Here is a 57,671-nt window from a genome sequence, read left to right on the forward strand (position 1 = left end):
CCCGAACGCCGACGCCCGAAACACCCGCAGCCGCGCCACCGGCACCGACGCCCGCACCACCGCATCGACGCCCCGCGCACACCCGACCACAACCCGACCCCGCACCAGCGGCAGCACCGCCCGCACCGCCGCCACGCACGCCGCCGACGGCGAACGCGAACCCGAGAACCCTACCACCGGCGCAGACGAAAGAGCAGAGCGGACAGACATGGCAACGACGTGGCAGGTGAAGAAAAAAAACTGAACCGGGGGGCTGAATGCCCCTTTCAGCCCGCGCACAGCGGAGGCAAGGTGGAGCGCCCGCAGGCGCGGACCTGCACAAGCGCAGCGCGGAAGGGAGCACCGAGGACGAACGACCTTGCTGGAGCGAGCACGGGCGTATCCTGAAAAAGCCCCCCGGTGATGGAAGTAGACAGAGCCCGAGCGTCAGCGAGGACGAGATGGGTTCGGCGGGGCGTCAGCCCGGCCGGTCAGCGGCGGTAGGGGAAGCGGAGAGGTGCGGGCAGCGGCGCGGGGACGGTTCTGTCTCGGCCCGGCGCCGCGTGCGAGGAGCCTTCGGGATCAGTCGCGGAGAGGCGCAGAGGGCCTGGCCGCGCACTCGGCTGTCAGGCAGGCGGCAGGTTGGCCGAGCGGCACGCGGGCCGCATCGTGCGCGAGGATGAGATGGCAGGGCACGGAGCGGATCGGGTGCCGCAAGTTGGGTTGGTGCCGGTTTGCTTTTCCGATGCCGGCGATGGGCCGGCGTGCCCGCTGCGGACGCGCGTGCCAGGACCGCCGCAAGGTTCGTACTGCTCCACTTGTCGCCTGATGCATTGACCAGGGGTAAATTTTTTTCTAGGTTTTGCGCCATGCATCACGGCACCATGGAATAACCTAACGAATGGTCGAACGACCCGCTGAAGCATCTCCTGAGGCCGATAACAACGCAGTGAATACTCGCCCTGACGTGCTATCCTGCATTGAGTCGGGATCAGATGGGATGATGGGAGGAGCGCCGTTGCCTCACCTGCCTGCGCAGCCACCGCAGTGGCAGGCGGGGGATGCGCGCGATCTGTCTTTTCTGCCGGAAGCCAGCGTGGACCTGATCGTCACGTCGCCCCCGTACTGGCGGCGGCGCAATTATGGGCATCCTAAGCAGCTCGGTCAGGAGCCAACGCCGGAAGCCTACGTCGAGGCGCTCGTCGAGGTGCTCGATGGCTGGCGGCATGTGCTGCGGCCCCATGCATCCGTCTTCGTCAATCTCGGCGATACATACCGGGATGGGTTCCTGATGGGTGTCCCGGCGCGGTTCGAGGTCGCTGTGCGCCAGGCCGGCTGGAACGTTGCCAACCACATCGTGTGGACGAAATCCGTTGGGCGACCCGAGCCGCGTCCGTACCGGCTGGCGAGCCGGCATGAGGCCATCTTTCATCTCACCCTCGCCAGGCGTGCTACGCACTACTTCTTCGACCTTTTCGCCCTCTCCGCCGACCTGGGACGCAGTGCGAACCCGGGCGATGTCTGGGATCTGCATCCCGCTCGCAGCCGGAGCGATCACATTGCCCCCTTTCCGCCCGAACTGGCCCGCCGCGCCATCCTCGTCGCATGCCCCGAGCGCGTCTGCACTTCGTGCGGCCGGCCATTCACGAGACGCCTGGCGCCGACGGCCGAGCTCGACCCATCACGCCCTCAGGCCGTGCGGGCTATGGAACTGTTTAGGCAGCACGGCCTGACCGACGCTCATCTGGCTGCCATTCGCGCTGTGGGCATCTCCGACGCCGGCAAGGGCAAGGCGCTTCAAAACGGAGCCGGGCGTAATGCGGAGCATGTGAAGGAATTGGCAGCCGAGGCAAAGAAAGCGCTCGGCGGCTACTTCCGCGAATTCACGTTTGCCCCGAAGCGACACGTTGGCTGGGAGGGGTGTGACTGCGGGGCACCAACGACGCCAGGCACGGTGCTCGACCCCTTCATGGGCAGCGGTACGACACTCCGTGTGGCGCAGGAACTGGGACGCCATGCGCGTGGCGTTGACCTTGTAGTACCTGATCAACTGAAGACGGTGCATTAGGTTGCCTTCGCTCAAGAAAAAAGCCATCTCGCTCTATCTCCGAACGGGCTGCCAGCGCCAGCTTCTGCTGAATCTCTACGGCGATAAGGAGCGACGGGAATTGGCGATGCCGCCCCGGCAGACGGTACGCGCCGGGCTGGGGCTCGTCGGCAAGGCCGGCTACGACTGGCAGGACGAGAAGGTTAGCGAGCTCGGCACGGTCTTCGGGGCTGAGCACGTGCACATGAATCCGAAGCGGGAGGGAAACCGACCGGGTACGCTGGACCTCCGGGATGTGTTATCCAGGCTGACGTCGTATCAGTTTGTCGTCGAAGGGCGGTTCGATCCGAACACGGACACGTTCAGGCGGGCCATCGGGCTCAACGAGCTGCGGGATCTGCAGGGCGAGCCGCTTGGCGTCGGCAACGCGTTCCCAGATGTAGTGCAGGTGTTGCCCCCAATGCGGGAGCGGGCAGCATGGGAGCAGGAGATCAAAGAGCTGGGGCCGGGGGCTTCAGGGCTGGAGGTACTGCCGGGCGGCGACGTGCACCCGCTCGACGAACACGATGGGCGGCTCCGCCTCCGCGTGATCGACATCAAGCAGACGGCCGAACCCGGAGCGCACTACTTCGCCGAGGTCGTCTACTACTCGATGGCGCTAGCGGCGTGGCTCGTTGAGTACGGGCACACCGACCGCTTCGTCGTCGTTGCGACGCCGGCGGTTTGGCCGGGGAGTTACGAGGCATCGGCGCTCATGGAAGTTCGGGAGCGGTGCCGCAAAGCGGGGCGCGAGCCGACGGCGGAGGAACTGGCGCTCGCCCTCGAGGATGATCTTGAGATCGCTCCGTTCGACGTCTTCGCGCCGCGTCTGCGGCGGTTCTTCCGCGAGGAGCTCCCCTATGTGCTCCAGACGCCGTGGGACGAGCTGCCGTGGCACGTCTCCTACGCCTGCGCCGGGTGCGATTTCCTCGGGTACCCCTGGAAAGATGCGAGCGGAAAGCTCTTGAACGACCCCCTCCACTGCTGGCCGACGGCGGAGGAGAAGGATCACCTCTCGCGTGTGGCCGGCCTCTCGCGTGGCGGCGCCAGGCTGCTCCGGCCCGTCGCGGCAAACGTCGCGGCGCTCGCCGGTGTGGAGGCAGACGACGTGGCCTTCAACGCCAGCCCGACGCTCCGGGCGAAGCGGACGGTCTACCCGCACCGGGCGCGGTCGCTCCAGACAGAGACCGCCGGTGTGATCCCGGATTCGGGCAGCGACGCGCTCATGCCACGCTGGCCGGACCTACACGTGTACGTCTTCCTGGACTACGACCTTGCCAGCGCCGTGACGGCGGCGTTCAGCCTGCGCGCCTTCTGGAAGGAGCCACTCCCGTTCGGCTCGGTGCTTGAAACCAAGCGACGGCGCTGGGCAGCCGTGGATAACAAAATGCCTACCGGCTTCCAGGAAGTCTTCCTCGTGGACCGGCGCGACCTCGACCGCGAACGGGAGGAACTCGTCAAGTTCCTTTGCACCCTGCGCGGCATCCTCGACGAGGTACGCCACCTCGACGACGCCGACGTGGAGGCGGGCCGGCGCGGCGACCCGGACGAGCCGGAGAAAGCGAAGCGAAGTACGTATCAGATCTACCTCTGGGACGAGGCGCAGCGGAAGCACCTGGTCCGCGTGGTGGGCCGCCACCTTGGGGCCGTATTGTCGGACACCCGTCTGCGTGATCTGGCCTGGTTGTTTCCTCCACCTGAACTGCTCGTACACGCTGAAGACGCGTCGCACAAGTCGCCCTTCACGCTCGTCTCGGACGTGGTGCAGAACACAGTGGCGGTGCCCGTCCCCCACCACTACACGTTGCTGGACGTCGTGCAGGCGTATCGCCCCGACCCGGTCGCGGCACCGAGCGTACACCCGCTCTACCGGGAGCCGCTGAGCGACCTCATCCCCGGCGAGCGCCTCCACGAAATGTGGACGCACCGGGGCGACTGGCTGAACACGGCCAATACGATTCGGGAGACGACCGGGAAGAAGCTCTCCGCGCTGGCCTACGTGGTGAGCCAGCTAGAGCGGGACCTCGGGTCCTACCTCACGCGGGCCGCGGCTCCACCGGTGATCCGGCCGCCCCGACGGCTGACGGGTGTGCCGCCGCACAGCGAGCTCTGGCACGAGTACACCCGGCTCAACAAGTCGCTGGAGGAGCTCGATACGCTCGCCACGCGTGCGATGCCTCCGCATGAACGGGAGGCGCGGTTCAAGAGCGCGCACCTCGTGCGTCGATTGGAGGGGGCCGAGAAGGCAGAGGCGCTCCGGCATCTCGCGGCGGCGAGCCAGCATGCCCTGCCTCCGGCGGATGACCTCGCCGTCTATACGCTCAGCCCGGACTCACGGGAGTTCAACGTACGCCCGCCTGCGCTTGGTTATGCACTCTCGCCACGGAGCCAGCCAGCCTTCCTGCAGGGTGCGGCGTACCCGCTCGTGAAGGACCATGACATCCACGTGCCAGCGCGGCTGTCGGGGAGCGTGGCGGAGGTGGGGCTCACGCAGGTGTCCGTTGAGGCGATTGACCGCGTGCGGGGGCTGATCGCACTCAAGCAATGGTACACGAACGTCGTTCCTGAGATGGAGGCGGCGGGCGTGGTGGACCTGAGTGCGGACGTGATGCTCGACCCCGTGAGCACGGACTTCCTCACGAAGAAGGTGCGTGCGACGCTCCTGGGGATCGGGCGACCACCGTCGGCGCAGCATGACGAGGCGACGCTCCGGGCGCTCGGGATCGACGCGCCCGACACGACCCCGACGTCGCCAGAGTCGCCGGCTTCGGAATTCCTGTGGCAGGCTCCGGTGCTCGCCGAGACTGAGGTGGACGTTGACGTGGCTGCCGCACGGGCGGCGCTGGAGGCGTCGGGCGTCCGTCTTAACGATTCGCAGTGGGCCGCGTGGGAGGCGGCCCTCACGCGCCGCCTCGCACTCATCTGGGGGCCACCGGGGACGGGCAAGAGTCAGACGTTGCGGGCCGTCGTGGCCGGGGCCGTGTGGCTGGCGCATCGGGCAGGCAAGCCGCTCCGTCTCCTCATCGCCGCCGGTACGTACGCGGCCGTGGACAACGTGCTGCTGGGTGCCGATCGGCTCCTCGCCGCGCTCCTGCCGGAGAAGCCCTACCGGCTCGTCCGTATCCAGAGCTCGTACAGCGAGCTGCCGGTCGAGCAGGCTGAGGCACACCCGGATGTGGAGACACTCACCGTGAAGACGACGCGGGCACCCGAGGAGGTGCTGACGCTGCAAGGGCTGCTAGAGCATCCTGAGGAAATCGTCGTCGTGGCCGGGCCGTCGCAGCAGCTGCACAACCTCGCCCTGGCGACGAAGAACAAGTCAAAGCCGCGAGTGTCAGCTAGGCCGGCCCTGACGCAGCGGCGGTGGTTCGACCTCGTGCTGATCGATGAGGCCTCACAGCTCGACGTGGCCGAGAGCACGCTCGTTGTAAGCAAGGCGGCCGACGAGGCGGCCTTCGTCCTCGCCGGCGACGACAAGCAACTCCCGCCCATCCACCAGGCGACGCCGCCACAGGACCTCGACCACCTCGTCGGGAGTGTCTACGGGTATGTGCGCCATCACCACGGTGTAGCGCCATGCCCGCTCCAGGTGAACTACCGCTCGTGCCAGACGCTCGTCGCGTTCACGAAGCAGGCGGGGTATGATCCGAGGCTGCACGCCCACCACCGGGATCTGCGATTGGCCCTCCTCACGAGCCGCTTCCCCGAAGAGCGCCCCGAGGACTGGCCGGCGATGCTGCACTGGACGCCCGGCTGGGCGGCCCTGCTCGCCCCCTCGAAGCCCGCCGCCTGCTTCATCTACGAGGACGAGGTGGCGAGCCAGGCCAACGCCTTCGAGGCCGACGCCGTGGCCGCGCTGCTCCGGCTGTTCTACGGGCGCGTGGACCGCCAACTCGCCGGCGAGCTCGACGAGGACGGGCGGGAGAAGCCCCTCACCGGCCGGCCGCACGACCCCGAAGGATTCTGGAACCGGGCCGTCGGCGTGGTGACGCCGCACCGGGCGCAGATGGGGAAGATCGTAGCGCGGCTGCAAGCCGCCTTCCCTGACCACGACCCCGGCCTCATCTGGGGTGCCGTGGACACGGTGGAGCGCTTCCAGGGGCAACAGCGGGACGTGATCGTGGCCTCGTTCGGGCTCGGCGACCCGGACCTGATCCGGGCGGAGGACGAGTTCCTCTACAGCCTCAACCGCTTCAACGTGATGGCGTCGCGGGCACGGGCCAAGCTCATCGTCTTCACCACCCGCTCGCTCGTGGACCACCTCTCGAACGACGCGGACGTGCTGGAAGAGTCGCGGCTGTTGAAGAACTTCGCCGAGTCGTTCTGCAAGGACCCGCAGCTATTGACGCTGGGGTATCTGGATGAGGGTAGGCTCGTCGAGCGGGCCGGGGTGTTGAGGACGCGCTAAGGCTGCTCATTAACAGCAATAGAAACACATGGAAAGCTTCGACTTCAAGGAGATTGCTGAAGTACTCAACTTCAGCCGTCACGCTACCATTAACACAGAGCCTGCGGAGGCAGAGGAGGGCCAATGGACCCTCTACCGAGGTCACTACCGTGTACACCTGCATGAGGATACCTTCAATGTGCTCTGGCTCCACTCCAGAATTACTAAGGTGGCGCTGGAGAAAGTAATGAGCCGTTACAACCACCCAAAGACGCATTTGGTGCATCCGGCTGGTAAAGCTGTCTCGGAACGCCTGCGCCGGTGGCGTAAACTTTACGATCGTGTGCAGGGCCCATACATACCTCGGGATTACTTGCGCTCCTTCATGCGCGACGAACTGGACGCCTATGTTCATCGCATGGTCGAGCAGGCCCCTCAATATTATGTTGACCCGAGAATCGGATCTTATCTAAGACATCCTAATCCCGTCGAGACATTCCTGGCAAAGCCGGCAAGCGAAGATTCCGGTGCCCTCGGTATCGTACTGGCTGAGCCTGGTCAGGGCAAGACCTATATGAGCCGGCATATCGTATACCGCCTTGCCTCTTTACATGGAGCGGATCTCGTTCCGGTCATGGTAGACGCTACGCAATGGCAATCCATGCCAGAGCAGGATCTCAGCGATCTCTGGAAGACGATTGTTCATTCATTTCGGTACCATCATGCCCCAATCGGTTGGGTCGAAGGTCATGAGGAAGCTTTCCTCGATGCCGCCTGCAAAGCCGATTTGTTTAGAATCGTTTTTGATGGGTTTGACGAGTTCATTCTCCGCAATCGAGGTCGTGTTGACCCAATGGAAGTGCTCGAAGTGCTTTCGGATCTGGCGAAGCGAACCGGCACGCGCGTCGTTATTACCTCCCGAACATCGTTTTGGAATACCAACCTTTCGAAGGAGGAGGCGGACGATTTCATAGAGCGAACAGGCTCCGAAGTCTTCCCGATGAAGCCATTTGACCTTTCTAAAGCTCGGGATTACTTCGGGATTAGATTCAAAGAAGAGAAGGAACGAGACCAGCGGGTTGAGCGCGCCGCACAACTCTATCACGCCCTGGAAAAGCAAAACAAAAAACTGGCAGGCCGTGGCTTCGTGCTCAACCTTGTTGCTGACGCTGTACAGCGTGGTGATCCTATCTCTACGCCGAGCAATCAAATGCAGATCTTACCCTGGCTTATGATGACTCTTTGCCAGCGTGAGGAGCTTCGCCAAGAACTACCTCTGTCGGCGGAAGAGCAGATGCAGATGATGCAACTGTTTGCCAGCACCGCTGCTGAAGGCCTCGGACATTCGACAGATGTATTGGACCTTGTGTTGCTGGATACCCGTGATGATTTGGATGATTCTACCCGATTACGGTGCATTGAGAAGTTTAAAAGCCACCCACTGCTTTCATACAAGCCTGAGACTGACCTGTGGGATTTCAAAGAAGAACAAATTGGGACGTTTCTGCTCGCGCAGGAGATTATGGAGTGCCCGCTGCCAAAGCTAGCTGGTTTTGCTGAGAAGCTTGGTTTGCACACCCGGCTAGGCACCCTCCAGGACCTTGCCTCTACTATCGTGGACCTTCTCGTTCGCATGGACAGCGGGAGCGAAAAAATCAGCCGCATCATCTCGGCGCTTAGTCGCGGTGACCATAGTAAGGAAGCTTCACCAGGACCACGCCTCCTTGCGAGCCGCATTGCCTTGCTCACCGTTGATGCCCTACGCCACCAAGGCCTCCCGAAGAAAGATCGCACGGAGATGCTACTCAGGTTAGTTGGTGACCCCATAAGTGGTCTCCAGTTTTCTGGCACGAATACTATAGCCAGCTATGACTTCTCCGGAATTACCTTTCGCAACTGCCGCTTCACCAATGTGACCTTCGCTCGCTGTGAGTTTGACAGCAATACCTCTTTCGAGAATTGCAGCTTTTCCGATGGCGTTCGTATCGTGCGCTCCAAGGGTTTTCGCAGCACTTCCATTGATGAGTCTTGCTTCTTGGACGCGGAAAGCAAGCGATGGCTGCGGGGTATTCAAGTAAGCGAGGGAGAGCGTGCCTACTCTGATGAAGACCTTCGCGCAGACATCAACAGTGTCGTGGATAAATTCATTAGTAAAGGGGGGATGACGCTGAAGACCGTGAAAGAACCTGATCTAAAAAAAGGACCTATTAGCGCGTCACCCCATCAAAAGGTAATCCTTGATGCGTTGCTCGGATCGGTGCTGGAAACGCACCACCTATCGGGCCTTTCGGCCAAAGGACTGAATGTGCGCGAAGATGCGGCCGATGCAGTCCGTTTCTATGCTGCTAACAACGTATATACAGGGCCGCTCCAAGACGTCTATGTGAAGCTTCAGAACAAGCTGACAGCTGCCTAGACGTTGGATGCTATATGAAACCGAAGGTATTTGTGAGCTCAGTAATGGAGGGGTTCGAGCCCTTCCGCAAAGCCGCGCGTACAGGCATTGAGGCTGCTGGAAGTGAGCCAATGATGGCTGAGGATTGGCCCTCGCTTGGGAATTCGCCGCGGACGGCATGTCTGGACCTCGTCGCCTCGTCCGACGCCCTCATCCTGATTATTGGCGAGCGCGGCGGGTGGACGGCTCCGTCTGGGTTGCTTGTTGTGGAGGAAGAGTGGCAGGAGGCGCAGCAGCGCAAGCTCCCCGTCCGCGTGTTCGTCCAAGAAGGCGTAACGCGGGATGCAGAGGCCGAGCGGCTGGTAGCCAAAGTGAGTGACTACGTGGCGGGCTACTTCCGCCGGACCTTTACGGACCCTGACTCGCTAGCCGCCGAAGTCCAGCAAGCCGTAAAATCTATCGAACCTTTACCCGCACATGCCATGACACCCGATGCCGATGCTCTGCGGTCTTTTGCAAGAGCGGTCGCCGATTCTCAAGCTGGTTGGGCTGCAGACGAGAAGACGCTCCGGTTTGTTCTGGCCCCAGAGCGGGCCGGTGAAGTGATTGACCCGCGACGGCTGGACGATCCAGCTTTCCACCATGCCGTAATGACGGCAGCGCAACACCCGAACCATCGTCTCATCGACTACGGTCAGCCGGTAGTGCCGCGTGTTCAGGGGACGGCCCTTGTGCTGGAGCGAATGGCACCACAGCAGAACTGGCGGGAAGCGCGGCCGGCGCGGATTGAGGTGCACGAACATGGTCTGATCCTGATTGACGCACCATTGGAGACAAAGTCTGACCTGAGCGGGACAGGGACAATTCCCTCGCATATCCTCAACGAGGATCGTCTGGAAGGAGTGCTCACGGCAGTGTTCCAGTTTGCCGGGACCATTTACGCGCAGGAAGATCCGTACCTTCGTTTCGAGCGGCTGCAGGTGGATATTGCGCTGGCAGGCGTTCACGGTGCCGTATTGGAGCGTAATCCACAGCCGCGGTCTAGCTATACTATCCCCGATGCATGGATGCAAGGGATGCACGGCCCGGCCGAACCACTCACGCCGCTCCCAGCCCCACGCGTTGTGAACCGACGCGACCTTGAGCACCCGGATGACGAAGTCTCCCGCCTGATGGCCTATCTACGCCGGGCACTTGCTTCTTAAAAGCGTGCCGCGAATGCGATGAACCCAACCCCAGGGCCATGAACGATACCCTTCCCGACATCCCACCCCCAGGCGCGTTGCTCGACGACCTGCGACGGTTGATCGACAAGACGCGCGCAGCAGTGGTCAGCACGCTCACCGCCGTGCTGACCATGCTCTACGGGCGCATCGGTTGGCCGAGCGGCACGCGGGCCGCACCGTGCGAGAGGATGAGGGGTCATGTCACAGGGCAGACCGGGTGCCGCGAGACGATCAGGTCCTGGGCCGCGTGATGCGGCCACACCTCCTGCGATAGGCCGGCGTGCCCGCCGCCGACAGGCGTGCCAGGGCCGCCGTGCCGGAGGGAAGGCCGGGCAGTGTGCGTGTGCGTAGATGCTTCAGGCAGCGACGGCCGAAGGCCTGCGGCCCCGGACGCGGGGCCAGGAAAAAAAGAAGGCCCGCCGGCAAACCCTTGCAAGGAAAACCGACAGGCCAGAGCGCGCTCCCGTTAAAAGCGCGCTGTATCAGTAAGGTAGACTCGAGCGTGGCGATTTGTCAATCAGCAGCCACGAATGAAGGCGAAATGCACAGTTTGTAGAACATTTGTAGAACGCCCCCAAAAGCCAAGGCGCTAACCCCGTAAGGATCAGCGCCTTGGCTCAAAAGGTTTGGCTCCCCGGGCAGGACTCGAACCTGCAACCCTGCGGTTAACAGCCGCATGCTCTACCATTGAGCTACCGAGGAGTGAAGCCCTGCCCCTTCCGGGCAAAGCGGACGCAAAGATAATCACGTTCGCCCCCGCCAGACAAGGGTCTTGACAGCCTTTTCAACTTTCGGCCCGGGGCCGATGTTTCGCTGCGGCTCTCACCGCTCCCACACGTTGTTCGACCGGTCCACGTCCGGCAGATAGCGCTCCGGGTCGATCTCCACCCGGGCGACCGTGCCGGGGTCGAACCGGAGCGTGGTGACGGTCTCCCCGCGCAGCCAGACGTCCACCGGGACGGTCGCTTCCGCCACGGCCCCGTCGGCATAGGTGACCCGCACCGGCGCCGGCATCGGGACGAGCCCCTGATCCCGCACGGTCACCCGGACGCCCCCGCCAGTCTCTTCGACGGCCTCCACGGCCTGGTCGAGGGTCCAGGTGGTGTAAAACATGGACGTCCAGAACCAGTCGAGGTCCTGTCCCAGCACGTCCTCGAACGTGTTGAACAGGTCGTAGGGCTGCGGGTGTTTGTACGCCCAGCGCCGGGCATATTCGCGATAGGCTTCCAGGAAACGTTCCTGCCCGACGAGCCCGCGCAGGGCGTGCAGGGTCACGGCCGGCTTGCTGTAGGAGGCGATCACGCGGGCCGGGGACCCGACGGGGTATTCGTCGGCATGCCGCATCGACTCCACCTCGCGCCCGCTGCCGGCGATGAAGTAATAGCTCTGCCGTCCGGGATCCCAGGCGTCGATGTTCCAGAAGGCGGCCACCCCCTCGTTGGTGTTGAACGATGTCAGCCCTTCGTCCATCCAGGTGTACTGCTTCTCGTCCTGCCCGACGATCATGGGAAACCACATGTGGCTGATCTCATGGTAGGTCACGCTGAAGAGCGTCTCGTCGGTGCGGTTGCCGCCGATGAGGGTAATCATGGGAAACTCCATCCCCCCGCCGATGAGCCCCTCGACGGTGGTCATGTGGGGATAGGGGTACGGCATGATCATCTCCGAGAGGTGCTCGATGGAGAAGCGGGCGAACTCGGCGGAGCGCTCCCACGACGGCGTGCCGGGACGATAGAAGGCGTGGATCTGCGCAACGTCCGCCCGGCCATCCCCGTCGCGGTCACCAACGCGGGCGGTGGCGGCGTCCCACACGTACCGGTCCGACGCGCCAAAGGCGAAGTCGCGGACGTCCTCAGCGCGGAAGTGCCAGGTGAGCATCCCCGTTGGGCTGGTGGCCGTCGACCGGCCCGCCACACGGTCGCCCTCCTCCACGACATGGATGACGGCGCCGTTCTCGTGGGTGTCGTCGAGCATCGAGAGGCGGGCCCGGGTCTGCTCGGAGAGCACGTCCTCCGGGTTCTGCAAGACGCCCGTCGCGCCGACAAGCCAGCCCTCGGGCACGGTGAGGCGGACGTCGTAGGTGCCGTAGCCCATGTAGAACTCGCCGTTGCCCATGTACGGATCCGCCTTCCACCCGTTGACGTCGTCGTAGACGGCGAACTGCGGGTACCAGTAGGCCAGGAAAAAAACCTCGCCGTCCTGCCCCATGCGCGGGGCGCCGGCTTCGGGCACCTCGAAGCTCCAGGCGAAGGCGAACGAGGCCGACGTGCCCGGCAGGATGGGCTCCGGCAGCGTCACGTACATCACGGTGCCGTCGACGACGTAACCCGGACGGCGCTCGCGCCCGGGCCGGCGCTCGATCAGCGGCCTGTCCTCATAGGCGACCGAGGCCAGGTGCATCCCACCGGTCACCTGAACAGGCCGGTTGCGAATGGCCCCCTCCCGGTGAAGGTTCTGCCGGAGATGCACGGCCACGTTCCACAGCGTGTCGGGCGACTGGTTGTGATACACCACCGTCGCCTCCCCGCGCAACTGCTTCGAATCCGGCGAGAGCGTCGCCCGGATGGTGTAATCGGCCCGGTTCGTCCAGTAGGCCGGGCCGGGCTGCCCCGTCTCGGTGCGCGTCCCCTTTTCGAGGGCCTGCTCGAACTGCGGCGTGGAGAAGACGGGATACGGCACGGGGCGCGGTGCCTGTGCCCTCGCCGGCCCGAGCACCGGCAGCGACACCAGCACGACAACGACCACCCTCCTCATCCGGCGTGTCCAGCGTGCGATCGGTTCCATCATGGCAAAGTCCCTCCATGTTCGGTCTTACGCCGTGCTCGATTATAAGCGTCCCTGCCCCCCCGGGCAGAGCGGGCTCTGCGAAGTCGCCATGAAAACCGGGGCGCGCCCCTCTCCCTCTGCGACGCGTCATCGCCCCCTTCCTGCTTTCCCCGGAAACGGCAGCATGAAGAACGCGTCAACGCACCGCCACAGGGTTGACGAACAGGAAGCCGCCTGCGTAGATTGGGGTCCTCTGACACGGCACCGGGGCACCGAAACCGTATCGCGGCACCGGCGTTTGTTAACCCGGCGTCCCGCTGTCAGGGTGCGGAAGAGACCGCAGACGGTCCGGCGATGAAGCATCGCCTGCTATGCCCTCTGCCCAGGTGGCGGAAGTGGTAGACGCGCTAGATTCAGGATCTAGTGGCCATTGCGGCCGTGGAGGTTCGAGTCCTCTCCTGGGCACATACACTTCCCTCGGAAGCCGTTGAGTCTCAATGACTTAGCGGCTTCTCTTTTTTCCCTTTCGACAACATTTCGACAACATTTTGCCCCGAAACGTAAAAGCCCCGGCAACCTGATGGCAGGCTGCCAGGGCTTCCGGCTCACGTCCCAGAAGGGCGTGTGCGGCATGATACGCGATCATCTCCTCCGCGATCCCGGCACCACCCCCCACCCCCCCTTGATTTGCACGCGTGTGCGTACTGCCCCCGCGCCGGTCCCCCCGGCCAGGTCGCAGAGATTTTACCCCCCCTACCGGTACACCAGCCGGCGCAGGTCCACGGCTCCCAATGTTTGCGTGCAAACACTCACCGCCGGGTCGTCCGCCACCGGCGTCGCCCGCAGCAGCTCGATGGCCTCCCCGGCAAGGCGCACCTCGGACGCCCCGCCGCCGATGCGGCTTGTGTCCATCGTGGTTACACCGCCGCGCCAGTGCTTAAAGGTGCGCTCGGTGCTGATACTTGAAACGTTGCAAGTATCGGCTCTCATTTTTGCTACGAAGGGGTGACTCACCCTGCACCGCCGGGCAATCTCCCGGTCACTCCACCGGCGCCACTCCTCGTCCTGGAGCAACGTCATGACGGCGCGGCGCTTGTCGGCGCCCGTGCGGCGCAGGCCGTGCTCGGCGTTGGCGCCGACGCTGTGGAGGATGGCGTCACGCCGGGACGGGTCCTTTGCTGTAGAGCCCGTGCACGCAGGCCATGAGGATTTTTGCACAGTTTGCGTCTGGACAAGAGGATTTTTGCCGCTCCCGGCCGCCTCAAACCTCGACGACACGCCGCACGGTGGCCCTCGCCGGCAGGATGCTCCGCAGGCCGTCGCCCCGCGTCCCGGCCGGGACGTCGTAGCGCCACCGCGGCGGGTCCGGCCACCGGCACAGCCCGCCGCCGGGCCGGTGCGGCCAGTCGTAGGCCGCACAGCGGCACACGGGCACCGTGCGGCACGCGTAGCGGGTAAACAGCCTCTGATTGCCGCGTGTGTGGCCCGCGTGCGGCGCACATAGCTGCTCCGGGTGGCCCCACATGGCCCAGGCCCGGCACCGCTCCCCGGCCCGCGGGTGGCCCTCCGGGTACACGTGGCGGCAACGTCGCAGGTTTTGTGCTCGTCGTGAGTAGGCCATACGCCGAGTGTGTTTTCCGGGTTAATCAGCCCCATCCGGGCGGCGTCTCCAGCGCTCGCAGGAAGGCGTCCCAGAAGGCCGCCTCCTCCCAGGTCACCAGCTCCTCGACCAGCCGGTCCGTGGCCCGCTCGCCGGCCTCGATCCACGCCTCCCAGTCCCATCCGTCAGGGTCGAGCCGGGCCACCAGCGCACGGGGCACCTGGTCGGTGAGCTTCAGGTCAGGGTCTTCCATCGCTTTCATATTTCGCCTCTACCGAGTTCTCGTTTCACGGGGGTACTCTCCCCCGGATCGCAGGAGATCGCGCTATCTGGACGCGTAACGCGTCCCTGAGCGTCACGGGCCGAACCACGACTCAAAGTCCTCCAGCCGTAGCACGACCAGGTCCCCCGTCATGGTTGCGCCCCCGCTCGTGCAGGATGGCCACCGGCACAGCCCGCCGCCGGTGTTTGCGCGCAAACATCAGGGGCCGAACCACGACTCGAAGTCGGCCAGCCGCAGCACCACCAGGTCCCGGTCATGGTCGCGCCCTTTCTGGTGGAGGATGGCGACGGGTAGTTGATCCTCCCGTGCGGCGGCCTCGGCCTGGCACACGGCGTCCTCGATCCAGGCGGGCAGCCGGGTGCGGTGCTTGATCTCGATGGCGAGCCAGCGGTGATCTACGTCGGGCGCGTCGCCACGGCTCCGGCCCGTCACGGGTACGCGGCGGCCATTCAGGCGAGCGGCCACGGCGCGTTCGGTGCGTTTCCACGATTTTTCAGGCATCCGCTTCCTCCGGTTAACAAACGGGCCTCGCAGGCGATGAACGCCTCTCACAAGTCCGCCTTATCGGCTAAGAATCGGCTTCCTCGGTTAACAAATAGCGCCGGCTCAGGGCCTCCATCGTCTCCCGGCCGAAGGCGCGGTAAAGCTCCCTCACCAGGTCGAAGGCCACGTCCAGACTCGGGCCCCGGTCGGCGCTCCGCAGGACCTCCGCGATGCTGTGGTAAAACTCGACGGGCTCCTCGACACGCCCCCAGCCCTCCAGGTCGAAGGGTGCACGCGGCAGGTAGACCGATGCGTACCAGAACCAGGCGCACAGGAAGCCTTCTTCCAGGTCGCCGCCGAAGGCGTCGTCGAAGTAGGAGAGCGGCTCGATGCAGGCTCGCCACCGCTCCGGGTCCGCACCCTCGGGCACGGCGTCGAGCATGGCATCGAGGATGTCCTGGAGCAGGAGCCGGTCACGCAGCAGGTCCCGGTGTCGTCGCAGCGCCTCGACCACGTCGTCGGGCAGCGGCTCGCGATACTCGACCACCAGCCGGTGCCGCTCTCGTCGTAGCCGGCAGCCCAGGTCACGGGCGCGGCGGATGGCGTCGGTCAGGGTCATGTCACACTCTCCTAGAAGGGCGGGTTAGACTCGCGGATCGGCCGCAGCTCGAAGCCGTCCTCATCGTCTCCCAAAAAATCCCGATTTTTGCTGTCACCGCTGTCACCGCCGTCACCAATCGCGGTTTTTGATGGCGTTTTGGCCGTTTTTTGGGTGACAGCGGCGGTGTCACCCTTGCTGTCACCGCCGTCACCCTTGCTGTCACCGCTGTTACCGGGTGACGGCGACGATGACACCGGTGACGGCAGGGTGACGGCAGTTGCTGTCACCCCTGAATCGCGGTTTTTGCCCCCGTTTTGGCCGTTTGGTGACGGCGGTGACAGCGGTGACAGCATTTTTCGGGACTTTTTGGTGAGACACCACGTGCGGGCCCGCTTTGATCTCCCCCGCATGATCTCCACGCCGGCGGCCAGCAACGGCGGCTCCAGCCGGGAGAGCATCGAGCCCAGGGCCGCCGGCGTCTTGGGCCACCCGTGCGGCACCCGCTCGTGGCCGGCGTGCTGGAGCAGCGCGGCGTGCAGATCGGTGGCCGTACCCTCCCAGGTGCCGCGCTCGTCCACGAAGTCGAGCAGGGCTTGTGCGAGCGGGTCATCGAGCAGCGTCGCACCCAGGTCCTCCTGTGCTCCTGCGTAGGCCTCCAGGAAGCGCCCGGCCGGGCCGGGCAGGGCCTCCTCGGCGGCCAGCACGAACGCGGCGAAGTCGGCCATCCTCGGCAGCCGCTCCGGTCGCACCTGGTCGATGCGGGCCAGCCCCAGCGCCACGGCGTCGAGCAGCGCACCCAGCAGGCGCGGCCTCGCCTCCTCGAACCGGCGCCACAGGTCCGCCTCCATCTCCCGCTCGCTGTCCGGTATCATCGACAGCCGCACCGGGATCGAGCGGTCGGCCAGGTCGGCGTATCGCACCAGGTCCGGGATGCCGTTGAGGATGATCGGGCGGCGGGCCTCGAAGATCGCTTCCTGCCGGTCTGTGTACAGCGCACGGGTGCGAAGGCCTCCACCGGTGGCCAGCCGGCACAGGGCATCGGAGAGCCAGCCGGGCACGGTGGACAGGTTGTCCAGCGCCACGATGTGGGCATTTGCGGCGGTGACCACCAGGTCGCGCACCTCCCGCGGCGGCGCGGTCAGCCCTCCGGTCTGCGGGTCGAGCAGGGCACGCAGCAGACGGGCCGTCGTCGACTTGCCGCTCCCCTGCGGGCCGCTCAGCACCAGCAGCGGGTATCCCGCCGGCGATCCCAGCGCTCCGATGAGCCACGCGGCGGTGAGCGGGAGCCCGTCGCCCTCGGCCCGCACGAACGCGCCTAGCTCGTCGAGACGACCGCCACGCACGGGTGCGGGCAGATCGAGGAAGCCCGGCGGCCTCGTAAACACCGGCCACCCGTTGGTGGTTTGCGCTTTATGGGATGACAGCGGCGCCGTCATCACGTGCCAGCGGCCGGGCTCCACGACGGCCACGCCGGCGCTCCCCAGGTCGATATACACGCGGTCATCGAGACGGGCCACCCGGACGTGCACCTGCTCCTGCTCTCCCTCAAACGCGGCCATGGCCTCCAGCGTGGGCATGGCCTCCGACAGCGTCGATGCCGTCAGCCCCTGGCCCTCGGCCTCGTAGAAAGCGCGGGCCAGGGCACTACGGCCGGCGCCACGGAGCGGCAGAGCGACGTGGTCGTCACCCACCAGGTACGGTGTGCCATCCACGTCGCGGATGAAACGGAAACGCGCCTTCGCCAGCCGGCACAGCCGGGTGGGTGCGCTCTCACGCGGGCGCTCCCTGGACGCGTCACGCGTCCGGCGGCGGCCACGGTGCTCCTCGTCCTTCCAGGCGTCGGGAAGCTCGATATTTTTCGCGTCCGCCATCTCCCGCAGGACGTCCCAGTAGGCCCTGCCCCCCAGCGGTAGCGTCCGCTTGGTGCACCAGGCCCAGGCCTCGATCGCCCCGCCGCCCACCTCCTCGGCGTGACAGTACCACTCGCCCCCCTTGATGAGTAGGCCGCCGTTATCCGGCAGGCGCGTCTGGCCGTCGCGCTCCTCCCTCACCTCGCCGGCCCGGCCGTGATGGCGAAATACCTCCATCGGCGTCCAGGCCTCCAGCACCAGGCGGCGGGCCTCCTCGGCGATCTCCTGCCGCTCCCGCTCCCGGTCGTCGCCGACCTTTCTGGAGCGGCCGGTGACCTCCTGACGGCGCTCAGGCGGCTCCGGCGGCGGCTCCGGCGGTGCCTCCAGCGCCGGCGTCTCCTTGATGATGCGGCGCAGGTCCTCGGCCGTGCCTCCGGCATCGAGCCAATCGCTCACGTCGCCCTTCTCGGGCAGGTCGGGCAAATCGACGATGCGGACACTCCGGGCCACGTCGTAGACGGAGCGGGCCACCTCGGCGGCGTGCCGGCGGCCGGGCCCGTCGTTGTCGGGCAGGATGACGACGTGCGCCCCACGCAGGGCCTCGCTGTACCCGCCATCCCGCCACTTGCCCGCGCCCATCGCGCAGGTGGTGGCCACGAAGCCCAGGTCGGCCAGGCGGTCAACGTCCTTCTCGCCCTCGACGATGATGACGACGCGCCCGGCGCGGGCGGCCTCGAGGACCTCGGGCAGGCGATAGAGCACGCGGCGCACGCCTCCCAGGCCCGCCCTCCAGCCGTCGCCCTCGCGGCGGTACTGGCGGAAGGTCTTGGGCTGGTAGCGGCGCACCTGGTAGAGCGGCCGGCCCCCCTCGTCACGGTAGGTGTAGCGGGCCACCTCGATGGGCGGCGGTGCGGGCTCCCGGCCACGGCGGCCGTCACCAATGGACGCGTCATGCGTCCGATCCTCCGGCATCAGGTCGGCCAGACGCAGCCCCAGGGCCTGGACGACGGCCTCGGTGGAGCAGCCGGCGTGACAATGGATGAGCACGCGGCCGTCCTCGCCCTCCGAGACGGACAGCGACGGCTCTCGGTCCTCGTGCGCCGGGCAGCGGGCCGCGTAGCCGCTCCCGGACGGGCGGACGCCGTGGAGACGGCGCAGCAGGTCCTCGAGCCTCATCGGGCGGCCCTCCCCGCCGTCAGCCGGCGGCGCTTGATCTCACGGGCGAGGATGCGGGCCACGTAGGCGCGGGCGCGGGCCAGGTCCTCGGCCGTCAGCGGCTCAAACCGGCGGCGCTCCGGCGGCAGGGCGGGCGGCGCAGCCGGGTGGATGCTGGCGGTCATCGCTCGGCCCTCCCGCCGACCAGGTGCCGGCCGATGAACGTCTCCAGGTCCTCCCGGCGATAGAAAATCATCGTGCCCACCTTCGCGTACGGTAGCTCGCCGGAGTCCCGCCACCTCTGGAGCGTGGCGCGGGAGACGCCGAGCAGGCGAATGGCCTCGGCGTTCGAGATGTAGGCCAGCGGCTCCGGATTGCGGGCCTCGGCGGTGCGGGCGTCGGGGCGCAGGACCTCCTCCAGGTCCTGCCGGATGGCCGCCCTCAGGTCGTCCAGGACGGCCGGGTCGAGTGCGATGATCTGCATAGCGACAGCGCTCTGGTGATCGATACGGCGCCATGATCGCCATGCAGAAGGGCCTCTACTGGCCAATGCATTGGCCAATCACTGGCCAGTTTGGCCAAAAAGGTTAAGATTTGATGAAGTGCGGGCTCACCTCGATGTCCTCCAGCGGCGGACGGTGCGCGGTCCTTGACGGCGGCCGAAATCTCAACATTTCTCAACAAGCTCACCCTGATGTCCTCCAGCGGCGGACGGTGCGCGGGCTCACCTCGATGCCCTTCCGGGCCAGGCGCTCGGCCACGGCGGCGTCAGCGGCATCCTTCGGTGCGCTCATCCCTTCGCTCAGCGCCCGCTCGATCTCCTCCTCAAACCACCGGCGGACGATCTCCTTCTGCGGCCCGGTCAGCTTCGCATTCCCGCGTGGCCGCTCCCGCCACACCTGTTCGTCACCGGGCGCGGGCGCTTCCGGTAGCGTACCGTGCAGCACGACGCAGGCAGCCACGGCCTCGGCGGCCACGGCCCGCGTCTCGGCGTGCAGGGCCGCCTCCCGCTCACGCCCCACCCGCTCGGCCAGGTGGCGAAGATAGGGCAGCGGGTCGGGCGTCTCCCCCGGCGGGTGCGCCGGCGGGAAGGCTGCTTGCAACGCACGAAGCGCCTCCTCGAAGTGCTCCACCGGCGGACGCACCTTCAGCATCGCGCGCCACGCGATCATCACCTCACCGGCCAGGACCACCTCGGGCGGATGCACACGACGCAGGGCATCGAGCAGGCGGCGTAAGGTGCGGCGGCGGCGGGATACGGCATCGCCACCCGTCACCGCCCCGGATGTCCGGCGCAGTCGGTGTGCAAGCTCGGCCCGCTCCACGAAGTAGTCGGGCGGCGGCACGGCCGGCGTCAGGCCCGCACGGATGGCAACGCACACGTACCACCCTGCGAAGATGCGCCGGGCCTCATCCTCCGTCGCCCGGGCAGCGTCCAGGTATGCATCACGCTCGGCTCGGGCCGTCTCCTGCACCCCTTTCAGCACGGTAAGCGCCCGCGTGTCCTCTGTCCCGGCCAGGTCCCGCAGCAGGGCCGCCCGGTGCTGCCGTTCACGCTCCAGCCAGGGCGCAGCGTCCCAGACGTCGGGAGCACGGTAGGCGATGGCCGGCCCCGCCGCGGTCCGCTGCACGTAAAGCACCGGCGGCTCGAAGGGCGGCAGCGCGAACCCCGGCGGCTCCAGCATCACAAGCAGCGGGCCACTCCACCCCGGCACGTTAACCATCGTGGCCCCCTCCGGCAGCCGCTCGGGCGGCAGGCCGAAGCGCCGCGCGATGAGCTCACGCGTGGTCATCGAACAGCGCCTCCATCGCCTCATCCAGAGCCCCCGCGTCGAAGCCCTTCAGGTAGCGCTCCGTCACCTGCACGTTTGCGTGGCCCAGCGCTTTCGAGATGCTGTACAGGTCCATGCCCTTCGTGCGGGCCATGTCGGCGAAGCTGTGCCGGGAGACGTGGAAGCTCAGGTGCTTGTCGATGCCGGCCCGCCGGGCCAGCTGCTTCAGGTACTTGTTCACCAGCGCGTTCCGCGCCGAGATCGCCGTCACCAGCTTCTCCGGCGTGTTCACGTCACGCCCGGCCAGGAGCGGGAAGACGTACTCCTCCGGGCCGGGCAGCCGCTCGGGCCAGTAGCGGGTCAGGATCGCACGGGCCGGTGGCAGCAGCTTGATGCTCTTCGTGCTGCCGGTCTTGCTCATCCGGTACGTCAGGCGGATGCCGCGGCCTTCCTCCCGCAGCGCCTCACCCGTGAGCTTGGCCAGGTCGCCGAAGCGGATGCCCGCACAGTAGAAGGAGAAGAGCCAGTAGTTGCGGACGTGCCAGAGCAACGAGCCCTCTTTCAGCGGCAGGTCCTCGATGCGGCGGACCTCCTCGTACGTGAGCTTCGCCCGGCGTGTGGGGCGCTCCTTGACGGGCTGGAAGGCGAAGAACGGGTTCGTGGCCTGGTCGGCCTTCCCCTCCCGGATGGCCCGGTAATAGATCGCCCGGATCGCGTTGAGGTTGACGCGCGCGGTGTTCGGGCTGTTGCCGTAGTGCGTGAGCAGGTGCGTCTCGTAGCGGCGCAGCAGTTCGGGCGTGACGGCCTCGAAGGGCAGCGGCTCGCCCGTGAAGGCCCGAAACTTCTTCACGCAGGACTTGTACCGCTTGTGCGTGTAGATCTGGCCGCGTCGCTTCAGGTCGGAGATGACCTCATCGGCGAAGGCGAAGAAGTCGGCCTCGTCCTGGCCCTCCAGGCGGGCGCGCCAGTCGTCCACGGTGAACGGGCCACGGGCGGCCAGGTCGAGCGACAGGCGTTCGGCCTCCAGCAGGCGGGCCTCGATGTGGGCGTTGATCGCGTCGGCGTTGGGGTGCCCCTTGCGGACACGTCCCGCGCGGGCGTTCCAATGGCGGGGCGGGATGCGGATGCCGGCGGCGACGTAGCGCGTCTTGCGCCGGTGCGTCAGGCGCAGGTATACGGGCGTCTGCCCGCGCGCGTCCACGTCGCCCGGCTTGATGACGGGCTTCGCGGTAGGCATGAAAGGAACGTGAGCCGGTGTTCAGGTGTTGTCGGTTTCGACAACATTTCGACAACATTTTAGTTCCTTTCTCAAACTCTCTCGGTATCATGGAATCACAGAATCGCCCAAAATGGAGCAGAAACGCGCATTTTCAGCATCAGCGGGAGTCTATCAAAATCGCCCTCGTACTTCTCTCCTGGGCACCAGCCGTCGCACACCAAGCCGTTGAGTCGAAAAGACTTGACGGCTTGCTTTTTTGAGTCACCCCGCACTGCCCCCACGATGCCCCGCCTCGAACACATCGGCATAGCCGTCCGGGATCCGGCGGCTGTGGCCGCCCTGCTGGAACGGCTTCTCGAGACGTCTCCCTACAAGGTCGAAACGGTCGAGCGGGAGGGCGTGCGAACCCACTTCGTCTCGGCGGAGACGGCCAAGCTCGAACTGCTGGAAGCCGTGGGGCCGGATTCCCCCCTCTCGAAGTTTCTCGAAAAACGCGGGGAGGGCCTCCATCACCTTGCCTTCGAGGTGGAAGACCTCGACGCCACGATGGACCGCCTGCGCGCCCTCGGCTTTCAGCCGCTGAGCGACACCCCCCGCCCCGGCGCCGACGGCAAGCGCATCTTCTTTCTCCACCCGAAACAGACCCACGGGGTGCTGGTAGAGTTCTGCCAGAGCACTCCGGCACCCTTTCCTGCCGTCGAGGTGCGCACCGGAACGAAGCTCGTCACCGTCCACACGGCCGGCTCGCCCGCGGCCCCGCCGCTGGTGCTCTTTTCCGGTGAGGACGGCCCCCCGACCGTCAGGACGCGGGACGCGTCCGGGCTCGACCCGCTCGTCCGCCGGCTGGAGCCGCACTTCCACGTGCTGATCCCGGAAGAGGCCCTCGATACGGAAACCTTCCCGGCCGTGCTCGACCGGTTCGGGCACGAGACCGCGTACCTGCTCGGTTATGCGAACGGCTGCACGGTCGCGCAAGAGATGGCCCGCCACCGGCCCGACCGCATCCGCCGCCTGGCCCTGTGCCTGTCCGCCGCGCCCGTATGGCCCGGGGCCGGGACCACCCGCCCCGACGTCCCCACGCTCGTCATCTCCGGAAACCGGCCAGCGGAGCTGGACACCGCATGGCGTCTCCACGCCGCCCTGCCCCGGGCCACCCTGGCCGTGCTGCCGGAAACCTCCTCCCCGGCACCGCTCGCCCTGGACGCGCTGGTGGCCGTCCTCCGCCACCACTTCACCGCCGGATGATACGGGAGCGGCCCGCTACGAGCCCACCGTCTCCGGGCCGGCCGCCGCGCGCTCCCGCAGGGAGGCACGGCGCGACGACAACCAGGCATCCAGGCTGTACCGCCCGGGTCCCAGCGGCATCAAGCCCACGAGCACGAAAAAGTTCTTGAGGGCATGCGCCGGCGTTCCCTGCCCCGTCACGAAGTGCCGCACCGTCGCCACAAACATGGTGAAGGCCAGCAGCGCACACACGGGGCGATAGAACAGTCCGAGGGCAATCAGGACGCCCCCGATCGACTCTGAAACGGCCGCCATGAACCCGAAGAAGGTGTGGCCGAAGGTGATTCCGAACATCTCCATGGCACTGCCCACACCGGCCCAGGTCTCCGGCCCGCCGGAGAGCTTCCCCCATCCGTGAAAGAAGAGAAAGCCCAGGCCGAACCCCAGCCTGAAAAAGAGCAGACCTGCATCCTGATAACGCGCAAGTCGATCACCAATCATGATGAACTCCCGGTCTGGTTCGAAAAAAACGTCCCGGCACCGCGATCTCCCGGCCCCCTGGTTTGGCCGGGGATGCCGGGGTCATGCCAGGTTTTCGCGGAGAAAGTCCACAGTGCGTTGCCAGGCTTTCCGGGCGGCCGCCTCGTCGTAGCGCGGGGTGGTGTCGTTGTGGAAGCCGTGGTTCACGTGGGGGTAGAAGTGGGTGGAATACGCCTTCTGGTGTTCCATCAGGGCGGCTTCGTAGGCGGGCCAGCCGGCGTTGACCCGTGCATCCAGCCCGGCGAAGTGGAGCATCAGCGGGGCCTGGATGGTGGGTACGTCTTCCGCAGCCGGTTGTCCCCCGTAGAACGGCACCGCCGCCCCCAGTTCCGGCACCCGCACCGCCATCATGTTGGCCACCCACCCCCCGAAGCAGAACCCCACGACGCCGGCCCGGCCGGTACACCGGGGATGCCGTTTCAGGTAGTCGAACCCCGCGATGAAATCCTCCAGCATCTCGTCCCGATCCCGCTGGCGTTGCAGGGCCCGCCCCTCGTCGTCGTTGCCGGGGTAGCCGCCGAGCGGCGTCAGCGCATCCGGTGCCAGGGCCACGAAGCCGGCCAGGGCCGCCCGCCGGCAGACGTCCTCGATGTGCGGGTTGAGGCCCCGGTTCTCGTGGACCACCACCACGCCGGGCCATGGTCCGGCGGCACCGGCGGGCCAGGCCAGCAGGCCCCGGATCGTCCCCCCGCCACGGGGAGAGGCATACGTCACGTATTCCTCGTCGAGGCGCGGGTCGCCCGGCTGCACCTGCCGGGCGGTGGCGTACTTCGGCATGAGGTAGTCGAGCAGGGCGGCGACCGTCACCCCGCCGGCTGCGTACTGCGACAGCCGGCTCACGAACGTCCGCCGGTCGATCTGGTCGTGCGCATACAGGTCGTAGAGGTCGAACACCTCCTGGCTCAGGTCTTCTTTCGAGATCGATCTCTTCATGGGATGCTGCGGGGTTGAATCATTGCCGGGCGCACCGGCTCAGGACGGCCGGATGTTCTGGTTCATGCGGAAGAGGTTCTCCGGATCGTACTCCTTCTTGACCTCGACCAGGCGGTCCCAGACCTCCGGGATGTAGGCCGCCCGCACGCGGTCTTCGCCCTCGTCGCTCAGAAAGTTCACATAGACCCCCCGGGCAAAGGGCTCCGTTGCCTGGTGAAACGCCCGTGCCCAGGCGAGGCACCGTGCGTCGTCCGCGGCGTCGCGCCAGCGCGTGTGGATGTTGAGCACAAAGGGCGTCTTGCGATGGGCATAGGCCGTGGCGGTCTCCGGTACCCGGCCGGGGGCGCCTTCCATGTGCGGGATGAACACCTCGATCTCCTTCGTGGGCATGGTTTCGGCGAACTCGAGTATCCGGTCGATGCATGCATCCGAGAGCGCCGTCAGGTGATGCGACTTCCAGTAGTTACGCGCCCCGTGCTCGACCAGCCCGTCGAAGCCCGCCTGCCAGGCCACCCAGGGGTTCATACCGACGGCCTCGCCGAGTGAGGGCGTCGCCTCGCGGATGGGCCGGATCAGGCGGGCTCCTTCCGCTTCGTCGCCCAGCCAGACGAACGGCACGACGACTACCCGTTGCCCGTGCACCTCCGGCGGCAGGAACGGCAGCGGCGGCGCGTGCCGCACCACGATCCAGGCCGTCATCGCGTCGGGCAGGCCGCGCACGTAGTCGCGGTGAAACTGCATGTATCGCTTCGCGTCTTCGAACCGCTTGACGATCAGGCCCGAATAGACGTGCGGGCCGACCTCCACACACCTGAACCGGAAGGACGTGACGACGCCAAAGTTGCCCCCTCCTCCCCGGATCCCCCAGAACAGGTCGGGGTTCTCCCCGGCGCTGGCAGTCAGCAGCCGGCCGTCGGCCGTCACCACCTCGGCTGCGAGGAGGTTGTCGACGGCCAGCCCGTGTTTGCGGCTGATCCAGCCGAACCCGCCGCCCAGCGTCAGCCCTCCCACCCCCGTGTGGGACACGATCCCCCCGCCCGACACGGCGAGCCCGTAGAGCTGGGTTTCACGGTCCATATCGCCCAGCAGGGCGCCCCCGTCGACCCGGGCGGTCCTGTTCTCCGGGTCCACGTTGACGCGCCGCATGAGCGACAGGTCGATCATGATGCCCCCGTCACAGACCGCGTTCCCCGCCGAGTTGTGCCCGCCTCCCCTGACGGCGACAAGCAGGCCGTTATCGCGGGCGAAGTGCACGGCGTTGATGACGTCTGCCGTGCCGGCACAGCGGGCGATGATCGCCGGCCGCCGGTCGAACATACCGTTCCAGATCCGGCGTACCCTGTCATAGTCCCGGTCGCCGGGAAGAAGAACCTCTCCCCGAAAACTTTTCCGGAACGCACCGGTTTGCGCATCGCGTAGTGGTTCCATGAAGGCCTCCGTTGCGATCCAGGGCCCCACCAGCGCAGGGCGTAACGCGCTCCCCCTTTCACAACGCCCCGGGCCGGCGCCCCCTGCCCCGGCCTCCTCCGAAACCACACGCTCCCTCCGCCGCGAAGCCGGTATGGTGGCCGCGTCATGCGACCCTATGGACCTTCACCGTGTGGGGTTCCAGCCCGCCGCCTTCCCGCATTTCATGGCACCGGCATCCTGGGGAGCGGCTGCCATACCCCGGCCCCCGGTACATCCCGGCACACCACACACCGCCACGATGGTCAACCCTGGACCTTGTTTTTTTCCGTCATCCTGCACTGACGGGTATGGTGGTTCGGACACCGCTGCAGGGCGGCCAGACGATAGCCGCTCACCCGCGAGGGACAACGTGGCGGAGAACATCGAAGGACGGCAAGCGCCGGGACTGCCATGCGGTTCATCCGGCGAGACATCCGGAATCCCACGACGGCACACACCGGCCACCTGGCGCACGAAACGGGGGTCCCTCCACGAGGAATGCCCCCTGCTCCCACAAGGTAACCTTCACCAAAAGAAGAGGCAAGGATCGTCCGGAAACGCCCGATGCGCCGCCGACGCCGGGCCTCCTCCCGCTCAGTCCTCCGCCCCGGACGCGTGCGGACGTGCATGAGCCGCCCGCCGGAAAAGCAGGGCCGATCCCATGGGGCCGGAAACGCGCGAGCACGGCACCGAAAAGCCCGACGGCCAGCACTCCGAAGTATATCCGGTTGGCGGGATCGCCACCCGCCCCGATGATGCCGCCCCCCAGGCTCAGCCAGACGAGCAGGACCGCGGCGACGAGGGCCATACCGGCGGCGGTGCTATACGCTTTGTGCCTCATCCTCCTTTCCTCCAGAAACCAACACGGTTCGCAAGGGCATATTGGACGCGTTAGCATCCTATTCGCCCGATCATCCGCCTCCCGTGAGGACCGGCAGCAGCGGCAGGACGAGCAGCAGCAAGAGCGCCCAGAGCGCGGCCAGCGGGGCAAACAGGCCTGTGGACGCTCGCAAGACCGGGATCCAGGGTTGCCGGCGCGCCTTCCAGAGCCGTACCCCCACCGAGGCCAGGATCAGCAGCGTCGTAACGTTCCATCCGACCACCGCCAGCCGGTTCGGGGTCAGGCCCAGGGCAAACAGCCGGCTGGCGACGGCAGCCAGGGCATACACGTTCAGGATCAGCGTGAGTCCCCCCAGGCCCAGCACGGCATACCGGAAAAGTGCCTTCCCGCGCCCGGTCCTGGCCTCGACCGGCCCGGAGACGACAACCGTCAGCAGCACCATGATGGCCAGGATGGTCACGTTGTAGACGATGAGCACCTCCCGCTCCTCGAAAGGCTTCCGGAAGTAGACCGGAAGGAACCACAGGAGGTAGACGAGCAGCACCCCGAGGGCCAGCGGCAGCAGCAGCCGGGCGAGGATGCGGAGCGTTCGCGTCAGCCCGGCACGCTCATCCTGCGCCGCGGGCGGCACCGAGGCGTCGTACACGCTGCCGAGCGCCAGCAAGGGCAGGGCACCGGCAGCCCAGGCGGCAACCACCTGCAGGTCCTCTTCGGGCAGTTCGACCCCCAGCACCAGAAAGATGCCATAGGTAAGCCCGACGAAGGCCATGCCGGCGCCGAAAAAGATCCCCCCCGTCAGCACGACCTCGACGGACTTGACCAGGTAGGCATAGGCCTGTCGTGCGGGGTTCGGATAGCCGAGGCAGAGCGCTCCCCCGACGAGCGCCCAGGCCACGAACGGCAGGTGCAGCGCCCCCAGCACGGCCACGTCGTCGGTCCGGTCGCCGATGGTGAGGCCCACAAAGAGGGCCACCAGGACGATGGCGGCGGCGGCGACGACATACCGCATCACGCGCCGCGGGCGTTCGCTCCAGGCCAGGTAGGCGAGCAGGCCGAGGGCCACGAGCGGTCCCCACCCCACCCAGAACAGCGTGCTCGCTTCGTTCGGGTCGGGAACCGGCGGCCGGCCTCCCGCCAGCAGGGCGCTCACCACCCCGAGTAGCACGCTCGTCCCGATGATCATGGGCCAGTGCCGGTCGGGCCGCGATTCCGGCTCGCGTTCGACCGCCAGCCCGAGCCGGTGGGCCCAGGCTTCGAGCAGCAGGTTCCCCGGATGCCCGGCCACACATTGCCCGAGGGCTTCCCGGAACGCGGCCTCCTCACCTTCGGCCTGTGCGCTCCGGTAGAGACGTTCGAGACCGGCCGGGTCGTCTCGCAGTGCTTCGATGTTCTCCTTCCAGGTCATGGTCGGTTCCTCCGGGGATTGTGTCCTGCATCTCGGCGTGTACACGCCGCGTTCGAGCCGGTGCAGGCCCGCGTTGCGGATCTGACCGGTTGCCCGTAATATGCCGCCCGGGCCGGTGAGCCGCATGAGCGACCCCTGAGCATTCCGTGAGCATCGTGCAGGAGACCCCGATCTACCGCTTCGGCGACTTCACGCTCGACGTTACCAACCGGGAGTTGCGCCTCGGGGAAAAGCGCCTGGAACTCAACGCCCGGTACTTCGATGCCCTCGCCCTGCTGGTACGGGAGCACGGCCGCCTCGTCGCAAAAGAGCGGTTCTTCGAGGAAGTCTGGGCCGACGTGGTGGTCAGCGACAGCGCCCTCACGCAGGGGATCAAGGCAATCCGGCGCGTACTCGGCGACGACGCGGCCAATCCCCGGTTCATCCAGACGGTCCCCCGGCACGGATACCGGTTCATCGCCGGCGTCTCGACCGTGGCCCGCGACGACACGGCGCCCCTCCCGGACGGGGAAGCGGCAGGCTCTCCGGACGCGGCGAGCACGCCCGCGACGCCTGCTGCGGGCGAAGCCTTCCCTTCCCCAACCCGCCTTGCAGACCGGGGAGCCGCCGCCCTGGCGACGGCTCTGGCCACGGCGCTCGCCGGCACCCTGGGCGGTGCCGTAGCCGGCCTGTTCGGCGGGCTGCTCTACGGCTTCGGGCTCGCACACGCCCCCCCGGATCCGCAACCCGGCACCGCCTCCATCCTGCTCGTGCTGATCACCCTCTCCGGCTTTCTGGGCACCATGGGAGGGTTCGGCGTGGGAGCCGGGATCGCGGCCGCCGAATATGCCGCGGGCGGGCGGGCCGCCTGGCGCATCGCGGGCGCCGTGCTGGGCGGCATGCTCGTAGGCGGCAGCGTGAAGCTGCTGGGCGTCGACGCGTTCAACCTGCTCTTCGGACGGACACCGGCCGGCATCACGGGCGGGATGGAAGGTGCGGCGCTCGGCCTCGCGGTAGGGCTCGGCGCACACCTCGGCGGCGGCTTCGAGGCGTCCCCCTGGTGGCGACCCGTCGCGGCGGCGGCCGCCACCGGCGCCGCCTGCGGGGTGCTGATCGTCCTGGCGGGCGGCCACCTCCTCGGCGGCAGCCTCGACCTCCTGGCCCGCTCCTTTGCGGAATCCCGGCTTCAACTCGACGCCATCGGGCACTTCTTCGGGGAGGTCCGCTTCGGACCAACCACCCGGATGGTCCTCGCCGCGATCGAAGGGCTCCTCTTTGCCTCCTGTGTCGTCGGGGCCCTCGTCGCCGCCCGGCGCCCCCGTAACGGGCTACCGGCCTGAGGGCCGGCGCCGGCTATCCCTTGCGGCGGCCATACCAGTACATCCCGCCCATCAAGAGGCGCAGGGTCTCCGCCGCTCCCGCCCGGTCATCGAACGTCACGCGATGAGCGTCCGGATCACGGCCCGCGAACGCGTGGTTGCCGAGGTACGTGAGGGGCGTCGTGGGACCCGGCGGGGGCATCTCGAGCCAGAGCCGGCCGGCACGCTCCACCACGTGAACGTCGAAGACACCGATGTCGTACGTGCCGACGTAGCGCTGCCGCTCCCGCATCGACAGGGGCACTTCACGAAAGCCGGGCTGCGGCAGGCCGAGCAGCCGGCGCACGACCTGCCGTTCGATCGACTCGGTCCGCACGTCGCCGCGATGTACGAGGACGACGACCGTCAGCGCGCTGTCCGGATAATAGGCGGCCGTGGCGGAAAAGCCGCGCATCGCACCATTATGGCCCACCCGCCGGAGCGACTCGAAGTCGACCAGCGACAGGCCCAGGCCGTAGGCGGCCCGGCTGCCGTCCGGGAGCAGTGCCGGGGCGACCATCTGCTCGTACAGGTGAGGCGGCAGGACCCGGCCCGTAGCGAGCAGGCGCGTCCATCGCGCCACATCGAGGGCATGGCCGCACAGCCCCCCATCGCCCCGGATCCAGTTCATGTTCTCGGGAGCGGCGGCGACGATGACCCCGTCGTGCAACACGTGCCCCACCGCCTCGGCCGGCCCGTGCGGCCGCGACGCGCACTGGCGCAGAGAGGACAACCCCAGCGGCCGGAAGAATCGTGCGACCAGCAGGTCCTCGTAGGGCTCTCCCATGATGCGCTCGACCAGCAGCGCAAGCATCGTGTAGTTGGTGTTGCTGTACGACCACCTCGACCCCGGCGGCCAATCCACCGGAAGCCGGCGTACGAGCGCAACGAGTTCGGCGCGGCTTCGCGTCAGATCATCGAACCCCGCCTGTGCTTCCGGCGCGGTGAACAACTCGCGCACGCCGGAAGTGTGGTTCAACAGATGCCGAACACGAAGACCCGGCGGCAATTGCGGGAAATCGGGAAGATGACGGACGACGGGGTCGTCGAGGGAAAGATGCCGTTCATCGACCAGCACGAGCACAAGCGCCGCCAGAAACTGCTTACTGATCGAGCCGAGCTGGAAGACCGTCGTTTCGCGGACCCTGTCGGCCCGGCTCATGTCCACGTATCCATAGCCGCCCGCCAGCACGATCTCGTCGCCGCGCAGGACCGTGAGCGCCAGGCCCGGAAGGCGGTGTGCCTCCAGCGCATGCACGGCGATCGAATCCACCTGATGGACCGGGGCGGCCGATCCCGGCCTGTCTTGAGGCACCGGTGTGGTACACCCGGCCGCCAGGGCCACCAGGGCCGGAAAAACCTTCCAGTCGAACGAAGCCATGTGTCCCCTTTGAGGAAAAACCGCCTTCCGGCGTGAGGCAGGGGATGGGCACGGCCGCCGCGGCACGGTCTTACCAGCGAGCCACTTCCACCTCGTCGGCCATGAACAGGTTGCCGCCTTCCCCCTCGATCTCATATTGAACGAGCGTGCCCGAGGCATATCCCTGGCGAATCGTCCCCCTTCCGCGCGGCGTCCTCACACGCTCTCCCTTTCGAAACCGGAATGGACCGGACCCCCCGGCATCATCCAGCAACTTCAACCCGTCCCGCCAGTGGATATGGAAAGGGCCCACTCCGTGTACCTGCACGATGGCTCCCTCCGGGGCATAGCCGAACATGGTGGTTCCCTTCGGGACAAAGGCGTACGCGCCGGAGCGCATCTCCTTCAACGCCTCGCTTTCCCACGTCTCTCCCACGGCAAAATAGAACGTTCCCTGCACCACGGTCAGGTGCTCATCGACCGGGTGCGTATGCAACGGAATCTTCGTGCCCGGAAGTTCACGAATCCGCATCACAAAGGCCTCTCCGGGCGTGTCGGGGTCACCGAAGAGGATTTCCACATCTCCCGACAACGCCTGCAAGGGAATCACGCGGGGCTGCGCGCCCTGCCCGCCGGCACGCGTCACGCCGGAGGCGGCACCAAAAGCGGTGCGCGTCTCACCGGTTTCGCTTTCCCCGGCAGGGGGCGTGGCCGGTCCACACGCGAGCGCGAGACACAGGATGGGGAGGAGCAGGCGCATGCGGTACACTCGGAGGGTGAGGCGGCCTGAAGGCATCCGGCCAACGTCCTGCCCGAGACGGCCCGGCAGCGCGGTATCAACGGCACAGCGGGAACGGCAGGGCGAAGCATGCGGACCGGCACGGTGAGGCGGCAACGCATCGCGTTCTCGCGGAACCGGTATCACGCTTCTTCGAGCACGTCGGCCAGGGTGCGCATGTAGAGGGCGGCATCGCGGGGGTCGTTGTGATGAAGCGGGGTGCGGTCCGGGGGAAGGCGGCGCAGCACCCGCGCGTCGGAGAGGTACTCGAGGCGGGCCAGGTCATCCGGGGCGAGGCCGGCCCGCTGGAGCGTCTGGAACAGGTCGTCGACGCGGTGGCCGGTGCCGGCGCAGTAGTCGCGGGCGTGCTCGGTCCACTCGTCCAGCGCGTAGTCCACGGCGCGGACGATCTCAAGGTCCGTCATCCCGGTGAGCGTCTGCACCAGGTGGCCGCAGTTGCAGCGGCCCATGTGGCCCCATTCGTAGCGGGCCCCGGCGTCGAGGCGGCGGGCGGTCTCGCGCAGGGCGTCGATCAGGTGGGGGGAGCGCTGTGGCACGGTTTTCCTCCTTTCGGTTTTGCCGTCATCCGTATCACGCCGGTTTCCGGCCCCGGCGTATTCTCTCTCAAAGCGGCACCGCCCGCCGGGTTCCTTGTTGCGATGGACAGGACTTCAGCCCGGCCCTCGCGGCGGCCGGCGGGACGCACCCGTGAACGAGAAGGCAGGCACAAACCGAGTGGGGCGCACCCGTGAAGGGTGCGGCTACAGGATTGGGGGTTAAGACCGTAGCCGCGGGCTTTAGCCCGGGCCTCGCGGCGGCCGGCGGGACGCACCCGTGAATGAGAAGGCAGGCGCAAACCGAGTAGAGCTCCTCCGGTCAGCCGCATAGACGGACCGTGAGTGTCCATGTTCTGCCCTTGACAAAGGGAGGCCATAAAGGGGTTATATAGCCGTGTTGGAATAATCTTCTTTAAGTAGTTCTGGACGTTTATTGAGGTAATTAAAAAGCCAGGGCTTGAGCTGGTACCAAGTTGTCCTTTCGTTCGGTTTCTCTTCTTCCCGGACCGGCACCAACGCTCCTTCATCAATCAGGAACGGAAGGAATGCTTCGGCAGGATTAAGCCCCCCTCCGGTGATAGTCCAGCCAAAGAGCCGATCGTCCGAATTCGCTGCTGCACGATACATCCCGTTCAGAGCCAAGCGTCCTTCCCGAGGCAAATTTTCAAGACGCTGCTTGATGCGACGGCGGGATCGAAACCCCTTGAATGCTTTGCCAACCGCAGATAACGGCGTTTTGAGCAAGCTCGTCAGCCAACTAGGAAGCGCGAGATCCATTTGGAGGATGGCACGGAAGCCCTATAACACTACGGAAGCCCTATAACGGCACTCGCGTCAGCGGCGGCGCGAAGCGCCGTCCGCTGCAAGCCATTGTTAGGCTATGTTACTTCTTCGATAGGAGTGAAGCGGTCACGACTATAAGCAACAAGATCTTCAGGTGGAACATCAGAATTGACACCAACGCGTAATACTAACAAATAACGCGGCGCACCAAACCTGTCTTCATGTCCTTTTGCCATGGCTAAAGCACGCTGAGTGCGTTCCAATTCAAAGCCCAGAAGATACAAAAGCAACTGTGTCGAAAACGGCTTTGAGAACTTGTACAATGATGCATCCCGCTTCCTTGTCACAAGAGCTAAATCCATGGGAACTGCAGCCGCAAATGTTTGTGGCAAACATTTCCATGGTCTCCAAGGATGGCAATAGTGCACTGGTTCATAATCATAGAGTAGCATAGAAGCTCTTGGAGCATGTTTTACGATGCGCCTAAGCTGACTCACTCTAATAGCATCAAATTTCGCATTTTGATGATTTCGTTTCTTGGCTTCAAGAAAACCCACTCCTTCGACTCGGTCTCCGTCAGGATACTGTGTCAATACTAGAATAGCTATGTCTCCGAAAAAACGTTCCGGTGTGCCTGTTTGCTTGTAGGCGCTCCATTCAATATTTAAGATTGTTTCAGAAAGACGATTCCATATCGGCCAACAAAAAGGTAGAGGATACCATTGCTCCATTTCGAAATAGTCGACATGGAGAGCGGTTTTTCTGATTCGGCGCAAGTCACGGAGAAGATCTCGGGTTACAAAGTCCTCGTCCCAGTCTATGGGGAAATTCCCATACACTCTCTTAGCCACGATTTCTTCAATCCGGAGAAGAAAATTCCACAGATCCAAGATGCCCTCCTGACGATGCCTAACATATTATTAACCCGCCAAGGGGCGTGTTACAACGCGCCCCTTGGCCATGTATCACCGACTTGACACGCCGGCAAAATATCTAAAAAATAAAAACATACACTCAGGGAATATCCGGTCATATACCGCCACGGGCCATATAACACCAACATATCTTACACATGTTGTCATGAAGCACCATGAACCCGTCTTCGCCCCGGTTGCTCGATCGGCTTCGCCCCGTCTGCCGGACCCGCCACTACAAGATAACCACCCACAGCCCATAAATCCAGCAGAGCTCAATCCTTAAGCGCCACGACGACAAGCATTTCCTGCCCCAACGCGGGGCTTCACACGTGGGCGAATCCCTGCGCTTCCGGGCCGGGGGGCGGTGCACCGGGCGCAACAGGCTCCGGCAGCCGGGACGCAGGCTCAAGCGTGAGCCGGGCGCCGGATCCCAGCACAGCTAGCTCTCGGTAGTCGCTTCGCTTGTGCAGTACTGCTCCGCTGAGGGCATCGACGTAGTAGATCCAGGCATCCGGGGGTGTTTCGCTGGAGAGCCGTAGCTTCCAGGCCAGGTGGAACTGCGCGTCGCCAGGATAAACGACCAGTTCACCTGTCGATCCGTCCTGCAACGCGACGTCGTTGCCGAGATCCGATTGGGCAATGCGCAGCGCGGCAGCTTCGGTGAGCGCCGGGCGGGTCGGGGCCTGGATCGTGGGGTAATAGGTGCCGTTGGCCATGTCCACGCCGCCGTCCTCATGGATGTGCACGAGGTACTCGGCCCCTTCGACCGGCAGCCCCTGGTAGGTCTGTTGAAACTTGACGTGATGGATGCCGCGATGCGCCTGCGTACGAATGTGCGTTAGATCCGAAAGATCGGACCGCATCTTGAAGAGCTTATGATTCTCTTGGAGGAACGTCCGGGCCGCTTCAAGCGGGGTGCCCGTGAACGGCAGGGTCTTGCCCCAGAAGATCGAGGCAGGTGTGCCGGTGTGCTCGTTCCAGCGGATGTGCCAGGACGCCCCATGACGCGCGGTGAAGGCGTCCAGGGCGGCGCGTTGCGCGGTGTCGGGCTGAGGCTGGGCTGAGGCTGGAGCCAGCGCGAGGAAAGTCAACGTGAAGAAGAGTAGCAGTCGTTTCATGGGGTCTCTCTTGTCTGAGATATGAGGGAAAAGGGAAAGGGACAAACAGGTTGTCAGAAGAGCACCGTTTACTGTCTGGACCAGTCGGCAAAGAGAACCTCGTCGTCCTCTAACAGGCGCGTGATCTCCTCGCTCGCTACATCGACGAGGTAAAGACAATGGCGCTCACGTCCTTTGTTTGAAATCACGAGCAACTCGCGCCCATCGGGAGACCAGGCCAGCGGAAAGAGACGTTCCCCAGCGATCGAGACGTCAAGAGGGACAATCGTCTCACAGGCCAGGTGAAACAGGTGCAATTCACCGCGCAGGGCAAAAGCAATCCATGCTCCATCCGGCGACCAGGAAGGGGAACTGGACAAAGTGTTTTCAAAGGTCAGCCGTCGCTGCTTTTCCCCGTCGGCATCCATGAGGTAGAGTTCCTGGAAGAAATCCCCATCACCCTTTACAAAGTCCCGATCCGAGACAAAGACGATCCGGCTTCCATCCGGCGACCACGCTGGTGTGCTATCCCTTGTAGGGTTGTTGGTTAGGGCCGTTACCTCATCTGTCCTGAAGTCGTACACCAGGACCTCCTGGTTTACGCCGCCGGCCTCACAGTTGAGGCAATGCGTGAAGGCGATCTTCGTCCCGTCGGGCGACCACGCCGGCCAAAAGCCCAGTTGCAGGAGCGGCTCGTCCTCGATCACACGCAGTACCTTCAAGGGCCGGATGTCCGTGCCGTCGGCCTTCATCAGGTAGAGCGGCGTGCCGGCGGTCGAACCCAGGCTGTCCGAGGTGAAGACGATCTGCTCTCCGTCGGGCGACCACCGGCCCGCGTCGACGAAATGATCCTTGAAGAAGGTCAACTGCCGGAGGGCTGAGCCGTCAGGATTCATCGTGTAGAGCTGCCAGGTGCCCGTGCGACGTGAGCTAAAGAGGATCCGGCCGGTCAGCGGGGCCTCCGGCTCCGCAGGACCGGTGAAACGCAGGTTCTCACAGGCATCCACCGGCGGATCGGGGTCGTCGCCGGGGGCTTGCGCATCGCAGCCTGCAAGGCCGGCCAGAAAAAGCCAGGCGCTCAGGAGAACCCATCGAGGTAGCATATTTGCACTTCCTTTGAAGATTACGGCATATAACGGCGTAGCAAAAAGCGGCAGGCGCAGTATCGGCGGTCGGGGACATTAAAGGAAACACGGCGACCATGAGAGCGGTGCGATGGCGCGCCTGTCCGGCTTCATTGCCTGGTTATACATCCCTCATGCTTTGTCGAAATGAAGGCGCTTCTGGACAAGCTCCTCAATCTCAGACATGAGGGGTTTTGATGTCTCGACAAGTTCTTGATAAGGTTCGTGTGCGCGCCTGAGTAGATCAGCATCCGCTTCTTCGATCGCTTTCGTACTTAGGCGTGCATGTGCGCGCTTCATCACCTTCTGAAGACTCGAGAAGCGTTCAGCAATATCAGAGGTCAGGAATATCCGATTGTACTGCATGTAGTTATTGAAGTCCGCTAGCTTCTCAGCGGCCTTGTTTAGGCGAATCCAATATACTTTCTCTCGATAATACTGTGTCTTGTCTCGCTGATCTCGTAGCTCGACTTTCTGAAAATCATGGAGTTCGCAGTTTGCCAAGAATGCATCGAGTGCCGCGTTGGCATAGTTATCAATGCGAATTAAGGGTAGAACGCGAGGATCCACATCGCCGCGGCTAGCCGCCCGAAGACGTGCACCAAGAGGCCCTCGAACGAACGCACCTTCGAGGCCACCTCGATGCCCGTCTTCTGCTCGATCCAATTGAACAGCGACTCGATCGGCTGCCGGCGCTGACTGACCCGCCGCGAGTACACCTTCTCGGTCAGCAGCACATCGGTCTGCCCCTTGCGCTTCTTCACCGGCGTGCACAGGTGCAGGTTCTGCTCGGCTGCCAGGCGCTCGCCTAGCTCACGGTCGGCGTAGATCTTATCGGCAAAGAGACGCCCCTCGTGCAGGCGCGGTAGGATCTGTCGGGCCACGGTCAGGTCATTGGCCGGGCCGGGAGCCAGTCCGATGTAGAGCGGCAGCGGCATCGTGCCGGGACGCCGCCGTGCGACGACATGTACCTTGACGCCGTAGAAATACAGGTTCTTCGAGGCGCAGAAGCCTTTGCCGGCGATGTGCGGAGCGACCCTGGCCCAGGCCGAGCGCTTCTGCTGGGCCATCACGACCGGAAAAGAGTCGATGATGTAATCGGTTGGTTCACCAGAGCGCTCTGCAGGTCGCTCACCAGAGGACTGGCGCGGACATGCCTCCAGGGCTGCTTCGACCAGCAGGGGGAAGGCATCGGCCAGCCGGTTGAGGCGCTGCACGAAGGCGACGTAGGAGGGCAGTTTGGGGAAGAAGGCCATCAGGTGGTCGCGGGTGTAGGCGTAGATGTCGGTCAGCGTGCGGCGCTGCTGCATGAGCCCGAAGAGGTAGACGGTGAGGACTTCTTCATCGGAGAAGGCCGGCGCGTGGTTGTTGCTCAGGCGCTGGGCAACGACGCAGAGGCGGCGCTGATACTGCTCACAGACGTGGAGGAACAGATGAATGAGCGTATATTGCCAGTCCATGGGGTCCTCGGGCGTTTGGTTGGAGGTGAGGGGTCATCTCCTTCTAAACGCTCAGGACACCATGGTGTCAACTCTTAATTCGCATTATCAAGATCCGGGTAGCTCTGCAGAGGATGAGTAATGCCGGCGAAGAATTCATAGGCGTCTAAAAGCTTCCTCCAAGCAGTTGACAAAACTTCGAACTCCTTGTCGTGAACCTTGCTGACTCGGCTGAATCGAGCGTTTATATCGTATCGAACCTCTTCGAGAATCTCAGTCTGCTTGCGTTTGAATTCCTCCAAGCGTTCTGCGAACTTTTGGTCTATCCACTTCTGCCCGATAAATTTCAGCAGACCATACGCGATCGCTGTGGCGCCACCGCCCACAAGCACAATCTGACCCAACAGCTGCAGGATAGTATCCATCTACTTTGATCGTCTGGTGGGATACCCTATTATTCACTCACCCCGGCTCTGTTACACACGCCCCATGGCCATGTATCCCCGGCCTGACACGCCGGCAAATCACGGAACAGTCAAGGGCTTCCGCCAGGTTAGTTCCGTCTGCCGGACCCGGCACTACAAGATAACCACCCACAGCCCCACAAATCCAGCATAACGCAACCCTTAAGCGCCCCGCCGTCCAGCATTTCCTATCACAGCGTGGGGCTTCACACGTGGGCGAATCCCTGCGCTTCCGGGCCGGGGGGCTCGGGGGGTGGCCCGCCTGGAACACACGGCCACCCCAAGATCCGTCACGGGTCCCTCCCCCCCGGCCTTTTGCCTTTGTCCGTGCCACGCCGGATTTTGGCCCCGGCGCGTCTTTGCCCGGCGCAGCCGGGCGCGCTGTGTCCTTCCCCACCCGTTCATCCCGCTTGTCCGCCATGATCGCTCCTCGACTGCCGCTCCGCATCCTGCCGGTCCTGTTCCTGCTGTTCCCCACCGCCATCCATGCCCAGGACGACGTACCCGTTGACCCGAAGCGGCTCGAGGCGATGGAATGGCGCAACATCGGCCCGTTCCGGGGCGGGCGCGTCACGGCCGTCGCCGGCGTGGCCGCCGACCCCATGACCTACTACATGGGCGCCACCGGCGGGGGCGTCTGGAAGACCACCGACGGCGGCACCACCTGGAAGAACGTCTCCGACGGCTTCTTCAAGACCGGCTCCGTGGGCGCGGTGGCCGTGGCGCCGTCCGACCCCAACGTCGTCTATGTGGGGATGGGCGAGGCTCCCATCCGCGGCGTCATGACCAGCCACGGCGACGGCGTCTACCGCTCCACCGACGCCGGGCGCACGTGGACCCACCTGGGCCTGGAAAAGACCGAGCACATCGCGAAAGTCATCGTCCACCCCGGCGACCCGGACGTGGTGTACGTGGCGGCGCAGGGCAACGCCTGGCGGCCCACCCCCGAGCGCGGCATCTACCGCTCCACCGACGGCGGCCGCACGTGGGAGCGGGTGCTCTTCGTGGACGAGGGCACCGGCGCCAGCGACCTGAGCATGGACGCCACCAACCCGCGCATCCTCTACGCCGCCTTCTGGACCCACCGCCGCTACCCCTGGCAGGTGGTCAGCGGCGGGGACGGCAGCGGGCTCTTCAAGAGCACCGACGGCGGCGACACGTGGGAGCGCCTGCGCGAGGGCCTGCCCGAACGGATGGGCAAGACCGCCGTGACCGTCTCCCCCGCCAACCCGGACCGCGTCTGGGCCCTCATCGAAGCCGAAGACGGCGGGCTCTTCCGCTCCGACGACGCCGGCAAGACGTGGACCCGCGTCAACAAGGAGCGTGTGCTGCGCGCCCGCGCCTGGTACTATATCCACGTCATGGCCGACCCGCTCGACGAGGAGACGGTCTACGTGATGAACGCCCCCCTGCTCCGCTCCACCGACGGCGGCCGCACCTTCCGTCCCGTCCCCACCCCCCACGGCGACAACCACGCCCTCTGGATCAACCCGCACGACAACCGCATCCTCATCAACGGCAACGACGGCGGCGCCAACGTCTCGTTCAACGGCGGGAAGACGTGGTCCACCCAGGCCAACCAGCCGACGGCCCAGTTCTACCGCGTCATCACGGACAACCGCTTCCCCTACTACGTCTACGGCGGGCAGCAGGACAACTCGTCCGTGGCCATCGCCAGCCGCACCATGGACGCCGGCATCGGCCGGGAGGACTGGTACCCGGTGGGCGGCTGTGAGAGCGCCTTCCCCGCCTTCGACCCGGACAACCCCCGCTACGTCTATGCCGGCTGCTACCAGGGCCTCATCACCGAGTACGACACCGAGACCCGGATGACCCGTAGCGTGATGGCCTACGAGTTCCTGGGACTGGGCGAGACGCCGTCCGATATGAAGTACCGGTTCAACTGGAACGCGCCGATCGTCGTCTCGCCCCACGACCCGAACGTGATCTACCACGCGGGCAACGTGGTCCTCCGCTCCGACGACCGGGGCAACACCTGGCGCGAGATCAGCCCGGACCTGACGCGCGACGAGCCGGAGAAGCAGGGACCGGGCGGCGCCCCCATCACCAACGAGGGCGCCGGCGGCGAGGTGTACAACACCATCGCCTACCTGGCCGCCTCGCCGCACGAGCCCGGCACCCTCTGGGCCGGCACCGACGACGGGCTGGTTCACGTCACCCGCGACGAGGGCCGGACGTGGCAGAACGTCACGCCCGAGGGCCTGGGCGAGGCCCTGGTCAACGCCATCGAGGTCTCACCGCACGACCCCGCCACGGCCTACCTGGCCGTCACCCGGTACAAGTTCGGCGACTACACGCCCCACGTGTACAAGACCACCGACTACGGGCGGAGCTGGCGGCGCCTCGTCGAGGGCCTGCCGGACGGCGCCTGGGTGCGCGTGGTGCGCGAAGACCCCGGCCGCCGCGACCTGCTCTACGCCGGCACGGAGCTGGGCCTGTTCATCTCATTCGACGGCGGGCGGCGCTGGCAGCCGTTCCAGAACAACCTGCCCGTCGTCCCCATCACCGACCTGGCCGTGCACGCGGGCGACCTGGTGGCCGCCACCCAGGGCCGCGCCTTCTGGATCCTGGACGACCTCACCCCGCTCCACCAGCTCACCGCCGACGTCCTGGCGCACGACGGGCCGTTCCTCTTCCGCCCGCGCCCGGCTTACCTCACCGGCGGCGCCAACCCCGAGCAGACGGACGAGGGCCGCAACCCGCCCAACGGGGCGCTCCTGCACTACCTCCTCCCCGCCGGCGCCGACTCCTCGCTCAAGCTCGAACTCCTCGACGGCGAGGAGGTCCTGCGCACCCTTACCCCGAAGAAGACCGGCAACGCCGCGGGACTGACCGTGAAAGAAGGACTGAACCGGGTGGTGTGGGACCTGCGCCGCGACCCCGTCACGCGGGTGCCCGGGCTGTTCACCTTCGGCAGCCTCGACGGCTACCGCGTCCCGCCCGGCACGTACACCGCCCGCCTGATCGCCGGCGCCGACACGCTCGTGCAGCCCCTCGCGGTGGTGCCGGACCCGCGCCTGGAGGCGACCCCCGCCCAGTGGGCCGAGCGGGCCGCCCTGCTCGACACCCTCCGCACCACCGTCGACGCCATCCACCGGGCCGTCCTGCGGCTGCGCAAGGTGCGTGAGCAGGTGAAGGACCGGATGACCCTCACCGCCGACCACCCCGAAGCCGACACGCTCCGGGCCACCGGGCAGCGCCTCGTCGACGCCCTCGCGGCCTGGGAAGAACACCTCGTCCAGCCCCGCCAGGAGACGTTCCAGGACGTGATCAACTTCCCCAACAAGCTCAACGCCCACCTGCTCAACCTGATGAGCAAGATCGATGGCTCGCCCCCCCCGGTGACGCAGGGCATGCGGGCCCGCCTGAACGACCTGCTGGCCCGATGGGACGAACACCGGGCCACGATGCAGCGCCTCCTCGACGAAGACGTGGCCGCCTTCAACGCCCTCTTCGACGCCCTGGGCATCCCGGCCGTCATCGTTCCCGAAAGGGCCGGAGCACCCGCCTCCGCCCCGGCCGGTCCGGGCTCCCCGCCATGAGCTTTCCTGTGGCAAAATGGTCACCTGGAAAACACACGCGCCTTCGTCCGGGAGGCCCCGGCCCCGGGTCCGGAAACAACCGTCACATTTTCGTGAAACTCCTGACGTCCCCGCACCGGCACAAGCGGTGCCGTATCGCGTAGAGGCAGCGGACCGGCTTTTGCTGATACCGGGATGAACCGGTCCCCCCCGCCAGATCCCGCCGGCACGGCACCCTGTGCGGTGTGGGACGGGAAAGATTTTTCTGTGCCCGGCCGGCTTTTCCGGCGGGGCGGTCGCTCACGCGTGAAATCATCTTGAAGGATCGTACCGCAGAGGACGCAGGAGGCACCATGCGCCTGGCTTGCAGCTTTCTCCTCGTATTCCTGCTTGCCGTTCCGGCCCTGGCCCAGGTCGGCCGGATCGGGATGTCCGGAGAAACGCTCCGGCAGCAGCTCGGCCCGCCGCTGCGGGTCGTGCCCGACGAGCCGGGGGAGATGTGGTTCTACGGCGGCGAGGACCCGCACATGACCTTCGCCTACTACCTCATCGACGGGACCATCGCGGCCACGGAGGTGCTGATCACCCACCCCACCCACGAAGCCGCCGCCGAACGGGCTGCCTCGGTGGTCGAGGCGATGAAAAAAGCGGGCTGGCGTGTCACCGAACTGAACCGGAACAACTACCTCCTGCACGCGGCGTCCTCGGTCTACCGCGTCTACCTGCTGCCGGGACGGGCGGACCACGCCCTGGTGCTCTCGCACATGCGCCGTGCCGAGGTGAAGGCCCTGAACGGGCGGATGCGCGCGGACCTGCTGGCCGTCCATGCCGAGAAGGGCGAACTCAGCCCTGAGCTCGTCGCCTACCTCGCCGAGGACACCCCGGCCCCGCAGCCGCCCGTCCGCCCGGCGGCGAGCGCGGAACCCGTCTCGCCCGGCTCACGCCCGGAGCCGAACCCCTCCCCGCCGGCGCCCGCCACCGAGAAATCCGCACCACCGAAGGCGGTATCGAAAACCCTCGGGCGCTTTGCCCGGAGCGGCTACACGTGGGTCGTCGTGTCCGAATCGCGCCTGGAGAAGGCGAAGCAGATCGCCGCCTGGTGCCGCACCCAGGGATGGGAGAGCGCCGTCATCGAGGGCGAATCGAACGGCCGGCGGGTCTACCGCGTCGGAATCGGATGGTATCCCTCGCTCGAAACCCTGCAGGCCGACCGCGACAACCTGCCCGAATGGGCCCCGAAAGACGCCTGGCCCTTCCGCGTCGATCCGGCGGCCGTGCGGGACTGAAAAACAAAGTGCCGGGCACCGGGATCGCGGGCGGCATGACGACGTAGAAGGGGTGTGTATTCGATACACACCATTCCACACCTTCCATGCCCGACGCCCCCGCCTCGACCACCTCACCTCCGTTGGCCACCCTGCCGGCCCGGCCCCCTTTCTGGGATCGCCTGGGCATCGGGATCTCCGGCCTGTGCATGATCCACTGCCTGCTGCTGCCGGTGGTGCTGGCACTGGCCCCCCTCTGGCCGATGGCCGAGGAACTGCATGCCTGGCTGCACCCGGTCTTCGCGTTGCTGCTGGTACCCACCACGCTCCTGGCCCTCGTTCACGGCTACCGGCGCCACCGTAACCGCCGCATCGCCATGTGGCTCGTCGCCGGGCTCGTCATCGTCCTCGTCGCCGGGGTGCTCGGGCATGAGATGCCGGGTGCCTTCGCCGAGACGAGCATCACCGTCACGGGCAGCGTGGTGCTCATCGCCGCGCACTGGCGCAACTGGCGGGCCGGTGCCGCCTGTCGCCCGCACCCCCCGGCAACCGTTCCACCTGCCTCCTGAAACGTCATGCATCGCCTCAACTTCACCCTGGACGACGCCACGGTCCGGCTTCTCGAAAAGCTGGCACGGACCTACTACCACGGCAACAAGTCGCAGACGGTGCGGGCGGCGCTCGAGAGCCTGGCCGCCCACATCGGTCACGAGGGCTGGGTCATCGCCGGCTACACGCCCGTGGAGGTGCACGGCGACGTGGCCTGCCACACCTGCGGCGAGGAACACCACGAAGGCGAGGTGCTCTACCGGCCCGTCTTCGAGCGCGGCGAGAGCCCCCGTGCCCTGCCCCGCATCCCGGCCGAGGTCTGGCTCGACTGCCCCCGGTGCGTGGAACAGCAGCTACAGGCCTGAGCACGCCGGTGCGCCGGCCCGTCAGTCCGGCATCGTGAGCAGGGCGGCGAAGAGGTCGATGCCGTAGAAAAGGTTGGCCAGGCGGAGGTTCTCGTCCGGGGCGTGCTGGTTGTCGTCGTGGTTGGCGATGGGGACGATGACGAAGGGCTGGCCGAGCACGTCGGAGAAGAGGTAGAGGGGCAGCGACCCGCCGAGGGCGGGCACGAGCAGCGGGGCCTCGCCGGCGGCGGCCGTCACGGCCTCGACGAGCCGCGCCGTGATCGGCAGGTCCATCGGCGTGCGGGCGGCGGGATAGCCGCTCCCCCGGCGGTCCACCCGAACGATCTTCGGATAGCGCAGCCGCGTGGCGTGATCCGGCTCTTCATAGACGATGTGGTAGCCCTGCTTCCGGATGTGCGCCTCGACGAGGTCGAGCATGTGCTCCGGGTCGTTGCCCTTGACGAGGCGGATGCCCAGCGTGGCCGTGGCGGTGGCGGGGATGACGTTGCGGGCCAGCGCCCCGGTGTTGCCGCTGGCGAGGCCGCGCACGGTGAGCGAGGGCAGCATCAGCCGTTCGGCCAGCGGGGCATTGTTCGCCTCCGTCTCGGCCAGCCCCAGCTCGCGCCGCAGCGCGTCGTCGTAGTCGGGCAGGGCCGCCAGCGCCGCCCGCTCCGTCTCGCTCAGCGGCTCGACGGTGTCGTAGAAGCCGTCGATGAGGACCGTGCCGTCCTCGGCCTTCATGCTGGCGAGCAGGTGGGCCAGCCGCATACCGGGCACCGGCGCCCAGTTGCCGTAATGGCCGCTGTGGAGCGACCGCGTGGCGCCGTAGACGGTGATCTCCATCCCGGTAACGCCCCGCACCCCGAAGACGAGCTGCGGGCGGCGGCTCTGGTGGACCGGCCCGTCACAGAAAAGCCACACGTCCACGTCGGCATAGCGGTCCCCGAAACGCTCGAGGTATTCCTTCAGGTGGGGAGAGCCGCGCTCTTCCTCCCCGTCGAAGAGCAACTTGACGTTCGACGTGAGGCCGAGGCCGGCGGCCTCGAGGGCGTCGAGCGCGGCCAGGAGGGCCGCCAGCGGGGCCTTGTCGTCGCCGGCGCTGCGGGCGTAGAGGTACCACCCGGGATCCACCGGCTCGCCCGGGGCGGGCAGCGGGCGCGGCGTGCCCCCTGCCTCCATGCTGGCCGTGTAGAGCGTGGGCGTCCAGGGGCCGTGGGTCCACCGGGCCGGATCGACGGGCTGGCCGTCGTAGTGCACGTAGAGGCCCAGGGTGCGCGTGGCCCCCGGCACCCGCCGCTCGCCGTAGACCAGCGGCGGCGCCCCCGGCACCTTCAGCAGCTCCACGGTAAAGCCGCGCCGGGCGAAGGCCTCCCGCAGGTAGTCGGCGTTACGGTGGATGCCGGCCGAGTCGGTAGCGACGTTCGGGATCGACAGCAACTCGGCGAAGCCGGCCAGGATCTCGGCGGCATGGACCGTCCGGTAGGCCCGGGCCGCCTCCACGGCCGGGTGCTGGGCCCGTGCCGGAAGCAAGACCAGGCCCAGGAGCAGAAAAGCGCAACAACGTCTCATGAGGGGAACGCAAAGGATGAGCACGGATGCGCTACAAACTATCGCTTTCCCGCCGAAGGAGCAAAGCGGGCCGGCCTGCTCCCGCATGCCCCGGACGACCGCTGCCGGCACACAGAAAAAAACAGGAGAGGAGACGCATCACCGGCCTTCCGGTCGACACGCCCCCTCTCCTGTCCGACAGGCTATCTTTCGATCTCTCCGGCCGGCTCGGCGGCCGTCCGTCGTCCTCACTGGCCGACGTAGACGCTGCGCCGGGTGGTGCCGTACGGCACCCCGTCGACGATGGGACGGGCGGAGCGCACCAGCCGGCGTTCCACGGCCCGGGGCTCCAGAGAAGGATAGCGAGCCAGCAGGAGGGCCACGGCCCCGGTCACATGCGGTGCCGCGATCGAGGTGCCCGAGGTCCAGATGATGGTGTTCCCGAGCGAAAGGGTCTCGACGTCTTCCCCGGGTGCGAGCAGATCCACCACCGGCCCATAGTTGGAAAACGACGAGAACCGGCCTCCTTCCCCGTAGGCGCCGACCGTGATGGCCTCGGCCACATGTGCCGGCGTCACGGTGGAAGCATCGATGCCGGCGTTGCCGGCAGCCAGCACGTACACGACCCCTGCCTCGATCGAGGCGCGGATGGCCTCGTCCAGCCCGTTGTAGGCCGTCGTACCCACCTCGGCCCCCAAGCTCATATTGACCACCATCGGCACGGACGGCCGGGCCAGCTTGCGCTCGGTCAGGTAGTCGACGACCGCGATGATCGAGGAGAGCTCGGCCGTGCCCAGTTCGTTGAGCACGTTGAAGGCATGGATCCGCGCCCCGGGCGCCACCCCGACGATCCCGTCCCGGTCATCCACGGCGGCCGCTGCGCCGGCCACCTCGGTGCCGTGCGACCCGAGGTCCAGCCTGTCTATCAGGTTGCACGGACGCGGCGTATTGCCGTCGAACTCCAGGCATTCGACCACGTTCAGATCGCTGTGGGCGGCGCCGGTGTCGAGGATGTAGATGTCCACATCCACCTGTCCCCTGCCGTCCCCGGAGCGCGTCCAGCTCTGATCCGCCCCGATGGCCGCCATGCTCCAGGGCGTCACCTGGGTGCTGCGATACCACAACAGCCCCTCGACCAGCCCGGTCCCCAGATCCAGCGTTCCCTTGACGGTGTTGACCAGCGTCTCAATGAGTGACAGCGGGATGTCCGGCTCCACCCAGCTGATATCCGGATCGGCCAGCATGGCGGCAAGCAACCCGTCGAGCGAGTCCGGATGCACCGAGGTGGCCATCCCCGGGAACACCGTATCAAACTCGTAGCGACTGACGATCTTGTAGCGGGAGACGATCTTGTTGGCCGTCACCGTGGTGTCGCGGAAGCCGATCACGAGCCGGACCTCATCGACCAGGCCTCCCGTCTTGCCGCCGGCCCGCACCATGGCCCGATCCAGCAGGTGAAAATGACGGGTTTTTTCCGCCTGGAGCGGCACCGCAGGCTCCCCTCCTTGCCCCTGCGTCGGCAAATCGACACAGCCGGCGAGAAGCCCCGAAAGCACCAGCGCGAAAACCACCGGGCCCGATCGGCCCGGACGATGCGAAACAAGGGGGATCGACATGAGCATGCACCCGGAGCAGGTTCTTCAAATCGAAAAGGCAACAAAAGGCTTCCGGGGTATCGGCAATCTGCCCCCTTTTCTTAATAGGTCTTTTGTGAATGTTTGATGAACGAAGATGGCATACCCCTGCCCCTTCCGCCCGCTCCTCCGGCAGGCGATTTTAGCCCCTCCGCTCCTGGTCGATTAGAAGGGTATCCCTGCTGCCCCGGTGTTCCCGGTCTGTCACGAACCTGCCGAACCGCTCCGGGAGATTCATGTCCCCTCTCGTTCGACGTACGACCCTGAGCCTGCTCCTGCTGTCCGCCGGCGTGGTGACCGCCGCCGGGCAGCCGGCCGTACCGCTGCGGCTGGACCCGGCCCTTCGCCCCACGCAGTACGTCCACACGGCCTGGCAGGTCGAGGACGGGCTGCCGCAGAACTCGATCTTCACCGCCCTGCAGACGCGCGACGGGTACCTCTGGCTCGGCACCCAGGAGGGGCTGGTCCGGTTCGACGGGATGCGCTTCACGGTCTTCGACAAGGCCCACGTCGAGGCGCTGCAGAGCAACGAGATCCGCGCCCTGCTGGAAGACCGCAGTGGCGCGCTCTGGATCGGCACCAACGGCGGCGGGCTGACCCGCTACCGGGACGGCACCTTCACCACCTACACGACGGCGGACGGCCTGCCCAGCGACCTCGTGCGGGCCCTCTACGAAGACCGGCAGGGCCACCTCTGGATCGGCACGATCGACGGGGGCCTGAGCCGGTTCGACGGGACCGCCTTCACCACCTACACGACGGCGGACGGCCTGCCGGGCAACGTGGTGCTGGCGATCCTCGAAGATCCGGCAGGAGCGCTCTGGATCGGGACGGAGAACGGGCTCAGTCACTTCCACGATGGTACGTTCACACGCTACGGCGAGACGGAGGGACTGCCGGGCACCGTCGTCTGGGCCCTCCACCTCGACGCCCGGGGCGGGCTCTGGATCGGCACCACGGGCGGGGCCGCCTACCTGCACGACGGCCGGCTTGCCACGCTGACGCCGTCCGACGGCCTCTGCGGCCAGATGGTCAGCGCCTTCTACGAGGATGCGGCGGGCGCGCTCTGGATCGGCACCCTCGACGGCGGCGTCTGCCGGCGCTTCGCGGGCCGTTTCGATGTTTTCTCCACGGGCGAAGGCCTGACGCACCACCGTGTCCGTACCCTCCTCGGCGACCGCGAAGGTTCCCTCTGGATCGGCACCGAAGGCGGCGGGCTGAACCAGTTGCGTCCCGGCAAGTTCATCCCCTTCACCACCGCCGAGGGGCTCTCCAGCGACGTCGTGCTGACCGTGCTGGAGGACCGCACGGGCGCGGTCTGGATCGGCACCGAAGGCGGCGGGCTGCACCGTATCGAGGAAGACCGCATCGTCCCCGTCCCGGCCGGCAGCCCCTCGGGTCATACCGTCTACGCCCTTCACGAAGGCCGGGACGGCACGATCTGGGCCGGCACCGAAGGCGACGGCCTCTGCCGCGTACGCGACGACCGCCTCACCTGCCTCCCGAACACGCAGGGGCTACGCGGCCACAACGTCTACGCCCTGTATGAAGACCGCTCCGGCATACTCTGGGTCGGGACGGAAGAGGGGCTGCACACCTACCGCGACGGCCGCCTGGCCCCCTACACGGCCGACGTGGACCTCCGGCACAGCCTGATCACCGCCCTGTACGAAGACCGCCACGGCGCGCTCTGGGTCGGCACCTATGGCAACGGCCTGCACCGCCTCCACGCGGGAAGCCTGGCGACGTACACCACCGCTGAGGGCCTCTCCAGCGACATCGTCCTGGTCATCCAGGAAGACGCGGAGCGGCCGGACGTGCTCTGGATCGGCACGCAGGGCGGCGGGCTCTGCCGGCTGCTCACCGCACCGGGCCCCGGCGAGCGGCCGCTCGTCTGCGCCACCACCCGCGAAGGCCTCGCCAACGACAACGTCTTGCAACTCCTCGACGATGGCTCGGGCCACCTCTGGATCGGCTCCAACAAGGGGATCGCTCGCCTGAGCAAAGCGGCCTTCGCGGCGTTCGCCCGGGACCCCGGCGTGCCCCTGGCTCCGGTCGTCTACGACCGGGCCGACGGCCTCAAGAGCGCCGAGGCGAACGGGGGCACCCAGCCGGCCGCCTGGCGCGCCCGCGACGGAAAGCTCTGGTTTGCAACCATGAAGGGGGTGGTCCGGCTCGATCCCGCCCGCATCCCCGTCAACCGCGTCCCGCCGCCGGTGGTGATCGAAGAGGTGGTCGTCGCCGGGCGGCCGCTGCCCCTGTCCGGCACGCCGGAGCTGCCGCCGGGCCGCAAGGACTTCACCTTCCGCTACACCGCCCTGAGCTTCGCCGCCCCCAGCGACGTCCGCTTCCGGTACCGGCTCGACGGCTACAACGACGACTGGGTCGAGGCCGGCCCCCGGCGGGAGGCCTACTACACCAACCTGCCGCCCGGCACCTATACCTTCCGCCTCGAGGCCCGCAACGCCGACGGGGTCCGGAACGAGACCGGCCCCACGTTCACCTTCCGCGTACGGCCCCACTTCTACCAGACCCCCTGGTTCCTCCTCCTGGCGACGCTCGGGCTCGGGCTGCTGGTCGCGGGCGGCTACCAGCTGCGCGTGCGTCACCTGAAGACCCGCGAACGCGAGCTCGTCCGGCGCGTCGAGGAGCAGACCCGGGCCCTGCGGGAAGAAAAGAACCGCACCGAGGCCGCGCTCCACCAGACGGAGATCGCCCGCCGGGAGGCCGAAGCGCAACGCGCACGCGCCGAACAGGCCCGGGCCGTCATCGAGGAACAGGCCGAACGGCTCCGCGAGCTGGACGAGCTCAAGACGCGCTTCTTCAACAACATCTCCCACGAGTTCCGCACCCCGCTGACGCTCATTGTCGGCCCGCTGGAAAACCTCCTGGGCCGGTTTCACGGCCGGCTCGACGCGGCGCTGGAGGAACAACTCGCCCTCGTCCTGCGCAACGCCCGGCGGCTGCTGCGGCTCATCAACCAGTTGCTCGATATCTCCCGGCTCGAATCCGGCAGGATGACCCTGCACGCGCGCCCGCGCAACGTGGTCTCGTTCCTGGAAGAAGTGGTGACCTCGTTCGCCTCCCTGGCCCGGGAGCGTGGCATCGCGCTGTCCTTCGAGGCGGCCCGGGACGACCTGACCCTCTACTACGATGCCGACAAGCTGGAGAAGGTCTGCTTCAACCTGCTGTCGAACGCGCTGAAGTTCACCCCGGCGGGCGGGCAGGTGGCCGTGAGCGTCACGGACGTCGCGGCGGGCGATGCACCGCCGTACGTGGAGATCCGGGTGCGGGACACCGGACCGGGCATCCCACCGCACGAGCTGCCGCACCTGTTCGACCGCTTCCACCAGGTCGAAGGCATCGTCTCGTCGGTGCAGGAAGGCTCCGGCATCGGCCTGGCGCTGGCCCGCGAGCTCGTCGAACTGCACGGCGGCACCATCCTCGTCGAGAGCACCGTCGGGCAGGGCACTGCGTTCATCGTCCGCCTGCTGCAGGGCCGGGACCACCTGACACCCGACCAGATCGCCGACGGGGACGACCCTCCGGAGGTTGAGCCGGCCTTCCATGTGGAGGAACCCCGGGAAGCCATGCCCGCCGAAGCGGACGCCCCCGAGCGCCTCGCCGCCGGCGCGACCGGCCCGGAGGGCGCACCGACGATCCTGGTCGTCGACGACAACCGGGACATCCGGGCCTACCTGCGCAGCTGCCTGCTCCCGGCCTACCGGGTCGCCGAAGCCGTCGACGGCGCCGACGCGCTGGAGCGCCTGCCCGCCGTCGCGCCCGACCTGATCCTCTGCGACGTGATGATGCCCCGCATGGACGGCTATGCGTTCCTCCGCCACGTCAAGGAAAGCCCCGACTTCCGGCACCTCCCCGTCATCCTGCTGACGGCCAAAGCCGCCACGGACTGGAAGATCGCGGGCCTCGAACACGGGGCCGACGACTACGTGGCCAAGCCGTTCAACGCCCGCGAGCTCCTGGCCCGGATCGACAACCTGCTCCGGCTGCGCCGGCAGGAAAAAGAGCTCAAGCGCCTGAACGAAAACCTCGAACAGCAGGTGCAGGAACAGCTCGAACTGATCCTGTCCGAACGCCGCCGCTACGAAGCCGAGCTGATCGCAGCCCGCGACCGGGCCGAGGCGTCTTCGCGCCTCAAGTCCGCCATCCTGAACAACATGAGCCACGAGTTCCGCACGCCCATCAGCGGCATTCTGGGCATCACCCAGATCCTGGAACACGAGGTCAGCGAGGAGCACCGGGAGTTCATCGAACTGATCGCGCGGAGCGGCCACCGCCTGCTCGACACGCTGAGCGCCGTCCTCGACTTCTCGCAGCTGGAATCCGACGGCTTCGTGCTCCAACCGGAGCCGGTGGACCTGACTGGCGCGGCCGCGGAGGCCCTCGCCGCGTTCGAGGCCGCGGCCCGGAAGAAAGGGCTCACGCTCCGGCTCGATCCCCCGGAGGAACCCGTTCGGGGGCTGCTGGACGCGCGGGCCCTCCAGCGCATCTTTCACCACGTGTTCGGCAATGCCGTCAAGTTCACCGACACCGGAGAGGTGGTGGCCCGCACCGGCCGCGACGGGAGCCGCCTGTACCTCGAGGTGCGGGACACGGGCCCCGGCATCGACCCGGCCTTCATGCCCCACCTGTTCGAGCCGTTCCGGCAGGCGTCGACGGGACTGGCCCGCACGCACGAGGGAAGCGGCCTCGGCCTGGCCATCACGGCGCGCCTGGTCCGGCTCATGGGCGGCGAGATCCGCGTCGACAGCCGGCCGGGCGAGGGCACCACGGTCACCGTCTTTCTACCAGCTGCACCGCCCACCTCGCACCCCACGGCACCCGACCGGGCCGGCACCGGGACGCCGGACGCCCCCGCTGCAAGGTCCTCCCGGCCGGCGCACGGTCATCCTACCCCCTGACGTTCGCCCCGCTCGAAAAGCGGCCACAGGCCTCTCAACCGGCCTGCTTCAACGTTTCCGGCCCGGTCTTCCCCTTTCCGTCGCGAATCTCGAGGGCCTCGTACTCCACGGCCGAGACGTACTGTCCCTGGCGAATCCGGTCCTCGGTATGCAGCCGGTAATACCGGTCGGCATTGCTGATGAAGCGTTCGATCTTCTCGCGATGGAAGCGATAGAAGAAGGTCTCGCCGAAGCTCTGGTCGAGCCGTTCCATGGTGCGGGTGAGGCTTCCGAAGGAGGGGTTGTGCCCGAGCCGGGCTTCGCCGTCCTCGATGACCCGGGTCTCCTCCGTAAAGTAAGCCGACACGATCTGATTGGAGATGGCGATACAATAGATGCGCGCGAGGTTGCTCCGGTTCGGATATCCCGGCGGGGGGCCGCTGCGGTAGCGCACCAGTTCGAGCAACTCCCCGGCGTCGATGCCGAGTTCGGCCAGGGGCTCGCAGATCTGCACCCCTTCGAGAATACCCAGATGGGCCAGCACTTCGACCGTCGCATCGTTGATGCCTTCGTAGATCTTCCCCGGATAGTAGTCCTCGTCGTCGTTGAAGAGCGCCCCGAAATGCTGGACGAGGCACGCCAGCCCGACCGTATAGATGAGCTGGTCCGAGGCCCCCGGATGGATCTGCTGGATGAGCGTGATGGCGAGGCTGGCGGCGCGTGTGCTGTCGGTGAGGATCATCCGCCCCCGGGGCGTCATCAGGTGCGGCGTGAGAAAGAGGCTGATCCCTTCGAGGGTCATGATGCGGTTGACGATCTCCTCGAGGTACCGCTTGTGCAGGTGCGAGTTGACCTGGCCGTACCACGAGGTCTTCATCGTGGCCGGATCGAAGAAGATCGAGCGGGCGATGTGCACCATGAAGACGTTGCGCACCGCCTGGTCGTAGTAGCGCAGGAACTCCCGCGGCTCTCCTTCGGAGGCGATCACGATCGGGCCGTAGTGCCGGCACCGGTCGTTGCGCCGGTCGTTGACCATCTTCTCGATCAGAAACGGAAAAGCCTTTTCGGTCGCCTCGCCGGCCGTGCAAACCAGCTTGAGTCCCTTCTCCCCGCCGGTCTCGCCCTGCAGGACGTGGACGTCTTTGGCGAGCGTGGTACGCCCGAGCGGAAACGCCTTCTTTTTGAGGTGGCTCATGAGGCGTGCCACCACCTGGTCGGTTGCTTCCTCTTCCCGTCCCAGGTCGAGCGTATCGAGGTGAAAACGCAGGAAATGCTCGAACGTGGGGTGGGTATATACGGGGGCGTCCTTCATCTGACCACTGCGTTCGGGCCTGCGGCCGGCGGCGCTCCGGTCCCTGTCCCGGACCGGTAAGCCATCCTTCTCACCCGGCGCGGCCTGCCCGTTTCTACTACCATCTTCCTCTGTATCGGCCGTTTCGCCTGTCGTTCAAGCGACGTCAAGAAATGGGCATTTTTCCCGCGGTATCGTTTTCCGGCGGGCCGTACCCGCCGCCACCGGGCGTCTCGATGACGAGCCGGTCGCCCGCCTGGAGGCGGCGGGTAAACTTCGAGGGCAACACCTCTTCGCGCCCGTCGGCGTGGACGAGGACATTGCGGCCCGGGGCGCCGGCTTCGCCGCCGGCCAGCCCCCACGGTCCGGTGTCCCGGCGTTCGCTGAGCACGGTGACGGTCGCGGGGGCGAGCAGTTCGTAGGCCCGCACCAGCCCGTCGCCTCCCCGGTGACGGCCGCGCCCGCCGCTGCCGGTGCGCAGGGCATAGCGCACGATGCGGAAAGGAAAGGCCAGTTCCAGGGCTTCCACCGGCGTGTTGCGCGTGTTCGTCATGTGCACGTGCACACCGCTGAGCCCGTCGGCATCCGGGGCGGCCCCCATCCCTCCGCCGATGGTTTCGTAATAGGTGAAGGGCCGGCCATCGGAGCGCAGGCCGCCGATGGTGAGGTTGTTCATTGTGCCCTGCGAGGCGGCGGGGATGCGCCCGGGCAGCGCCTGCGCCAGCGCCCCGAGCACCACGTCCACGATGCGCTGCGACGTCTCGACGTTGCCGCCGGCCACGGCGGCGGGGGGGCGGGCGTTCACCAGGCACCCTTCCGGTGCCGTCACGGTCACCGGGGCGAAGCACCCGGCATTGACCGGCACGTCCGGCACGCCGGGATCGCCGTCGCCGGCCAGGCACCGCACGACGTAGTAACAGGCGGACTGCGTGATGCTCAGCACGGCGTTGAAGGAGCGGTCCACGGCGCCGGCGGTACCGGTGAAGTCGAACGTCACGTGGTCTCCCCGGATACGGGCACAGACGCGGATCGGGATGCGGCGGGCCTCGCCGTCGTCGTCGAGGACGAGGTGGTCTTCGAACGTGTAGGCCCCGTCGGGCCAGGTCGCAACGGCGGCCCGCACGAGCCGGGCGCTGTAGGCCTGCAGGTGCCGGGCATAGGCACAGACCTCCCCGGCGCCGTGCCGTGCCACGAGCTCGCGCAGCCGTCGTTCGCCCACGGTGTGCGCGGCCCGCTGCGCGGCCAGGTCGCCCCGTCGCTCCTCCGGGGTGCGCACGTTCCGGAGCAGAACCCGCAGCAGGTCTTCATTGAGCACGCCCCCCCGATAGAGCTTCACCGGCGGCAGGATCAGCCCTTCCTGATACAGCTCGGTCGAGAGCGGGAGCGAACCCGGCGTCATCCCGCCGACGTCGGCATGGTGGGCGCGGCTGGCCACGAAGAAACGCGGCGCCGCATCGGCCGCGTCGAGGAAGACCGGGGACACCATCGTAACGTCGGGCAGGTGGGTACCGCCCTCGTAGGGGTCGTTGAAGACCACCACGTCGCCCGGCGTCCAGTCCGGAAAAGCCGCGCGCGCGGCCGCCACCCCGGCCGGCATCGCCCCCAGGTGGACGGGGATGTGGGCCGCCTGCGCCACCAGCCGCCCCTCCCCGTCGAAAACGGCACAGGAGAAATCCAGTCGCTCCTTGATGTTGGGCGAATAGCTCGTCCGTTGCAGCGTCACGCCCATCTCCTCGGCGACACCCGCAAACCGATGCCGGTAGAGCTCGATCTTGATCGGATCAATCATGGGATGCCGGTTTTTTGCGTCAAAATTTTCCTTTGCAACCTCTCCTGACCCGATCCAGGCACACGAAAGAATGTATGGGTTGAGGGTTACAGGTTGTAAGGTTGAAGGTTACAGGTTGAAGGTTACAGGTTGCAGAGTGGAGGCATGCGATAGGTGTTAGCAACCCGATCTGCAATCCGCAATTCGCAATTCGCAATTTGCAATCCGCAATTTGCAATTTGCAATCCCGAACGATCACTTCACCTCTTCGAGCAGCAGCACGCCGCTTTCATGGGCGGGGAAGGAGACGAGACCATAGGAAACCAGGCCGATCTTGCCGGTGAGCGCGTCGCGGAGCACGGTGTCGTCCGGAAAGGCACGGGCGACGTTGAGCCGCGTTGTCCCGGAGGCCCCGAGGACGACGACGACCCGGTCTTCGTAGGCACCGTAGCGGAAGGTGCGCAGAAAGGCATAGGGGTCGTCGGAGAGCTTGACGTGCGTGCCCCCGGCCACGGCGGGGTGGCGCCGGCGAAACGCCCCGATCACCTGTTCGCCGACCGGCGCGCGGCGGACTGCGCCCGTGGGATCTTCGAGCGTGATGATCTCGTCATCGCAGGGCCGTTGCACGGCACCGGGCAGGAGCAGCAGCCGCGTCCCGAGTTCGACGAGCCGGTCCCGTCCCAAGCGGTGGAGATCAGACCGGGAAAGGGAGGTAAGAACGTGCGGCCCGTCGCCGGCGTACAGGCGGGCCGCATACGCGGCATAGAGGCTGTCCAGGCGCGCCGTGGAGGCCAGGAGCTCCCCGGAAAGCCCGGTGACGACGGCATCGAAGCCCTGGTAGGCGGCGGGCGGGCGGTCGTCCCCGGTCAGGCGGGCGACCATCCAGAAGTCGTGGCCGCCGGGGGTACGGCCGGGATGGGCGGTTTGCCACGCCCGGAACGCACGCCGGGCTTCCCGGCGGAGCGCCTGCCAGGTTTCCGGTTCCACGTGGTTCGCCGCGTCGACGAGAAAGCCGTCGATACCGAAGCGCTCGACCCAGTCCGTGACCCACTTGATCAGGTGGTAGCGTGGCGTTCGGGGATAGCCCGTGCGTTCGAAGAAGGCTTCGAGGGCGGCCTGTTCGGCGGCGAGCTTCTCCGTTCCCCATTTTTTCCGGAGAAAGGCCGGGATGGACACGGGCTGCCCGGAGGCGGTTTTGAAGTCGGGCAGGCCGTGCAGGCAGGCGGTCGTCTCGTCCGTGCCGCAGGGGTCGTAGCCGGGGAGGTTGGCCCGCACCCAGGCCGGTCCCCACCAGCGGGCCCAGGCCGTGTCGTCCGGGACGCCGGGGTGCCGCCCGGCATCGCCCACCGGGGCGCCGAACCCGAAGGCCTCCATATCCGCCGGGGTGGGCGGTCCGGGATGGTTGAGCGTGAGGGCGATCAGCACCCGGAGCCCCCGTTCGTGCGCCGCGTCGACGAAGCGTCGGAAGTCTTCCCGGCTCCCCAGGGCGGCATCGGGTTCCGTGAAGTCGAGCACCTGGCCGCCGAGAAAGGTCCCGGCGTCGACCCGGCCGTGGACCTGCTCGAAGGGAGAAGAGAGCGCGATGGCGTCGATGCCGAGTGTCTCGAAGGAGCCGGCCTCGACGTCACGGGTGAGGCCGGCGAAGCGGTCCGTCGTCACGAAACAGACCGTCGCCCGTTCCCACGCGAACGGCGGCCCGGCGGCTTGCCCGTGGGCGATGCAGGCGCCCAGGGTCATGCCCAGCAGCAAAGCATAGCAGGTTCGCATCGCCATGGTGTAGCCGTTAGCAGCGGAGGCCTGGCGGTAAGCTACGGCCTGCGCTCCTGGCGTTCCACCCACAGGTTACGCCATGCATCGACGCGGGCCGCCCAGCCGGGAGGAACGACCACGGTGGTATCGTACTGGAAGACGATGGCGGGACCTTCGAAGCGGTGGCCGTGCCGGAGGCGGGCCCGGTCGTAGCCGGGTGTGGGGGTGGGACCGTTGTCGCCGAACCAGACGGGGTGCGTGCCGAGGCGGGCCACGCCGGCATCGGTACCGGCAGGCGGTTCCTGCGGCAGGTCGAGGGGCAGGCCGGGCACCGTACCGCGCACCCGGAGCGTGACCACCTCGACGGGAGCCTCCGGTCGGGCGTGACCGTAGCGCCGCGCGTGCGCTTCGTGGAAGGCCGACACGGCCTGGCTCACATGGTCGCCGGTGACGGGCAGCGCCAGCGGGACCTCGAGCTCGTAGCTCTGCCCGGCGTAGCGCAGGTCGAGCCCGGCCGAGAGCACCACACCGGGGGCGTCCCGGCGGCCGGTGCCGGCGGGCTCGAGTACGGCACACACGTCGGCACGCAGCGCCTCGACGGCGTCCCGGAGCGGCGACGGATCGGCGACGAGGGCGGCGGCATCCCGGAGCACGGCCTGCGAGGCATCGTAGACGACGTCGGCCAGGAGCAGGCCGAGGGCGCTGAGCACGCCGGGGTTGGGCGGCACGAGCACGCGGCGGATGCCGAGCGCGGCGGCCAGATCGCAGGCGTGGAGCGGGCCGGCCCCGCCGAAAGGTACGAGTACGTGTGCGGCCGGGTCGTGCCCGCGTTCGACCGAGACGCGGCGGAGGGCCCGCTCCATCGTCGCGTTGGCCACGCGGAGCACCCCGAGGGCGGCGGCTTCGGCGGAACGCCCGAGGCGCTCTCCGAGGCGAGCCAGGGCGGCATGCGCGGCGTCGGGGTCGAGCCGGAGGGGACGCGCCGGGGAGGCGGGCGGCGCGGAGGTCCGTCCGGAGGCTTCGCCCGCGG

The 57,671-nt window shown here is 66.7% G+C and carries 44 protein-coding genes and 2 tRNA genes (1 of these 46 cut by a window edge); 14 read left to right on the forward strand and 32 right to left on the reverse strand.

The window, feature by feature from the left end:
* The 6 genes from GQ464_RS02295 to GQ464_RS02320 all read left to right on the forward strand — a co-directional run.
* On the forward strand, positions 1–244 hold a 244-nt coding region (locus tag GQ464_RS02295; protein WP_228350524.1), incomplete at its 5' end, for a hypothetical protein.
* An 831-nt stretch (positions 245–1,075) separates the two neighbouring features.
* Positions 1,076–2,047, forward strand: coding sequence for a DNA-methyltransferase (locus tag GQ464_RS02300; RefSeq protein ID WP_228350525.1), 972 nt, complete (start codon positions 1,076–1,078; stop codon positions 2,045–2,047).
* A gap of 1 nt (position 2,048) precedes the next feature.
* Positions 2,049–6,473 (forward strand): DEAD/DEAH box helicase, encoded by a 4,425-nt coding sequence (locus GQ464_RS02305; protein ID WP_166979899.1) that lies wholly within the window; start codon positions 2,049–2,051, stop codon positions 6,471–6,473.
* Positions 6,474–6,501: 28 nt separating this feature from the next.
* The gene (locus GQ464_RS02310; RefSeq protein ID WP_166979897.1) at positions 6,502–8,868 is read left to right on the forward strand and encodes a pentapeptide repeat-containing protein; all 2,367 of its coding nucleotides are present in this window, start codon (positions 6,502–6,504) and stop codon (positions 8,866–8,868) included.
* A 14-nt stretch (positions 8,869–8,882) separates the two neighbouring features.
* Positions 8,883–10,052 (forward strand): DUF4062 domain-containing protein, encoded by a 1,170-nt coding sequence (locus GQ464_RS02315; protein WP_166979895.1) that lies wholly within the window; start codon positions 8,883–8,885, stop codon positions 10,050–10,052.
* Positions 10,053–10,090: 38 nt separating this feature from the next.
* On the forward strand, positions 10,091–10,324 hold the full coding sequence (locus GQ464_RS02320; RefSeq protein ID WP_166979893.1) for a hypothetical protein: 234 nt from the start codon (positions 10,091–10,093) through the stop codon (positions 10,322–10,324).
* Between the two features lie 376 nt (positions 10,325–10,700).
* On the opposite strand, the gene GQ464_RS02325 is transcribed toward GQ464_RS02320, so the two are convergent.
* Both GQ464_RS02325 and GQ464_RS02330 read right to left on the reverse strand, forming a co-directional pair.
* Positions 10,701–10,775 (reverse strand) — tRNA-Asn (locus tag GQ464_RS02325).
* Between the two features lie 120 nt (positions 10,776–10,895).
* Positions 10,896–12,860 (reverse strand): M1 family metallopeptidase, encoded by a 1,965-nt coding sequence (locus tag GQ464_RS02330; RefSeq protein WP_166979891.1) that lies wholly within the window; start codon positions 12,858–12,860, stop codon positions 10,896–10,898.
* 359 nt (positions 12,861–13,219) lie between these two features.
* Between GQ464_RS02330 and GQ464_RS02335 the strand changes: the two genes are divergently transcribed.
* Positions 13,220–13,304: transfer RNA gene (locus tag GQ464_RS02335), tRNA-Leu, on the forward strand.
* 288 nt (positions 13,305–13,592) lie between these two features.
* Here GQ464_RS02335 and GQ464_RS18980 read toward each other — a convergent pair.
* The 10 genes from GQ464_RS18980 to GQ464_RS02385 form a co-directional block, all read right to left on the reverse strand.
* Positions 13,593–14,057, reverse strand: coding sequence for a hypothetical protein (locus GQ464_RS18980; RefSeq protein WP_228350526.1), 465 nt, complete (start codon positions 14,055–14,057; stop codon positions 13,593–13,595).
* A 43-nt stretch (positions 14,058–14,100) separates the two neighbouring features.
* A complete protein-coding gene (locus GQ464_RS02345; protein ID WP_228350527.1) occupies positions 14,101–14,274 on the reverse strand; it encodes a hypothetical protein in 174 nt (57 codons plus the stop codon).
* A 211-nt stretch (positions 14,275–14,485) separates the two neighbouring features.
* The gene (locus GQ464_RS02350; RefSeq protein ID WP_166979887.1) at positions 14,486–14,692 is read right to left on the reverse strand and encodes a hypothetical protein; all 207 of its coding nucleotides are present in this window, start codon (positions 14,690–14,692) and stop codon (positions 14,486–14,488) included.
* A gap of 228 nt (positions 14,693–14,920) precedes the next feature.
* A complete protein-coding gene (locus tag GQ464_RS02355) occupies positions 14,921–15,223 on the reverse strand; it encodes a hypothetical protein (RefSeq protein ID WP_166979885.1) in 303 nt (100 codons plus the stop codon).
* 67 nt (positions 15,224–15,290) lie between these two features.
* Positions 15,291–15,824: a hypothetical protein gene (locus GQ464_RS02360; protein WP_166979883.1), complete on the reverse strand. Its 534-nt coding sequence runs from the start codon at positions 15,822–15,824 to the stop codon at positions 15,291–15,293.
* 11 nt (positions 15,825–15,835) lie between these two features.
* A complete protein-coding gene (locus tag GQ464_RS02365; RefSeq protein ID WP_166979881.1) occupies positions 15,836–18,832 on the reverse strand; it encodes a hypothetical protein in 2,997 nt (998 codons plus the stop codon).
* Positions 18,829–18,996: a hypothetical protein gene (locus GQ464_RS02370; RefSeq protein ID WP_166979879.1), complete on the reverse strand. Its 168-nt coding sequence runs from the start codon at positions 18,994–18,996 to the stop codon at positions 18,829–18,831. Before GQ464_RS02370 ends, GQ464_RS02365 begins: the two co-directional genes overlap by 4 nt.
* Complete coding sequence (locus GQ464_RS02375) at positions 18,993–19,295, reverse strand: helix-turn-helix domain-containing protein (protein ID WP_166979877.1); 303 nt, start codon at positions 19,293–19,295, stop codon at positions 18,993–18,995. The genes GQ464_RS02370 and GQ464_RS02375 overlap by 4 nt, the downstream gene beginning before the upstream one ends.
* Positions 19,296–19,497: 202 nt before the next feature.
* Positions 19,498–20,604 (reverse strand): hypothetical protein, encoded by a 1,107-nt coding sequence (locus tag GQ464_RS02380; RefSeq protein WP_166979875.1) that lies wholly within the window; start codon positions 20,602–20,604, stop codon positions 19,498–19,500.
* Positions 20,591–21,820 (reverse strand): site-specific integrase, encoded by a 1,230-nt coding sequence (locus GQ464_RS02385; RefSeq protein WP_166979873.1) that lies wholly within the window; start codon positions 21,818–21,820, stop codon positions 20,591–20,593. The genes GQ464_RS02380 and GQ464_RS02385 overlap by 14 nt, the downstream gene beginning before the upstream one ends.
* A 264-nt stretch (positions 21,821–22,084) precedes the next feature.
* Between GQ464_RS02385 and mce the strand changes: the two genes are divergently transcribed.
* Entirely contained in the window at positions 22,085–23,047 is a 963-nt protein-coding gene (gene mce / locus GQ464_RS18985) for a methylmalonyl-CoA epimerase (RefSeq protein ID WP_166979871.1), read from the forward strand.
* A gap of 15 nt (positions 23,048–23,062) precedes the next feature.
* Here mce and GQ464_RS02395 read toward each other — a convergent pair whose 3' ends face one another.
* From GQ464_RS02395 to GQ464_RS02410, 4 genes are all read right to left on the reverse strand, one after another.
* The gene (locus tag GQ464_RS02395) at positions 23,063–23,527 is read right to left on the reverse strand and encodes a DoxX family protein (RefSeq protein WP_166979869.1); all 465 of its coding nucleotides are present in this window, start codon (positions 23,525–23,527) and stop codon (positions 23,063–23,065) included.
* Positions 23,528–23,608: 81 nt separating this feature from the next.
* Positions 23,609–24,499: a dienelactone hydrolase family protein gene (locus GQ464_RS02400; protein WP_166979867.1), complete on the reverse strand. Its 891-nt coding sequence runs from the start codon at positions 24,497–24,499 to the stop codon at positions 23,609–23,611.
* Positions 24,500–24,538: 39 nt separating this feature from the next.
* Positions 24,539–25,927, reverse strand: coding sequence for an FAD-binding oxidoreductase (locus GQ464_RS02405; protein WP_166979865.1), 1,389 nt, complete (start codon positions 25,925–25,927; stop codon positions 24,539–24,541).
* A 932-nt stretch (positions 25,928–26,859) separates the two neighbouring features.
* The gene (locus GQ464_RS02410) at positions 26,860–28,194 is read right to left on the reverse strand and encodes a hypothetical protein (RefSeq protein WP_166979863.1); all 1,335 of its coding nucleotides are present in this window, start codon (positions 28,192–28,194) and stop codon (positions 26,860–26,862) included.
* Between the two features lie 146 nt (positions 28,195–28,340).
* On the opposite strand from GQ464_RS02410, the gene GQ464_RS02415 reads away from it, so the two are divergent.
* Positions 28,341–29,513, forward strand: a complete 1,173-nt coding sequence (locus tag GQ464_RS02415) for a winged helix-turn-helix domain-containing protein (RefSeq protein WP_166979861.1) — start codon at positions 28,341–28,343, stop codon at positions 29,511–29,513.
* A gap of 13 nt (positions 29,514–29,526) precedes the next feature.
* Here GQ464_RS02415 and GQ464_RS02420 read toward each other — a convergent pair whose 3' ends face one another.
* The 10 genes from GQ464_RS02420 to GQ464_RS02465 form a co-directional block, all read right to left on the reverse strand.
* Positions 29,527–30,912, reverse strand: coding sequence for a serine hydrolase domain-containing protein (locus GQ464_RS02420; protein ID WP_166979859.1), 1,386 nt, complete (start codon positions 30,910–30,912; stop codon positions 29,527–29,529).
* Between the two features lie 70 nt (positions 30,913–30,982).
* Positions 30,983–31,651 (reverse strand): cupin domain-containing protein, encoded by a 669-nt coding sequence (locus GQ464_RS02425; protein ID WP_166979857.1) that lies wholly within the window; start codon positions 31,649–31,651, stop codon positions 30,983–30,985.
* Positions 31,652–31,812: 161 nt separating this feature from the next.
* Entirely contained in the window at positions 31,813–32,226 is a 414-nt protein-coding gene (locus GQ464_RS02430; RefSeq protein WP_166979855.1) for a hypothetical protein, read from the reverse strand.
* A 384-nt stretch (positions 32,227–32,610) separates the two neighbouring features.
* A complete protein-coding gene (locus tag GQ464_RS02435) occupies positions 32,611–33,003 on the reverse strand; it encodes a hypothetical protein (RefSeq protein ID WP_166979854.1) in 393 nt (130 codons plus the stop codon).
* 101 nt (positions 33,004–33,104) lie between these two features.
* The gene (locus GQ464_RS02440; RefSeq protein WP_166979853.1) at positions 33,105–33,899 is read right to left on the reverse strand and encodes a hypothetical protein; all 795 of its coding nucleotides are present in this window, start codon (positions 33,897–33,899) and stop codon (positions 33,105–33,107) included.
* A gap of 350 nt (positions 33,900–34,249) precedes the next feature.
* Positions 34,250–35,044, reverse strand: a complete 795-nt coding sequence (locus GQ464_RS02445) for a hypothetical protein (protein WP_166979852.1) — start codon at positions 35,042–35,044, stop codon at positions 34,250–34,252.
* A gap of 68 nt (positions 35,045–35,112) precedes the next feature.
* The gene (locus GQ464_RS02450) at positions 35,113–36,126 is read right to left on the reverse strand and encodes a DPP IV N-terminal domain-containing protein (protein WP_166979851.1); all 1,014 of its coding nucleotides are present in this window, start codon (positions 36,124–36,126) and stop codon (positions 35,113–35,115) included.
* Between the two features lie 153 nt (positions 36,127–36,279).
* Positions 36,280–36,717 carry a hypothetical protein gene (locus GQ464_RS02455; protein WP_166979850.1) on the reverse strand — a complete coding sequence of 146 codons (438 nt, stop codon included), beginning with the start codon at positions 36,715–36,717 and terminating at the stop codon, positions 36,280–36,282.
* A complete protein-coding gene (locus tag GQ464_RS02460; protein ID WP_228350528.1) occupies positions 36,693–37,607 on the reverse strand; it encodes a transposase in 915 nt (304 codons plus the stop codon). Before GQ464_RS02460 ends, GQ464_RS02455 begins: the two co-directional genes overlap by 25 nt.
* A gap of 74 nt (positions 37,608–37,681) precedes the next feature.
* A complete protein-coding gene (locus GQ464_RS02465; protein ID WP_166978192.1) occupies positions 37,682–38,011 on the reverse strand; it encodes a hypothetical protein in 330 nt (109 codons plus the stop codon).
* Between the two features lie 458 nt (positions 38,012–38,469).
* Here GQ464_RS02465 and GQ464_RS02470 point away from each other — a divergent pair, with 458 nt between their 5' ends.
* The 4 genes from GQ464_RS02470 to GQ464_RS02485 all read left to right on the forward strand — a co-directional run bounded on the left by GQ464_RS02470 (position 38,470) and on the right by GQ464_RS02485 (position 43,771).
* Positions 38,470–41,613 (forward strand): WD40/YVTN/BNR-like repeat-containing protein, encoded by a 3,144-nt coding sequence (locus GQ464_RS02470; RefSeq protein WP_166978190.1) that lies wholly within the window; start codon positions 38,470–38,472, stop codon positions 41,611–41,613.
* 332 nt (positions 41,614–41,945) lie between these two features.
* Positions 41,946–42,878, forward strand: coding sequence for an SPOR domain-containing protein (locus tag GQ464_RS02475; RefSeq protein ID WP_166978188.1), 933 nt, complete (start codon positions 41,946–41,948; stop codon positions 42,876–42,878).
* Positions 42,879–42,964: 86 nt separating this feature from the next.
* Positions 42,965–43,426, forward strand: a complete 462-nt coding sequence (locus GQ464_RS02480) for a MerC domain-containing protein (RefSeq protein ID WP_166978186.1) — start codon at positions 42,965–42,967, stop codon at positions 43,424–43,426.
* Positions 43,427–43,432: 6 nt separating this feature from the next.
* On the forward strand, positions 43,433–43,771 hold the full coding sequence (locus GQ464_RS02485; RefSeq protein WP_166978184.1) for a ribbon-helix-helix domain-containing protein: 339 nt from the start codon (positions 43,433–43,435) through the stop codon (positions 43,769–43,771).
* Between the two features lie 21 nt (positions 43,772–43,792).
* Here the strand turns inward: GQ464_RS02485 and GQ464_RS02490 are convergent, their stop codons facing one another.
* Both GQ464_RS02490 and GQ464_RS02495 read right to left on the reverse strand, forming a co-directional pair.
* Positions 43,793–45,319: a M20/M25/M40 family metallo-hydrolase gene (locus tag GQ464_RS02490; RefSeq protein WP_166978182.1), complete on the reverse strand. Its 1,527-nt coding sequence runs from the start codon at positions 45,317–45,319 to the stop codon at positions 43,793–43,795.
* A gap of 227 nt (positions 45,320–45,546) precedes the next feature.
* The gene (locus GQ464_RS02495; RefSeq protein WP_166978180.1) at positions 45,547–46,788 is read right to left on the reverse strand and encodes a S8 family serine peptidase; all 1,242 of its coding nucleotides are present in this window, start codon (positions 46,786–46,788) and stop codon (positions 45,547–45,549) included.
* Positions 46,789–47,168: 380 nt separating this feature from the next.
* Here GQ464_RS02495 and GQ464_RS02500 point away from each other — a divergent pair, with 380 nt between their 5' ends.
* Positions 47,169–51,854 carry a two-component regulator propeller domain-containing protein gene (locus GQ464_RS02500; RefSeq protein WP_166978178.1) on the forward strand — a complete coding sequence of 1,562 codons (4,686 nt, stop codon included), beginning with the start codon at positions 47,169–47,171 and terminating at the stop codon, positions 51,852–51,854.
* A gap of 34 nt (positions 51,855–51,888) precedes the next feature.
* Here GQ464_RS02500 and GQ464_RS02505 read toward each other — a convergent pair whose 3' ends face one another.
* The 4 genes from GQ464_RS02505 to GQ464_RS02520 all read right to left on the reverse strand — a co-directional run.
* Positions 51,889–53,145, reverse strand: coding sequence for a hypothetical protein (locus GQ464_RS02505; protein ID WP_166978176.1), 1,257 nt, complete (start codon positions 53,143–53,145; stop codon positions 51,889–51,891).
* A 145-nt stretch (positions 53,146–53,290) separates the two neighbouring features.
* The gene (locus tag GQ464_RS02510) at positions 53,291–54,913 is read right to left on the reverse strand and encodes a hydantoinase B/oxoprolinase family protein (protein WP_166978174.1); all 1,623 of its coding nucleotides are present in this window, start codon (positions 54,911–54,913) and stop codon (positions 53,291–53,293) included.
* A gap of 234 nt (positions 54,914–55,147) precedes the next feature.
* Complete coding sequence (locus tag GQ464_RS02515; protein WP_166978172.1) at positions 55,148–56,665, reverse strand: alpha-amylase family glycosyl hydrolase; 1,518 nt, start codon at positions 56,663–56,665, stop codon at positions 55,148–55,150.
* Between the two features lie 35 nt (positions 56,666–56,700).
* On the reverse strand, positions 56,701–57,671 hold the 3' end of the coding sequence (locus GQ464_RS02520; protein WP_166978170.1) for a hydantoinase/oxoprolinase family protein. The gene runs 1,159 nt beyond the window's last position; the window shows 971 of its 2,130 coding nt (coding positions 1,160–2,130); its start codon lies beyond the right edge, outside the window — the gene reads right to left on this strand; it ends in the stop codon at positions 56,701–56,703.

The organism is Rhodocaloribacter litoris (assembly GCF_011682235.2).
In the GTDB taxonomy this organism is placed as follows: Bacteria; Bacteroidota; Rhodothermia; order Rhodothermales; family ISCAR-4553; genus Rhodocaloribacter; species Rhodocaloribacter litoris.

Excerpts from the sequence above, each read along its gene's own strand:
- GQ464_RS02310 (WP_166979897.1), top strand. The coding sequence starts at position 6,502 with ATGGAAAGCTTCGACTTCAAGGAGATTGCTGAAGTACTCAACTTCAGC.
- GQ464_RS02315 (WP_166979895.1), top strand. The coding sequence starts at position 8,883 with ATGAAACCGAAGGTATTTGTGAGCTCAGTAATGGAGGGGTTCGAGCCC.
- GQ464_RS02320 (WP_166979893.1), top strand. The coding sequence starts at position 10,091 with ATGAACGATACCCTTCCCGACATCCCACCCCCAGGCGCGTTGCTCGAC.
- GQ464_RS02330 (WP_166979891.1), bottom strand. The coding sequence starts at position 12,860 with ATGATGGAACCGATCGCACGCTGGACACGCCGGATGAGGAGGGTGGTC.
- GQ464_RS02350 (WP_166979887.1), bottom strand. The coding sequence starts at position 14,692 with ATGGAAGACCCTGACCTGAAGCTCACCGACCAGGTGCCCCGTGCGCTG.
- GQ464_RS02355 (WP_166979885.1), bottom strand. The coding sequence starts at position 15,223 with ATGCCTGAAAAATCGTGGAAACGCACCGAACGCGCCGTGGCCGCTCGC.
- GQ464_RS02360 (WP_166979883.1), bottom strand. The coding sequence starts at position 15,824 with ATGACCCTGACCGACGCCATCCGCCGCGCCCGTGACCTGGGCTGCCGG.
- GQ464_RS02365 (WP_166979881.1), bottom strand. The coding sequence starts at position 18,832 with ATGAGGCTCGAGGACCTGCTGCGCCGTCTCCACGGCGTCCGCCCGTCC.
- GQ464_RS02370 (WP_166979879.1), bottom strand. The coding sequence starts at position 18,996 with ATGACCGCCAGCATCCACCCGGCTGCGCCGCCCGCCCTGCCGCCGGAG.
- GQ464_RS02375 (WP_166979877.1), bottom strand. The coding sequence starts at position 19,295 with ATGCAGATCATCGCACTCGACCCGGCCGTCCTGGACGACCTGAGGGCG.
- GQ464_RS02380 (WP_166979875.1), bottom strand. The coding sequence starts at position 20,604 with ATGACCACGCGTGAGCTCATCGCGCGGCGCTTCGGCCTGCCGCCCGAG.
- GQ464_RS02385 (WP_166979873.1), bottom strand. The coding sequence starts at position 21,820 with ATGCCTACCGCGAAGCCCGTCATCAAGCCGGGCGACGTGGACGCGCGC.
- mce (WP_166979871.1), top strand. The coding sequence starts at position 22,085 with ATGCCCCGCCTCGAACACATCGGCATAGCCGTCCGGGATCCGGCGGCT.
- GQ464_RS02395 (WP_166979869.1), bottom strand. The coding sequence starts at position 23,527 with ATGATTGGTGATCGACTTGCGCGTTATCAGGATGCAGGTCTGCTCTTT.
- GQ464_RS02400 (WP_166979867.1), bottom strand. The coding sequence starts at position 24,499 with ATGAAGAGATCGATCTCGAAAGAAGACCTGAGCCAGGAGGTGTTCGAC.
- GQ464_RS02405 (WP_166979865.1), bottom strand. The coding sequence starts at position 25,927 with ATGGAACCACTACGCGATGCGCAAACCGGTGCGTTCCGGAAAAGTTTT.
- GQ464_RS02410 (WP_166979863.1), bottom strand. The coding sequence starts at position 28,194 with ATGACCTGGAAGGAGAACATCGAAGCACTGCGAGACGACCCGGCCGGT.
- GQ464_RS02420 (WP_166979859.1), bottom strand. The coding sequence starts at position 30,912 with ATGGCTTCGTTCGACTGGAAGGTTTTTCCGGCCCTGGTGGCCCTGGCG.
- GQ464_RS02425 (WP_166979857.1), bottom strand. The coding sequence starts at position 31,651 with ATGCGCCTGCTCCTCCCCATCCTGTGTCTCGCGCTCGCGTGTGGACCG.
- GQ464_RS02435 (WP_166979854.1), bottom strand. The coding sequence starts at position 33,003 with ATGGATCTCGCGCTTCCTAGTTGGCTGACGAGCTTGCTCAAAACGCCG.
- GQ464_RS02445 (WP_166979852.1), bottom strand. The coding sequence starts at position 35,044 with ATGAAACGACTGCTACTCTTCTTCACGTTGACTTTCCTCGCGCTGGCT.
- GQ464_RS02450 (WP_166979851.1), bottom strand. The coding sequence starts at position 36,126 with ATGCTACCTCGATGGGTTCTCCTGAGCGCCTGGCTTTTTCTGGCCGGC.
- GQ464_RS02460 (WP_228350528.1), bottom strand. The coding sequence starts at position 37,607 with ATGGACTGGCAATATACGCTCATTCATCTGTTCCTCCACGTCTGTGAG.
- GQ464_RS02465 (WP_166978192.1), bottom strand. The coding sequence starts at position 38,011 with ATGGATACTATCCTGCAGCTGTTGGGTCAGATTGTGCTTGTGGGCGGT.
- GQ464_RS02470 (WP_166978190.1), top strand. The coding sequence starts at position 38,470 with ATGATCGCTCCTCGACTGCCGCTCCGCATCCTGCCGGTCCTGTTCCTG.
- GQ464_RS02475 (WP_166978188.1), top strand. The coding sequence starts at position 41,946 with ATGCGCCTGGCTTGCAGCTTTCTCCTCGTATTCCTGCTTGCCGTTCCG.
- GQ464_RS02480 (WP_166978186.1), top strand. The coding sequence starts at position 42,965 with ATGCCCGACGCCCCCGCCTCGACCACCTCACCTCCGTTGGCCACCCTG.
- GQ464_RS02485 (WP_166978184.1), top strand. The coding sequence starts at position 43,433 with ATGCATCGCCTCAACTTCACCCTGGACGACGCCACGGTCCGGCTTCTC.
- GQ464_RS02490 (WP_166978182.1), bottom strand. The coding sequence starts at position 45,319 with ATGAGACGTTGTTGCGCTTTTCTGCTCCTGGGCCTGGTCTTGCTTCCG.
- GQ464_RS02500 (WP_166978178.1), top strand. The coding sequence starts at position 47,169 with ATGTCCCCTCTCGTTCGACGTACGACCCTGAGCCTGCTCCTGCTGTCC.
- GQ464_RS02505 (WP_166978176.1), bottom strand. The coding sequence starts at position 53,145 with ATGAAGGACGCCCCCGTATATACCCACCCCACGTTCGAGCATTTCCTG.
- GQ464_RS02510 (WP_166978174.1), bottom strand. The coding sequence starts at position 54,913 with ATGATTGATCCGATCAAGATCGAGCTCTACCGGCATCGGTTTGCGGGT.
- GQ464_RS02515 (WP_166978172.1), bottom strand. The coding sequence starts at position 56,665 with ATGGCGATGCGAACCTGCTATGCTTTGCTGCTGGGCATGACCCTGGGC.